Annotated in this window: 40 protein-coding genes and 1 pseudogene; 28 read left to right on the top strand and 13 right to left on the bottom strand. The window is 62.7% G+C overall.

What is annotated here, in order from left to right; all coding sequences use genetic code 11:
* Positions 1 to 212: 212 nt before the first annotated feature.
* Positions 213 to 1,007 (bottom strand): class II aldolase/adducin family protein, encoded by a 795-nt coding sequence (locus HX801_RS11555; RefSeq protein WP_003211295.1) that lies wholly within the window; start codon positions 1,005 to 1,007, stop codon positions 213 to 215.
* Positions 1,008 to 1,114: 107 nt separating this feature from the next.
* Positions 1,115 to 2,020, bottom strand: coding sequence for a LysR family transcriptional regulator (locus HX801_RS11550; protein ID WP_008434597.1), 906 nt, complete (start codon positions 2,018 to 2,020; stop codon positions 1,115 to 1,117).
* A 220-nt stretch (positions 2,021 to 2,240) separates the two neighbouring features.
* Here HX801_RS11550 and HX801_RS11545 point away from each other — a divergent pair, with 220 nt between their 5' ends.
* The 11 genes from HX801_RS11545 (at position 2,241) to HX801_RS11495 (ending at position 17,430) form a co-directional block, all read left to right on the top strand.
* Entirely contained in the window at positions 2,241 to 2,864 is a 624-nt protein-coding gene (locus tag HX801_RS11545) for a cysteine dioxygenase (protein ID WP_008434600.1), read from the top strand.
* The gene (locus HX801_RS11540) at positions 2,861 to 4,441 is read left to right on the top strand and encodes a rhodanese-related sulfurtransferase (RefSeq protein WP_102368807.1); all 1,581 of its coding nucleotides are present in this window, start codon (positions 2,861 to 2,863) and stop codon (positions 4,439 to 4,441) included. The genes HX801_RS11545 and HX801_RS11540 overlap by 4 nt, the downstream gene beginning before the upstream one ends.
* Positions 4,442 to 4,543: 102 nt before the next feature.
* On the top strand, positions 4,544 to 5,500 hold the full coding sequence (locus HX801_RS11535) for an ABC transporter substrate-binding protein (RefSeq protein ID WP_177022120.1): 957 nt from the start codon (positions 4,544 to 4,546) through the stop codon (positions 5,498 to 5,500).
* A gap of 13 nt (positions 5,501 to 5,513) precedes the next feature.
* Complete coding sequence (locus HX801_RS11530) at positions 5,514 to 6,857, top strand: LLM class flavin-dependent oxidoreductase (protein ID WP_008434605.1); 1,344 nt, start codon at positions 5,514 to 5,516, stop codon at positions 6,855 to 6,857.
* A 13-nt stretch (positions 6,858 to 6,870) separates the two neighbouring features.
* Positions 6,871 to 7,875: an ABC transporter substrate-binding protein gene (locus HX801_RS11525; RefSeq protein ID WP_003211303.1), complete on the top strand. Its 1,005-nt coding sequence runs from the start codon at positions 6,871 to 6,873 to the stop codon at positions 7,873 to 7,875.
* Between the two features lie 139 nt (positions 7,876 to 8,014).
* A complete protein-coding gene (locus HX801_RS11520; protein ID WP_003211304.1) occupies positions 8,015 to 9,193 on the top strand; it encodes an acyl-CoA dehydrogenase family protein in 1,179 nt (392 codons plus the stop codon).
* Positions 9,190 to 10,149, top strand: a complete 960-nt coding sequence (locus HX801_RS11515; protein WP_177022119.1) for a D-isomer specific 2-hydroxyacid dehydrogenase family protein — start codon at positions 9,190 to 9,192, stop codon at positions 10,147 to 10,149. The genes HX801_RS11520 and HX801_RS11515 overlap by 4 nt, the downstream gene beginning before the upstream one ends.
* Positions 10,150 to 10,458: 309 nt before the next feature.
* Positions 10,459 to 12,579, top strand: a complete 2,121-nt coding sequence (locus tag HX801_RS11510; RefSeq protein WP_087694856.1) for a TonB-dependent receptor — start codon at positions 10,459 to 10,461, stop codon at positions 12,577 to 12,579.
* Positions 12,580 to 12,605: 26 nt separating this feature from the next.
* Entirely contained in the window at positions 12,606 to 14,180 is a 1,575-nt protein-coding gene (locus HX801_RS11505) for an FAD-dependent oxidoreductase (protein ID WP_008434613.1), read from the top strand.
* 25 nt (positions 14,181 to 14,205) lie between these two features.
* On the top strand, positions 14,206 to 14,697 hold the full coding sequence (locus HX801_RS11500; protein WP_003211308.1) for a RidA family protein: 492 nt from the start codon (positions 14,206 to 14,208) through the stop codon (positions 14,695 to 14,697).
* A 36-nt stretch (positions 14,698 to 14,733) separates the two neighbouring features.
* Positions 14,734 to 17,430 (top strand): TonB-dependent siderophore receptor, encoded by a 2,697-nt coding sequence (locus HX801_RS11495; protein ID WP_256344247.1) that lies wholly within the window; start codon positions 14,734 to 14,736, stop codon positions 17,428 to 17,430.
* Position 17,431: 1 nt separating this feature from the next.
* On the opposite strand, the gene HX801_RS11490 is transcribed toward HX801_RS11495, so the two are convergent.
* The 4 genes from HX801_RS11490 to HX801_RS11475 all read right to left on the bottom strand — a co-directional run bounded on the left by HX801_RS11490 (position 17,432) and on the right by HX801_RS11475 (position 21,569).
* Positions 17,432 to 18,319 (bottom strand): LysR family transcriptional regulator, encoded by an 888-nt coding sequence (locus HX801_RS11490; protein ID WP_177022118.1) that lies wholly within the window; start codon positions 18,317 to 18,319, stop codon positions 17,432 to 17,434.
* 182 nt (positions 18,320 to 18,501) lie between these two features.
* On the bottom strand, positions 18,502 to 19,125 hold the full coding sequence (gene ycaC / locus HX801_RS11485) for an isochorismate family cysteine hydrolase YcaC (RefSeq protein WP_161635723.1): 624 nt from the start codon (positions 19,123 to 19,125) through the stop codon (positions 18,502 to 18,504).
* Between the two features lie 18 nt (positions 19,126 to 19,143).
* Positions 19,144 to 20,982: an amidohydrolase gene (locus HX801_RS11480; RefSeq protein WP_003207313.1), complete on the bottom strand. Its 1,839-nt coding sequence runs from the start codon at positions 20,980 to 20,982 to the stop codon at positions 19,144 to 19,146.
* Entirely contained in the window at positions 20,979 to 21,569 is a 591-nt protein-coding gene (locus tag HX801_RS11475; RefSeq protein ID WP_177019914.1) for an antibiotic biosynthesis monooxygenase, read from the bottom strand. The genes HX801_RS11480 and HX801_RS11475 overlap by 4 nt, the downstream gene beginning before the upstream one ends.
* Positions 21,570 to 21,739: 170 nt before the next feature.
* On the opposite strand from HX801_RS11475, the gene HX801_RS11470 reads away from it, so the two are divergent.
* The 3 genes from HX801_RS11470 (at position 21,740) to HX801_RS11460 (ending at position 23,462) form a co-directional block, all read left to right on the top strand.
* Positions 21,740 to 22,171 carry an AraC family transcriptional regulator gene (locus HX801_RS11470; RefSeq protein ID WP_023658747.1) on the top strand — a complete coding sequence of 144 codons (432 nt, stop codon included), beginning with the start codon at positions 21,740 to 21,742 and terminating at the stop codon, positions 22,169 to 22,171.
* Positions 22,172 to 22,254: 83 nt separating this feature from the next.
* Positions 22,255 to 22,977 carry a pirin family protein gene (locus tag HX801_RS11465; RefSeq protein ID WP_008434624.1) on the top strand — a complete coding sequence of 241 codons (723 nt, stop codon included), beginning with the start codon at positions 22,255 to 22,257 and terminating at the stop codon, positions 22,975 to 22,977.
* 137 nt (positions 22,978 to 23,114) lie between these two features.
* On the top strand, positions 23,115 to 23,462 hold the full coding sequence (locus tag HX801_RS11460) for a hypothetical protein (RefSeq protein WP_023658746.1): 348 nt from the start codon (positions 23,115 to 23,117) through the stop codon (positions 23,460 to 23,462).
* A 136-nt stretch (positions 23,463 to 23,598) separates the two neighbouring features.
* Here HX801_RS11460 and HX801_RS11455 read toward each other — a convergent pair whose 3' ends face one another.
* Positions 23,599 to 24,597, bottom strand: a complete 999-nt coding sequence (locus HX801_RS11455; RefSeq protein ID WP_177022117.1) for a quinone oxidoreductase — start codon at positions 24,595 to 24,597, stop codon at positions 23,599 to 23,601.
* Between the two features lie 102 nt (positions 24,598 to 24,699).
* On the opposite strand from HX801_RS11455, the gene HX801_RS11450 reads away from it, so the two are divergent.
* Complete coding sequence (locus HX801_RS11450) at positions 24,700 to 25,563, top strand: LysR family transcriptional regulator (protein ID WP_177022116.1); 864 nt, start codon at positions 24,700 to 24,702, stop codon at positions 25,561 to 25,563.
* 6 nt (positions 25,564 to 25,569) lie between these two features.
* Here the strand turns inward: HX801_RS11450 and HX801_RS11445 are convergent.
* A pseudogene (locus HX801_RS11445) lies at positions 25,570 to 25,749 on the bottom strand (cupin domain-containing protein); the annotation flags it as partial.
* Positions 25,750 to 25,779: 30 nt separating this feature from the next.
* Positions 25,780 to 26,673, bottom strand: a complete 894-nt coding sequence (locus tag HX801_RS11440; RefSeq protein ID WP_177022115.1) for a LysR family transcriptional regulator — start codon at positions 26,671 to 26,673, stop codon at positions 25,780 to 25,782.
* Between the two features lie 117 nt (positions 26,674 to 26,790).
* On the opposite strand from HX801_RS11440, the gene HX801_RS11435 reads away from it, so the two are divergent.
* Both HX801_RS11435 and HX801_RS11430 read left to right on the top strand, forming a co-directional pair.
* A complete protein-coding gene (locus HX801_RS11435) occupies positions 26,791 to 27,231 on the top strand; it encodes a GFA family protein (protein ID WP_177022114.1) in 441 nt (146 codons plus the stop codon).
* Positions 27,232 to 27,657: 426 nt separating this feature from the next.
* Positions 27,658 to 28,611, top strand: coding sequence for an aliphatic sulfonate ABC transporter substrate-binding protein (locus HX801_RS11430; RefSeq protein WP_134326328.1), 954 nt, complete (start codon positions 27,658 to 27,660; stop codon positions 28,609 to 28,611).
* 140 nt (positions 28,612 to 28,751) lie between these two features.
* Here the strand turns inward: HX801_RS11430 and HX801_RS11425 are convergent, their stop codons facing one another.
* Complete coding sequence (locus tag HX801_RS11425; RefSeq protein WP_003215718.1) at positions 28,752 to 29,732, bottom strand: sugar-binding transcriptional regulator; 981 nt, start codon at positions 29,730 to 29,732, stop codon at positions 28,752 to 28,754.
* A gap of 63 nt (positions 29,733 to 29,795) precedes the next feature.
* The gene (gene rpiB / locus HX801_RS11420; protein WP_003215716.1) at positions 29,796 to 30,257 is read right to left on the bottom strand and encodes a ribose 5-phosphate isomerase B; all 462 of its coding nucleotides are present in this window, start codon (positions 30,255 to 30,257) and stop codon (positions 29,796 to 29,798) included.
* 284 nt (positions 30,258 to 30,541) lie between these two features.
* On the opposite strand from rpiB, the gene HX801_RS11415 reads away from it, so the two are divergent.
* The 7 genes from HX801_RS11415 to dhaL all read left to right on the top strand — a co-directional run bounded on the left by HX801_RS11415 (position 30,542) and on the right by dhaL (position 37,943).
* On the top strand, positions 30,542 to 32,029 hold the full coding sequence (locus tag HX801_RS11415) for a sugar ABC transporter ATP-binding protein (RefSeq protein ID WP_003215714.1): 1,488 nt from the start codon (positions 30,542 to 30,544) through the stop codon (positions 32,027 to 32,029).
* Complete coding sequence (locus HX801_RS11410) at positions 32,026 to 33,015, top strand: ABC transporter permease (protein WP_003215711.1); 990 nt, start codon at positions 32,026 to 32,028, stop codon at positions 33,013 to 33,015. Before HX801_RS11415 ends, HX801_RS11410 begins: the two co-directional genes overlap by 4 nt.
* Before the next feature lie 39 nt (positions 33,016 to 33,054).
* Positions 33,055 to 34,062 carry a substrate-binding domain-containing protein gene (locus HX801_RS11405; RefSeq protein ID WP_087694868.1) on the top strand — a complete coding sequence of 336 codons (1,008 nt, stop codon included), beginning with the start codon at positions 33,055 to 33,057 and terminating at the stop codon, positions 34,060 to 34,062.
* A 151-nt stretch (positions 34,063 to 34,213) separates the two neighbouring features.
* Positions 34,214 to 34,969 (top strand): SDR family oxidoreductase, encoded by a 756-nt coding sequence (locus HX801_RS11400; protein ID WP_008434650.1) that lies wholly within the window; start codon positions 34,214 to 34,216, stop codon positions 34,967 to 34,969.
* Between the two features lie 28 nt (positions 34,970 to 34,997).
* On the top strand, positions 34,998 to 36,113 hold the full coding sequence (locus HX801_RS11395) for an erythritol/L-threitol dehydrogenase (protein WP_008434653.1): 1,116 nt from the start codon (positions 34,998 to 35,000) through the stop codon (positions 36,111 to 36,113).
* A gap of 181 nt (positions 36,114 to 36,294) precedes the next feature.
* Complete coding sequence (locus HX801_RS11390) at positions 36,295 to 37,296, top strand: dihydroxyacetone kinase subunit DhaK (protein ID WP_102605154.1); 1,002 nt, start codon at positions 36,295 to 36,297, stop codon at positions 37,294 to 37,296.
* Positions 37,297 to 37,298: 2 nt separating this feature from the next.
* Entirely contained in the window at positions 37,299 to 37,943 is a 645-nt protein-coding gene (dhaL, locus tag HX801_RS11385; protein WP_003215682.1) for a dihydroxyacetone kinase subunit DhaL, read from the top strand.
* A 141-nt stretch (positions 37,944 to 38,084) separates the two neighbouring features.
* On the opposite strand, the gene HX801_RS11380 is transcribed toward dhaL, so the two are convergent.
* Entirely contained in the window at positions 38,085 to 38,966 is an 882-nt protein-coding gene (locus HX801_RS11380) for a LysR family transcriptional regulator (RefSeq protein ID WP_177022113.1), read from the bottom strand.
* A gap of 103 nt (positions 38,967 to 39,069) precedes the next feature.
* Between HX801_RS11380 and HX801_RS11375 the strand changes: the two genes are divergently transcribed.
* On the top strand, positions 39,070 to 39,555 hold the full coding sequence (locus HX801_RS11375; RefSeq protein ID WP_177008647.1) for a heme-binding protein: 486 nt from the start codon (positions 39,070 to 39,072) through the stop codon (positions 39,553 to 39,555).
* Positions 39,552 to 41,081 carry an MFS transporter gene (locus tag HX801_RS11370; RefSeq protein ID WP_177022112.1) on the top strand — a complete coding sequence of 510 codons (1,530 nt, stop codon included), beginning with the start codon at positions 39,552 to 39,554 and terminating at the stop codon, positions 41,079 to 41,081. Before HX801_RS11375 ends, HX801_RS11370 begins: the two co-directional genes overlap by 4 nt.
* Positions 41,082 to 41,234: 153 nt before the next feature.
* On the opposite strand, the gene sohB is transcribed toward HX801_RS11370, so the two are convergent.
* Complete coding sequence (sohB, locus tag HX801_RS11365; RefSeq protein ID WP_008434663.1) at positions 41,235 to 42,260, bottom strand: protease SohB; 1,026 nt, start codon at positions 42,258 to 42,260, stop codon at positions 41,235 to 41,237.
* A gap of 193 nt (positions 42,261 to 42,453) precedes the next feature.
* Here sohB and HX801_RS11360 point away from each other — a divergent pair, with 193 nt between their 5' ends.
* Together HX801_RS11360 and HX801_RS11355 are read left to right on the top strand one after the other, a co-directional pair.
* A complete protein-coding gene (locus HX801_RS11360; RefSeq protein ID WP_102368789.1) occupies positions 42,454 to 43,164 on the top strand; it encodes a histidine phosphatase family protein in 711 nt (236 codons plus the stop codon).
* Positions 43,165 to 43,220: 56 nt separating this feature from the next.
* Positions 43,221 to 43,535 (top strand): SCP2 sterol-binding domain-containing protein, encoded by a 315-nt coding sequence (locus HX801_RS11355; RefSeq protein WP_087694874.1) that lies wholly within the window; start codon positions 43,221 to 43,223, stop codon positions 43,533 to 43,535.
* Positions 43,536 to 43,554: the final 19 nt, after the last annotated feature.

The raw sequence follows: 43,554 nt of genomic DNA, 5'->3' as shown, positions 1-43,554 counted from the left end.
GGCCAGGGATGGCCCATGACGGCGGCCCACGGTCCAAAGCCGGAGTGAGGGCACTCCGAGCCTAGGCGAGGTGCCGAGTGGTGGGGCAAGAGCGTTTTGCTTACTTTTGCGCTGTTCAAAAGTGAGCCGCTGTAAGAGCGGAACCATAAGTGGCCGTTACCTAAATAACGGATATACACCCACAACCAAGCGTAAATACCAAACCCACAACGTCAAAGTTTGTAATCAGTATCCGTACGCTCCAATTGCCGAATCAACGCATTCCAGTGCCGCGCCACCCCCGGCCCATCCCCGCTCTTGAACACTTCTGCCTGCTTCTCCACCTTGGCCACCACCTCCGCCGGCGGAAAGATCAACTCGGCATTCCCCCCCGCCTGCGCCGCAATCTGGATATTGCACGCCCGCTCCAGCCCCTGCAGCTGCTGGAACGCATGCTCCACACTCACCCCCGCCGTCAGCAATCCATGGTTGCGCAAGATCATCACACTCTTGTCCCCCAGGTCCGCCACCAACCGCTCACGCTCATCCAGGTCAAGGGCCACACCTTCATACCCGTGGTACGCAACGCGCCCGGAAAACCCGATGGAATGCTGGGAGATCGGCAACAACCCGTCCTTCTGCGCCGACACCGCAATACCGTCGCGCGTATGCGTATGCAGCACGGCCTGCAAATCGTGGCGAGCCGCATGGATCGCGCTGTGGATCACATAGCCCGCATAGTTGATCCCCAGGCCCGTAGGGTCATCGACAATCGTGCCGTCGATATCCACCTTGACCAGATTCGAAGCGCTGATCTCATCGAACAACAACCCGTAGGCATTGATCAGGAAATGCTCCTCAGGCCCCGGCACCCGGGCGGAGAAGTGCGTGTAGATGTGGTCGGTCCACTTGTACAAGGCCGCCAGCCGATAGGCCGCCGCAAGTTTAACGCGCACCTCCCACTCTTCCGGGGTAACCCGCTGGCGGACGTTGTTCGAGACACTGGAGATCGAGGTGACGCTGCTCATGGCAAAACTTCCTGGATGGCCTTAAGGACTTCCAGGCAAGCCTAGGGGATGACCAAAAATAATAAAAAGCACATTTTAATCTAAGCTAATTATTATTTTTTTTCATATCACGCCGCATTGCGCACCTTGTGCAACGACGCCGCCACCAGCTTGCCAAACGCGTCCACCGGCCCTTGCAGGTTGCCCAGGAAATGCGGGTAGATCAGCCACAGGTCCATCACCGGCTTGAAGTCCTTCAGTGGCATGGCCGCCAGTTGATCGCGATGGGCGCTGCGCTCCAGCAGCGGGCGTGGCACCAGGCCGAGGCCCAGGCCGTCAGCCACCAGGCCCAGTTGCAGCTCGGTGCCGAAGGTCTCCAGGTTGACCCGCAACGCCAGGCCCTGGTCCGACAGGGTGCGTTGCAACCCGGCACGGAAACCGCAGCCATCCGGGTTCAGGATCCAGCCATTCTGGTACACGTCCGCCAGCTTGCAGGGCTTCTTCGGCAGTTGGGCCTTGGCACACACCACCACCAGTTCCATCTTGCCGATGGACTCGCCGACGATGTTGTCCGGGAAGATTTTGCCCGCCGGAAACAGCGCCGCCGCCGCGTCCAGTTCGCCGCGCTCGATCTTGCCCACCAGTTGGCTGCCCCAGCCGGTAGCCACCTGGGCCCGCAGCTCGGGGAATTCACTGCGCAGGTGCTTGAGGGCGTCCAGCAACACCACGTCGCCAATGGTCTGCGGCACCCCCAGGCGGAGCAGGCCGGTGGGCGGCGCGTCGGTGGCCACCAGTTCACGCAGGGCGTCCATTTCCCGAAGGATCGAACGGCACTGTTCATACACCCGCGTACCGATCAAAGTAGGCTTGAGCGGCTTGGTGTTGCGGTCGAACAACTCCACCCCCAGCGCCTGCTCGAAGTTCTGCACGCGACGGGTAATGGCCGGCTGGGTCAGTTGCAGCGACTCGGCGGCATGGCTGATGGACTGGCAACGAATCACTTCGACAAAGGCATCGATATCGTCAATTTTCATTTGGGCCGCACATAGAGAACAGTCATTAAGATGTGTGAAAAGCATAGTTCCATAAACGGTGGCTGGATAGCCCAACCCCCGGATCGATAACGTCTAACGCTATTCAAACCGGTTCTAAATTACTTTCCGCTATAACCTAATCATTAAAAAATAGCATATTAACTATAAACATTATGCTTAGATAAACCCATCACCACGAACCACCCACGATGGAATTGTCATGACCCAGGCCCGACACCCGGAGAGACTCAGAGCATTCATTGGCGCCCTGGCGGAATTGATCGACGGCAACCCTCGCGAAGGCGACCTGCTGCACCGCGGCGGCAAGCTGCTGGCGCAACTGGTCAGCCACGATGACTGGCTGCCGGACGAGTTTGCCCAACCCGACCCCGAGCGTTATCAGCAATTCCTGCTGCACGCCGATTCGCGCCAGCGCTTCAGCATCGTCAGCTTTGTGTGGGGGCCGGGGCAGACCACGCCGATCCATGACCATCGCGTGTGGGGGCTGATCGGCATGCTGCGCGGTTCCGAGTATTCCCAGGGCTTTGAGCGTAACGCCGAGGGCGCACTGGTCGCCGACGGCAAGCGCATCCAGCTGGAACCCGGCCAGGTGGAAGCCGTGTCGCCGAAGATCGGTGACATCCATCAAGTCAGCAATGCCTTCAGTGACCAGGTGTCCATCAGCATTCATGTGTATGGCGCCAACATCGGTGCGGTGCGCCGCGCCGTGTACCAGCCGGACGGCAGCGAGAAACTGTTTATCTCCGGTTATTCCAACGCTTTTCTCCCGAACATCTGGGATTTGTCCAAAGACGCCCTGTCCAAAGAGAGCCCTGCCCCATGACTGTATCGAACCGCAGCTTCGCCCAGATTCGCCAGGCCCTGCTGGACCGTGAAGAAGTCGCCCTTGTGGATGTGCGCGAGGAAGCGCCTTTCGCCGAATCCCACCCGCTGTTCGCCGCGAATATCCCGCTGTCAAAACTGGAACTGGAAGTGTATTCACGCATCCCACGCCGGGATACCCAGGTGACGGTGTACGACAACGGTGAAGGCCTGGCACAGATCGCCGCCCAGCGCTTGCAGGCGCTCGGCTATACCGAGGTCAGCCTGCTGGAAGGCGGCCTGGACGGTTGGCGCAGCGCCGGTGGCGAGCTGTTTATCGACGTCAACGTGCCAAGCAAATCCTTTGGCGAGCTGGTGGAAAGCCAGCGCCACACACCGTCGCTGGCGGCTGAAGAAGTGCAGGCGTTGCTCGACAGCAACGCCGACGTGGTGGTGCTCGACGCCCGCCGCTTCGATGAATACCAGACCATGAGCATTCCCACCGGCATCAGCGTGCCCGGCGCCGAACTGGTGCTGCGCGCCCGTGAGCTGGCACCGGATCCGGCCACGCGCATTATCGTCAACTGCGCCGGGCGTACCCGCAGCATCATCGGCACCCAGTCGCTGATCAATGCCGGCATCGCCAACCCGGTGTCTGCCCTGCGCAACGGCACCATCGGCTGGACCCTGGCCGGGCAGAAGCTGCAACACGGCCAGGCTCGACGCTTCGCGCCGACCTCGGAAGAACACCGCCAGATCGCCGCCAGGGACGCCCGCCAAGTCGCCGACAAGGCCCGCGTAGGCCGCGCCACCCTCGCCGACCTGCAACGCTGGCAGCAGGAAGCGGCGCGCACCACTTACCTGTTCGACGTACGCACCCCGGAAGAATTCGAAGCCGGCCACCTGCCCGGCTCGCGCTCCACACCGGGCGGCCAACTGGTGCAGGAAACCGATCACGTCGCCAGCGTACGCGGCGCCCGACTGGTACTGGTGGATGACGACGGCGTGCGGGCCAATATGTCTGCGTCCTGGCTCGCACAACTGGGTTGGGAAGTGCATGTGCTGGATGACCTGCAACCTGCGCACTTCAGCGAACCGGGGGCCTGGGTTGCCCCCGTCCCGGCGCCGCAACAGGCCGAGTTGATCAGCCCGCACACCCTCGCCGAATGGCAGGCTCATGGCGACACCGCAGTACTGGATTTCACCGCCAGCGCCAACTACGTCAAGCGCCACATTCCCGGTGCCTGGTGGGCGTTGCGCGGGCAGTTGCCCGAAGCCTTGCGCAAGGTGCCTGCTGCCGAACGCTACGTGTTGACCTGTGGCAGCAGCCAGCTGGCGCGCCTCGCGGTAGCGCAAGTCGAAGCGCTGACCGGCAAGCCCGTGTTCCTGCTGCAGGACGGCACTGCCAGCTGGATCGCCGCGCAACTGCCGCTGGAGGAAGGCGAGACCCGCCTCGCTTCACCGCGCATCGACCGCTACCGCCGCCCGTACGAAGGCACCGACAATCCGAAGGAAGCCATGCAGGCCTACCTCGACTGGGAGTTCGGCCTGGTGGACCAGCTGGCCCGCGACGGCACCCACGGGTTTTATGTGATCTGAACACCCCCAGGAGCGAGCCCGCTCGCTCCTCTTCCCACTACCAGCCGACCCCTTCTCCAGGCGGAGGCGACTGAACGCAAGACCTAGCCTGGAGCCCGCCTGATGCGCTTTACCCTTGCCCTTTTACTGGCCGCCCTCACCCTGGGTGCGACTTGCCAGGCCGCCGACCTGCAGCCCCTGCGAGTGGCCAACCAGAAATCCACCATCAAGGCGCTGCTGGAAGTCGCCGGCGAAACCCGGGATGTGCCCTACGAAATCCAGTGGTCCGAGTTCCCCGCCGCCGCACCGCTGGGCGAAGCCCTCAACGCCGGGGCCGTGGACATCGGCGCGCTGGGGGACGCGCCCTACGTGTTCGCCCTCGGTGCCGGAGCACCGCTGAAGGTGGTGAGCATCATCCACGCCGAAGGCCGCAACACCACCGCGCTGATTGTTCCGAAAGATTCCCCGATCCACGATCTTGCCGACATCAAGGGCAAGCGCATCGTCACCACCCGCGGCTCCATCGGGCACTTCCTGGCGATCAAGGCGCTGCGCAGCGCCGGCCTTTCCACCCACGACGTGCAGTTCATCTTCCTGCTGCCCAGCGAGTCACGGCTGGTGCTGGATAACGGCACCGCCGATGCCTGGTCGACCTGGGACCCCTACACCACCGTGGTCACCAGCCAGAGCCAGGCAAGGGTCCTTGCCAGCGGCAACAACCTGCTGAGCAATCACCTGTACCTCGCCGCCACCAGCAAGGCGATTGCCGACAAGCGCGTGCAGCTGGACGACTTCGTGGCCCGGGTCGACCGCGCCTACCGCTGGAGCAACGATCACCCGCAGGCGTTCGCCGCCGCCATGGCCAAAATCACCGGCTTGCCGCTGGAGGTGCACGTAGCCGTGGCCAACGCCACCCATATGCAACCGGTGGCGATTGACGACTCGGTGATCAGCGGCCTGCAAACCACCGCCGACATCTATCAGGACGAAGGCCTGCTGACCAAGCACATCGACGTCTCCCAAGGCTTCGACAAAAGCTTCAACGCCAAACGTGCCCCGCTTACCCAGGCTTCCCGCTAAAAGGAGAGAGAACATGAGCAAACGCCAACTGAAACTCGGTGCCATGGTGCACGGCGTCGGTCACGGCTGGGGCGAATGGCGCCACCCGCAGGCGCAACCCAATGCCAGCGTCAACTTCGGGTTCTACAAGCATCAGACGCAACTGGCCGAAGGCGCGAAGTTCGACTTCGTGTTCATCGCCGACAGCCTGCATATCCATGAAAAATCCAGCCCGCACTACCTCAACCGTTTTGAGCCGCTGACCATTCTTTCGGCCCTGGCGGCCCTGACCTCGAACATCGGCCTGGTGGCGACCGTCACCGTGAGCTACACCGAACCGTTCCAGGTGGCACGCCAGTTCGCCTCCCTGGACCACATCAGCGGCGGCCGCGCCGGCTGGAACGTGGTGACTTCGTGGCTCAGCGGCACCGCCGACAACTTCGGCAAGGCCGAGCACCCGCCCCACGCCGTGCGCTACCGCATCGCCAGGGAGCATGTGAATGTGGTCAAGGGCCTGTGGGATTCCTGGGAAGACGATGCCTTTGCGTACAACAAGCAAAGCGGCGAATTTTTCACCCCTGGCAAGCTGCATGCACTGGAACACAAAGGCGAGTTTTTCTCGGTCAAGGGCCCGCTGAATATCGCCCGCTCGCGCCAGGGCCAGCCGGTGATTTTCCAGGCGGGCACTTCCGAGGACGGGCGCAATTTTGCCGCCGAAAACAGCGACGCGATTTTTGTCCATGCCGAGACCTTCGACGAAGCCAAGGCCTACGCCCAGGACTTGAAGAAACGCGCCCGCAGTTTTGGCCGTGATGCTGATCAGTTGTCGATCCTGCCGGGCATCCGGCCGATTGTTGGCCGCGACGAAGCCGAGGTGGAAAGCCGCTATCAGCAAGCTGTGGAGCTGGTGACCGTCGAGGACGCAATCGTCGCCCTGGGCCGCCCGTTCAACGACCACGATTTCAGCAAGTACCCGCTGGACGAACCCTTCCCGGAACTCGGCGACCTGGGCTCCAACAGCCAGAAAGGCGGCTCCGACCGCATCAAGCAACTGGCCCGCGATGAACGCCTGACCCTGCGGGAAGTGGCCCTGCGGTTCTCCCGGCCCAAGCGCGATTTTGTCGGTACCCCGGAGCAGGTCGCCGACGCGATCCAGACCTGGTTCGAAGCCGGCGCGGCCGACGGCTTCATCATCAATTCACTGCTGCCGGACGGCTTGCAGTACTTCACCGAGCTGGTAGTGCCGGTGCTGCAACAACGCGGGCTGTTGCGCAGCGAATACAGCGGCGCCACCCTGCGGGAAAACCTTGGCCTGGACGTGCCGGCGAACCGCTACAGCACCCCGTTCGAAACTCAACCAACGCAGATCGCCATCTGACCAGGGCACGACCATGACGAACACGATCAAACACGGACAGTTCAATCGTCGCGGCTTCCTGGGTGCCAGTTCGATTGCCCTTGGCGCGCTGGGCCTCGCCTCGCTGGTGCCCCGGGCTTTCGCTGCACCTGCGAAGCTCTCGGACCTGACCCTGGCCGTCGCCACCTACCGTGGCCAGGACTCGTACTTCACCGACGACGCCGGCACTTCCAACACGCCCTATAAAGTCGACTACGCCGAGTTCGCCGGCGGCAACCTGATCGTCGAAGCGCTGGCCTCCGGCAGCCTGGACATTGGCGGCATGAGCGAGATCCCGCCGATCTTCTCGATCCAGAGCCACCGCGAGCCGAAGCTGATTGCGGTGTTGCAAGGTGACGTGAATAACCAGGTGATCCTGATTCCCAAGGAGTCGAAAATTGAATCCATCGCCCAGTTGAAAGGCAAGCGTGTGGGCTATGTGCGCTCCACCACCTCGCACTACTTCTTGATCAAGGCCTTGAAGGAGCAAGGGCTGACCTTCAACGACATCACCCCCGTGGCACTCACGCCACAGGACGGTTTCAGCGCGTTCCAGAGTGGCCAGCTGGACGCCTGGGTGATCTATGGGGTGTTTATCCAGCTGGCGAAATTCCGCAGCGGCGCCCGGGTATTGAAAACCGCCCTCGGCTACCTCTCCGGCAACTACCTGATCGGCGCCCGCCCCGCTGCCCTGGAAGACCCGCTGCGCAAACAGGCGATCCAGGATTACTTGCAGCGCCAGGCGCGCACGCTGGAATGGATGAACAACAACCCTGAGCCGTGGGCTGAAAAATCGGCGAAGTTGCTCGGTGTGGACAAGGCAGTGTTCCTCGACGTGTACAACAACCGCAGCCAGCCCTACAGCGTGATCGAGGTGAACGACCAGGCCATCGCTTCGCAGCAGGAAGTGGCGGACCTGTTCTTCAATGCCGGGGTATTGAACGAGCGGCTGGATGTCAGCCCGTTGTGGGATCGGCAGTTCAAGTTGCTGCCGATATAACCCGCCTTCGAAAACGCCGAATAACCCATGTGGGAGCGGGCTTGCTCGCGAAAGCGGTGGATCAGCCAACGGATGTGCAACCTGACACACCGCTTTCGCGAGCAAGCCCGCTCCCACATTTTGAACGAGTACACCCATCATGAGCCTTTCTTCTCAACCGTCACTGCGCTCCGTGGAAGTGGCCAATTTCGAAGCCTTGCTGGAACGCCTCAGCGCCCAGCTCGCCGCCACTGCACACATCGTTGATGAAAGCGGCACCTTCCCCCACGACAACTTCAAGCTGCTGCACGAACACGGCCTTGTCGCCCTGACCGTGCCCAAGGCCCTCGGCGGTGGCGGTGCCAACCTGAGCCAGGCGCGCAAGGCCATCAGCGCGATTGCCAAGGGCGAGCCGTCCACCGCGTTGATCCTGGTGATGCAGTACCTGCAACACACGCGCCTGCAAGACAGCAAAACCTGGCCGCCCGCCCTGCGCACCCAGGTCGCCGAAGACGCTGTGCGCAATGGGGCGCTGATCAATGCCCTGCGCGTCGAACCCGATCTCGGCACCCCGGCCCGTGGCGGCCTGCCCGCGACCATCGCCCGGCGTACCGCCGCCGGCTGGCGCATCAGCGGGCGCAAGATCTACTCCACCGGCAGCCATGGCCTGAGCTGGTTCAGCGTGTGGGCCCGCAGCAGCGATGAAGACCCGTTGGTAGGCGCCTGGCTGGTGCCCAGGGACAGCCCCGGCATCAGCATCATCGACACCTGGGACCACCTCGGCATGCGCGCCACCTGCAGCCATGAAGTGGTGTTCGACAACGTGCTGGTGCCGCTGGACCACGCGGTCAGCGTCAGCCCCTGGAGCGCACCGCAGGCGGAACTGGACGGTGACGGGTTCCTGTGGATGTCGGTACTGCTCTCATCGGTGTACGACGCCGTGGCCCAGGCCGCGCGCGACTGGCTGGTGGACTGGCTGGAACAACGCAAGCCGTCCAACCTCGGCGCCGCGCTGTCGACCTTGCCGCGCTTTCAGGAGACCGTCGGGCATATCGACACTCTGCTGTTTGCCAACCGCAGCCTGCTGGACGCCGCCGCCGACGGGCACACCCCGGCAGCCCACGCCGCACAGATCAAATACCTGGTGACCGGCAACGCGATCCGTGCCGTCGAGTTGGCCATCGAGGCGTCCGGCAATCCCGGCCTGTCCCGACACAGCCCACTGCAGCGGCATTACCGCGACGTGCTGTGCAGCCGCGTGCATACCCCGCAGAACGACGCGGTGCTGCAAGGCGTCGGCAAGGCCGTCTTCGCTCAACGACACAAGGAACGCCCATGAGCCAGGTGATTATCGCCAGCCAGCTGGACGAAGATTTCAATCAAGTCATCCGCCAGCGCCTGGCCCTCACGCACCCCGGTGCCGAGGTGATCAGTGTCCCGGCCGGTGTGCCCAGCGACTTGCCGGCCCAGGCCAATATCCTGCTGGCCCGGCCGATCAATGTGCGCGGCTACACCGCGCCGGACACACCGCCACCGGGTTGGCCGTACGGCGTGCAGTGGATCCAGGTGGTGTCGTCGGGCATCGACTTCTATCCCAGGTGGCTGTTCAACGGGCCGCCGGTGAGCACCTCACGGGGCAGCGCCGCCGAAAACCTCGCCGAGTTCGCCCTCGCGGCAATCTTCGCGGCGGCCAAGCATTTGCCGGATATCTGGGTAAAGGATGCCCAATGGCAGTTCACCCCGTTGCGCCCGCTCAAGGGCACCACCCTGGGGATTCTCGGGTTTGGCGCGATTGGACGCAGCCTGGCGCAGAAGGCTCATGGGTTGGGGATCAAGGTGGTGGCATTACGCCAAACTGACACGCCGTTTGACGTGGAGGGTGTGGAAGCGGCGCGGGATATCCATGACCTGTTTGCTCGTTCCGATCACCTGGTGCTGGCAGCGCCGCTGACCGAGGCCACACGGCATATCGTCGATCGGGAGGCGCTGGCGAATGCCAAGCCAGGGTTGCATCTGATCAATATTGCCCGGGGAGGATTGGTGGATCATGAGGCGCTGCTGGAGGCGCTGGACAGCGGCCATATCGGGCTGGCTTCGCTGGATGTGACCGAGCCCGAGCCATTGCCGGACGGGCATGCGTTGTATGGGCATCCGAGGGTCAGGGTGTCGCCGCATACGTCAGCGATTTCGACCAATAGCCGGCATGATATTGCGGACAGTTTCCTGAGCAATCTGGAAAGGTATCTGAGTGATCGGCCGCTGGAAAACCTCGCTGATACCCAACGCGGTTACTAAGCCAAACAGAAATCAAAATGTGGGAGCGGGCTTGCTCGCGAATGCGGTGTTTCAGTCACTATCAATGTTGACTGAGCGACCGCATTCGCGAGCAAGCCCGTTCCCACCTTTGTTTTTTGTCGGCTGAAAAATATCATCAGCCTTACGCATCACATTCAAACAAATACATACCTGTTTTTTATAATTAACTTATAACTAATCGGACTTTTACGCCCGGCATTTATACAAATACTGTTACATCCAGTACCGACCCCTGACCAGGTGGAGGCCCAATTTTGCCTAAACCGTCAACCACCTCAGGGGTCCATCATGAGTCCTACCGCCGTACCCAATCGCCTGGCACTGGCCATCTCCCTCGCCCTGTTCGGCCTCGCCGTTCACGCCGACGACACCGCCCTGCCGGTGGTCAATGTCACCGCCGAGCACCGCAGCGAAGACCTGCAAAAAACCCCGCTGGCGATTTCCGCGTTTGATGAAAAGGCCCTGGAAGACAAGCAGATCAACAGCGTGCGCGACCTCTCGGGCCAGGTGCCGAACCTGACACTCAGCCGCCAGTCGATCTCCTACAGCGCGCAGACCTACGGCATTCGCGGTATCGGTGAAACCGACCCGATCCAGGAAGCCGCCGTCGCCGTGTATGCCGATGACCTGTACATCCCGCGTGCGATTTCGTCGATGCTCGACTTCAACGATGTGGAGCGTGTCGAAGTGCTGCGCGGGCCCCAGGGCACCCTGTACGGGCGCAACAGCAGCGCCGGTGCGATCCGCGTGATCACCCGCGATCCGACCCAGGAAACCCGTGGTTTTGTAGAGCTGGGCGCCGGCAACTACGACGCGCAGAACGCACGCCTGCTGATCAGCGGCCCGCTGGTGGACAACGCGCTGTTCGGCAGTTTCTCGGCGATCCGCCTGAGCCGCGACGGCACCGTCTCCGACCCCACCCGGGGCAAGGATGTAAACAACGTCGACATCCAGTCCTACCGCGGCAAGCTGCGCTACAAGCCGGTGGATTCGCCGTGGGATGTGCAACTGACCCTGGCCGGTACCTTCGACCGGGGCGACACCACCAGCTACACGCCTTTCGACGCCAACGGGCATTTCGACAAATTCAAGAGCTACAGCAGCCTCGACCCGAAAAACCGCCTGGACCAGGGCAGCTCGGTACTGCGGGCGATTTACGCGATCAATGACAACCTGAACTTCAAATCGGTGACCGCCTACTCGGCGTTCCACCAACCGGTGGACTACGACAACTCAGGGCAAGCCGCGCTGATCCAGAACAACCTGATCCTGTACAAGCAGAACTATGCGACCCAGGAGTTCCAGCTCAACGGCGACTACGACGATTTCAGCTTCAGCACCGGGGTCTACCTGTACCGCGAGAAGTTCGACGCCGACCGCGACAACCTTACCTATTCCATCGCCCGCAATCGGGTGATCGGCCAGGGCCAATACAGCACCACCAACACCGAAAGCTATGCGCTGTATGGCCAGGGCACCTACAAGCTGACGCAACAACTGTCGCTGATCGCCGGCCTGCGCTTTACTCGCGAGCACAAGAATTTCGACTTCACCAACTACGCGATCAACACCGACCGGCAAATCACCGGCACCAACTTCACCGCCGAGTCGAGCAAATCCTGGCAGTCCACCAGCCCGAAGATCGGCTTCGAATACGCCTGGACCCCGCACCTGAACCAATACGCCTACGTCGCCAAGGGTTTCAAGGCCGGTGGCTACGACAACCGCGCCCCCACCCAGGCCGCCGCCGAACAGGCGTTCTCCCCGGAAGACGTGACCACCTGGGAAACCGGGGTCAAGGGCGACTTCTTCGACCAGCGCCTGCGGGCCAACGTCGCGCTGTTCTACAACGACTACAAAGACCTGCAAACCAACGCCTATGACCCGGCGCTGGGGGTGAGCCTGCGCACCAACGTCGGCCGTGCCCACACCTACGGCGTAGAACTGGAAACCCTCACCGCCCTGAGCCGCGACCTGCAACTGACCGCCAACGTCGGCTACCTGCAAAGCAAGTACGACGACTTCCAGAACGCCAGCGGTGCCGGGGTGGATGCCAACGGCAAGCAACTGGTGTTCTCGCCACGCTGGAATGCAAGCGTTGGCCTGAACTACACCATCCCGGCCGGGCTGCCGGGTACCTGGCTGGCGGGCACCGATGCGCAGTTCCAGACCAAGTCCTACGCCAACGCATTGAACGACGACATCCAGGAAATCCCGCAACAGACCTTCTGGAACGCCAACACCCGCTACATCAGCGGCGACGGCCACTGGACCACCACCCTGGCAGTGAAAAACCTGCTGGACCGCGCCTACCCGCAGTCGGTGGGCTACGTGCCCTCCAGCGGCGCCCGCTACTACTCGGTCAACGACCCGCGAACCCTGTTGCTGACCGTGCGCTACGACCTCTGACAAACCGCTATCTCAAGGAGCGAATCATGGCTTTTACCCGCAGGGAACTGATTTCCCGTATTGCCGCCGTGGGCGGTTATTCCGCCGCTGTCAGCGCATTGGGCGCGCTGGGGCTGACGCCTCAGGCGGTGGCATCGAGCTTTACCCCGCTGCAATTGGGCAGCACCGGCAAAGGCAAGCAGGTGGTGGTGGTCGGCGCCGGGATCTCCGGGCTGGTCAGCGCCTATGAGCTGCGCAAGGCCGGGTTCAACGTGACGATCCTGGAAGCCCGCGACCGGGTGGGTGGACGCAACTGGACCCTGCGCCGAGGCACCAAGGTCGATTTCGACGACGGCGTCAGCCAGACCGTCGACTTTGATGACGGGCAGTTTTTCAACGCCGGCCCCGCGCGTATTCCCAGCCACCACCAGACGATCCTCGGCTACTGCCGCGAGCTGGGTGTGGAGCTGCAAGTACTGGTGAACAGCAGCCGCAACGCCCTGGCCCGGCCGGATACGCAACAGCCGGCCTTCCAGTTGCGCCAGGCGGTCAACGACACCCGTGGCCAGCTCTCGGAACTGCTGGCCCGCACGGTCAGCCGCAAGGCGTTGGACCAGGACCTGAGCGTGGATGACCGCAAGGCGCTGCTGAGTTTCCTCAAGGTGTACGGCGACCTCAACGGCGACCTGCAATACAAGGGTTCGGTGCGCTCCGGCTACACCCGCGTGCCCGGCGCCGGCGACCAGACCGGCGTGACCCGCGCGCCGCTGGAGCTGCAGACCCTGCTCAATCCCAAGCTGTGGGGCGCACTGGTGTTCGATGAAATCCCGGAGTTTTCCTCCACCATGTTCCAGCCGGTGGGCGGCATGGACCGCATTCCGTATGCCTTCTACGAGCATCTGAAAGATGCGGTGCGCTTCAACGCCGAAGTCAGCGATATCCAGACCTCGGAGCAAGGCAGCCGGATCACCTACCGCGACCGCATCAGCGGCAAGACCCAGGTGCTGAGTGCCGACTACGCGATTGTCACCGTGCCCTTGCCGCTGCTGGCCAAGCTGCCAACCAACTTCACGGCACCCTTCAAGCAGGCGATCCAGACCGCGCAAAGCGACCAGGCCAACAAGGTGGCCTGGCAGGCGCCGCGCTTCTGGGAAACCGACTTCAACATCTACGGCGGCCTGTCGTACCTCGACCATGAAGTCAAAGGCCTGTGGTACCCCAGCGACCGCCTCAACAGCGCCCAGGGGATTCTGGTGGCGGCCTACAACACCAGTGAATCGGCCCAGGCCTTCAGCCAGAAATCCCTGGCCGAACAGTTCGCCTCCTCACGCCAGGCGGTGGAGCTGTTGCACCCCGGCCACAGCGCCAAGTTGCAAAAACCGGTGGCGATCAACTGGTCGAAAGTCAGCTACAGCAAGGGCCCGTGGATCGTCAACGACGAGGTCGGCGAAAGCGCCTACCGCCTGCTCAACGAGCCCCAGGGCCGCACGTACCTGGCCAGCGACGCCCTCGCCCACGGCGGCGTCGGCATCTGGCAGAACAGCGCCGCCGATTCGGCGCGGCGCATCGTCTCGCTGATCGGCCGGCATGCCGAACGCCAGCAACCGGGCGTCGCCGCCTGACTTTTCTCTCTCAAGGAATGAACCGATGAAGACGCTTTTTGCAGGACTGCTGATGACCGCCACCACCCTTGCCGCCCACGCCGATGAGATCAAGCGCGTGCCGCTGCCGAACTCGAATTTCCCGATCTCATTGGCGGTGTCGGTGCCGCCGCAGACCGAGCTGCTGTTTGTGAGTGGGTTGCTGGCCGACCTGCATGACCCCAAGGCGCCGAAAGACTCGTTTGCCGCCTATGGCGACACGGCCATCCAGACCACGTCGATCCTCAACAAGCTCAAGGGTGTGCTGCAAGGCCAGGGCCTGGATTTGGGAGATGTGGTGCAGCTGCGGATATTCCTGGTGGGCGATCCAGCCAAGGGCGGCAAGCTCGACTTTGCCGGGTTGCAGGAAGGCTACACGCCGTTTTTCGGCAGTGCCGAGCAGCCGAAAAAACCGGCGCGCACCGCGGTGCAAGTCGTCGCGTTGCCATTGCCCGGCGGGCTGGTAGAAATCGAAGCGGTTGCCGCGCGCAAACGCTGACAGGGACATCACTCGAGACCAAGGAGCTCCACTCTCATGCGAAAATTCAACTGGCTGACGGCACCTTTGTGGCGAGGGAGCTTGCTCCCGCTGGGGCGCGCAGCGGCCCTGAAGCCTGACTCCGCAATTTCCTCGGAAGACCGTATTGGGGCTGCTACGCAGCCCAGCGGGAGCAAGCTCCCTCGCCACAGCAAGCTTCCTCACCACAGCAAGCTCCCTGGCCACAGCAAGCCTACTCGCCACAGCAAGCTCGCTCACCGTAAAAGGCTACATCGGTACAATCATCTGAAACTCCTGCCGCTCTCGCTGGCGTGCGGCCTGGCGTCCTTCGGCGTCGAATCTGCCGAAGACCGCTCCCCCACCCTCGACACCGTGGTGGTCACCGGCAACCGTGGCGCCGAACAACGCACCGTCACCACCAGCCCCACGCCGATTGATGTGATCAGCGGCGAACAGCTGCGGGCCGTGGGCAAGCCGAGTTTGCTCGAAGCGTTGGGCAAGCTCATCCCCTCGTTCAACCTGCCCGACCGCGCCGGCTGGGATGCCAGCGGCGTGGTGCGTTCGGCCACCTTGCGCGGCCTCACCGCCTCTCACGTACTGGTGCTGGTCAACGGCAAACGCCGGCATACCAGCGCCACCCTGAACATCAACGGCATCAACAGCGGCGCGGCCCCCAGCGACCTCGACCTGATCCCGGTGGCTGCCATCGACCATGTGGAGGTGCTGCGCGACGGTGCAGCGGCGCAATACGGCTCGGATGCGATTTCCGGGGTGATCAACATCATCCTCAAGCAGACCACCGGCGGCAGTTCCGACACCACCCTGGGGCAGAACTACGACGGCAAGCGCGGCACCGGCCAGGAGGCGCTGAACTATGGCTTCCAGGTGGGTGAAGCCGGGGTGCTCAACGTGTCCCTCGACACCCGCTACCAGGAGCGCGACAACAAGGCCGGCAGCAACGGCTACAGCAGCCATTACTACCCGCTGGCGGACGGTTCCCCCGACCCGCGCGAAGCCACCTCCAGCCACCATACCTACAAAGGCTACGGCTCGCCCCGCAGCCAGTTGGGCGATGTGGCGTACAACCTCGACCTGCCGCTGAACGACAACCTGACGCTGTACTCGTTTTCCACCCTGGCCACCCGGGAGAACAACGACGGCCAGAACTTCCGCCTGCCCAACGGCCGCAACACCATCACCACCGGGCCCAATGGATACCCCGATGGCTACAGCCCGTACTGGCTGGTCAACGAGACGGACTTCCAATCGGCTTTCGGCGCCAAGGGCAACGACCTTGGCGGCGGCTGGGGTTGGGACCTGAGCAGCACCTACGGGCGCAACTACGCCAAGCAGCGCACCTACGACAACCAGAACCCGTCCCTGGGCGAAAGCACACCGAACAAGTTCACCTCCGGGATCTACATCGCCGACCAGCTCACCACCAACCTCGACCTGAAAAACACCTACGAGATCGGCCTGGCCAAGCCGCTGGACGTGGCGTTCGGCCTGGAGCACCGGCGCGAGAGCTACGAGACCCGCGCCGGCTCCGAGGCTTCCTATATCGATGGCGGCTACGTGTTCCCGGCAGGCCATCCGCGTGCCGGGCAGCGTCCCGATCCGGGGGCCCAGGTCACCAACGGCATCCGTCCGGAAGACGCGCAGAAGGTCAGCCGCAACAGCGTCGCCAGCTATGTCGACCTCGGGTTCTACCCCTCCGAGCAGTGGTACATCGGCGTGGCCGGACGCTACGAACATTACAACGAAGGCGTCGGCGGTACCCGCAGCGGCAAGCTCAGCACGCGGTATGCGTTCAACCCGGTGTTCGCCCTGCGCGGCACCGTGAGCAACGGCTTTCGCGCACCGTCCCTGGCCAACGAGATCTTCACCGCACGCTCCACCGGGTTCGACACCATCAATGGCGTGTACCAGTCGTATAACTACGTGATCCTGCCGGTGGATTCCGCCGGCGCCCAGGCATTGGGTGCCAAGTCACTGAAGCCGGAGCGCTCGACCAACTTCAGCCTCGGTTTCGCCGTGACCCCAAGCGATGACTTGAGCCTCACGGTGGACGGCTACGTGATCAACCTGCGGGACCGCCTGGTGCTCAGCGAACGCTTCCAGGGCCCGGGCATTGCCTCCCTGCTGGACAGCATCGGCGTACCGGCCACGGCGGGCGCGCAGTACTTCACCAACGGCGCCAACACCCGCACCTCCGGGGTGGACGTGGTGGGCAACTACCGGCAGAACCTCGACCGCTACGGCTCGGTGAAATGGACGGCGGCGCTGAACTACAACCACACGCAGATCCTCAGCGTCAACGACACCCCGGCGCAGCTCGCCGCCCTGGGCAACTTCCAGTTGATGGGTCGCCAGTCACGGGCACTGATCACCAAGACCTCACCCAGCAGCAAGATGATCTTCTCCGCCGACTGGGCGATCCACGACTTCGACGTCAACCTGCGCCTGACTCGCTACGGCACCTACACCGAGGTCAACAGCTCCAGCGACGCGAGCCTGGACCGCACGTATTCGGCCAAGTGGATCACTGACCTCGACGTGGCCTACGCGATCAGCAAACAGCTGACGGTGGCCGTAGGTGCGCAGAACCTGTTCGACAAATACCCGGATCACATCGGCGTGAAGAACTCGTCGTTCGGCGATAACTGGGGCAGCTATTCGCCGTTCGGGTTTACCGGCGGGTATTACTACAGCCGGGTGCAGTACGCGTTCTGATTCAACAACCGCCAGCCAGGCGTTCACGCAGGAACTCGATCAACGCCTGCACCGGGCGCGAGCTCTGGCGGTGCTGGGGGTAAACGGCGGAAAGGGTCAGGGGTTCGGGCGCGCAGTCTTCCAGCAGCGTCACCAGGCGGCCGTCCTGCAAGGCTTGGGCAACGATAAAATGGGGTAGATAGGTGATGCCCAACCCGGCCACGGCGGCATCCCGCAGCAGCTCACCGTTGTTGACCCGCATGCGCCCGCTGACGTTGCGGGTGTGGGGTTTGCTATCGACCTTGAAGTGCCATTGCACCTGGCGACCATGGCCGTAAGGCAGGCATGCGTGATCGGCCAGGTCATCGGGCCTCTGCGGCGTGCCGTGGCGGGCCAGGTAGTCGGGACTGGCGCAATAGACGCGCTGCACACTGGCGATGCGTCGGGCGATCAGGGTCGAATCCTCGAGGGTGCCGATGCGCAGCACCAGGTCGTAGCCCTCGCTGATGAGGTCTACCGGGCGGTCGCTGAGGTCCACTTCCACGGTGACATGAGGGTGGCGTTGCAGGAACAGCGGCAACAGGCAACCCAGGTGCGCCATGGCAAACGACAACGGCGCGCTCAGGCGAATGGTGCCTCGGGGCTCGGTGTTTTGCCCGGCGATGCCCTGCTCCACTTGCTCGACTTCACTGAGCAGGCGCAGGGCGGATTCGTAGTAACTCTGGCCCAGCGGCGTGACGTCCAGGCGGCGGGTGGAGCGGTTGAGCAGGCGTACGCCGAGGCGCTCTTCCAGCTGGATCAGGCGGCGGCTGACAAACTGCTTGGACAGGCCAAGATGCTCGGCGGCAGCGGTGAAACTGCCGGATTCCATGACCTGGCAAAACAGGCGCATGTCTTCGAAGGGGTTCATTGTCGCTTCTCGGTGGACGCTGGGCTGTTTTATAGCCGGTCAGTCGCCACACCACAAATCAAAATGTGGGAGCGGGCTTGCTCGCGAAGGCGGTGGGTCAGTCGGTACATGTATTGACTGGCACACCGCCTTCGCGAGCAAGCCCGCTCCCACATTGGATTACCTGCATATCAGAGAGCGGTTTATTTGGCCGTCAGCGCCGAGTAGCTGTTCATCAAATTGCGATAGTTGGGAATACGCGGCGACAGCAGATTCGCCAGGCCTTCCATGTCGTTGCGCCAGTCCACCTGCAGCTCGCAGGCCACCGAGAACCAGTTCACCAGCTGTGCACCGGCCGCCGTCATGCGTGCCCACGCCGCCTGTTGCACGGTCTCATTGAAGGTGCCCGAAGCATCGGTGACCACAAACACTTCAAACCCTTCAGCCAGGGCCGACAGCGTCGGGAAGGTCACGCACACGTCGGTCACCACACCGGCAATGATCAGTTGCTTGCGGCCGGTGGCTTTCACTGCCTTGACGAAATCTTCGTTGTCCCATGCGTTGATCTGGCCAGGGCGCGGGATGTACGGCGCGTCCGGGAACAGTTCTTTCAGCTCCGGCACCATCGGGCCATTGGGGCCGCTTTCGAAACTGGTGGTGAGGATAGTCGGCAGCTTGAAGAACTTGGCCAGGTCCGCCAGGGCCAGCACGTTGTTCTTGAATTCGTTGGGCGAGAAGTCCTGCACCAGGGAAATCAGGCCGGTCTGGTGATCCACCAGCAGGACCACGGCGTCATCTTTGTTCAGGCGTTTGTAAGTCATGGGAATACTCCTTTGAGGCTAGATTCAGAAGGCAAAACACGAGCAGCCAAACGCGCCCCAGAAACCCTGGAAGTCGCTGACCGGCACGTTCGAGAGACGCGCCCGTTCATGGCTATGGGCATGCACGCCACAGGGGCCGCTGCACTGGTGCACCTGGGCTTGCAGCGCTGAGGCCGGGCGCCAGTGGCCCGGTACCTTGACCACCGGCGACCAGTCCGGCAGTACCGGCACGCTGGGTGGTGCGAAATCTTCAAAGTCGCCGGCGCCGTACACCACCTTGCCGCCGACCACGGTGAGTACCGATTCGATCCACTTGATGGCTTCCTCGTCGACACTGAAGAAGTCCGCCGACAGTGCCGCCACGTCCGCCAATTGGCCGACCTTGATCTGGCCCTTCTTGCCCTGCTCGGAGGAGAACCAGGCGCTGCCGTGGGTGAACAGTTCCAGGGCCGTCAGCCGGGGCAGCCCCTCGGCGTGCAGTTCCAGCCCGCCGACGGTGCGGCCGCTGACCATCCAGTACAGCGAGGTCCAGGGGTTGTAGCTCGACACCCGGGTGGCGTCGGTGCCAGCGCCCACCGGCACGCCTTCGGCGAGCATGCGTTTGATCGGCGGCGTGGCCTCGGCGGCCTTGGCGCCGTAGCGCTCCACAAAGTACTCACCCTGGAACGCCATGCGGTCCTGGATCGCGATGCCGCCGCCCAGCGCCCGCACGCGCTCGATGTTCTGCGGGGTGATGGTTTCGGCGTGGTCGAAGAACCATGGCAAGCCGTTGAACGGGATGTCGCGGTTGACCTTCTCGAACACGTCGAGCATCCGCGAGATCGACTCGTTGTAGGTGGCGTGCAGGCGGAACGGCCAGCGCTGTTCCACCAGGTGGCGCACCACCGGCTCCAGTTCCTGCTCCATGGTCAGCGGCAGGTCCGGGCGTGGCTCGAGGAAGTCTTCGAAGTCGGCCGCCGAGAACACCAGCATTTCGCCGGCGCCGTTGTGGCGCAGATAGTCGTCGCCCTGATGCAGGGTCACGCTGCCGGTCCAGTTCTTGAAGTCGCTGAGTTCTTCCTTGGGCTTCTGGGTGAACAGGTTGTACGCGATGCGCACGGTCAGTTGCTGGTCCTTGGCCAACTGTTCGATCACCGCGTAATCGTCGGGATAGTTCTGGAAACCACCGCCGGCGTCGATGGCGCTGGTCAGCCCCAGGCGGTTGAGTTCGCGCATGAACTGGCGGGTGGAATTCACCTGGTATTCCAGGGGCAGTTTCGGGCCCTTGGCCAGGGTCGCGTAGAGAATCATCGCGTTGGGCCGCGCCACCAGCATGCCGGTGGGGTTGCCGTTATGGTCGCGCACGATCTCGCCGCCGGGCGGGTTCGGTGTGTCCTTGGTGTAGCCAGCCACGCGCAGGGCGGCGCGGTTGAGCAAGGCCCGGTCATACAGGTGCAACACGAACACCGGCGTATCGGGGGCGGCCTGGTTGAGCTCGTCGAGGGTGGGCATGCGTTTTTCGGCGAACTGGAATTCGTTCCAGCCGCCCACCACCCTCACCCACTGCGGCGTGGGCGTGCGGTCAGCCTGATCCTTGAGCATGCGCAGGGCATCGGCCAGGGACGGCACGCCTTCCCAGCGCAGTTCAAGGTTGTAGTTCAGGCCGCCACGGATCAGGTGCAGGTGCGAGTCGTTGAGGCCAGGGATGACGGTGCGACCCTTGAGGTCGATGACCTGGGTACCACTGCCGCGAAGGGCCATGGCTTCGCCGTCGGTGCCCACCGCGACGAAGCGTCCCTGGTGGATCGCAACTGCCGTGGCGCGGGGATTTTCACGGTCCACGGTGTGGAACTGGCCATTGAACAGAATCAGGTCGGCGTTCATAGGGTTTCCTTTACAGAGGCTTCAAGCCAGGGCGCGAACAGGCGGGTGGCCGCCGGCATCAGCAGGTAAACCACCAGTAAAACGATGGTCAGGGTGACCAGGAAGGTGGCGACGATGTAGTTGGACAGGAACGGGTGCAGCCGCAGTACCGGGCCCCAGATGATCGGCACCAGCAACGTCAGCGGCAGGATCACCAGCAGCGTGACCACTGCCTGTTTCCAGCGCGGCGGCTTGGCGGCAGCATCGGCCAGGGGCGAGAACCAGAACTCGTTGACCGCGCCGACTTCGGTCTGGTCGCCGTCGGCCAGCATCGGTGCGGCTTGGTTGATCAGCTCCAGGCGCTGCGGCGAATCGAGCCAGCGCTCCAGGTCTTCGGTGGAGCGGTAACGCAGCACGCAGGTGAATAGCGCCAACCCGCCCTGTTTACTGCGCACCACATCGACGCCGAGGTGCCCGGGACGCTCACCGGCAATACGCACGATGCGTCGCAGCCAGGCTTCGTAGTCGGCTTCAAGCCCGGGTTTTATGCGGTGCTTGACCACCAGGGTCACGACCTCGTCCGGCCCGCCTTGTGCTGTTGAGTCCATCGTGCCCTTCCCCTGGATGCTTGAACGTTCGCGCTAGTGTGCGACGGCCCGATCCAGAAAAATTGCATGCATGTGCTCAGTTCAACAGATGCTTGCAGCGGTCTACACTGGGGATTCATTCACCGGTAAGGTGTGTGAAAACAAGCGCCCATCGACCACGGATAGCGATCATGGCTCAACCAGCAGCTGCAACCGGAACCCTGTGTTCAGAGCGGGAACAGAGGGTCAAGCAATTGATCCTCGCCAATCTTGCTGGCCCCCTGGAGGTGACGGAACTGGCTCGCGCCTGTGAGCTGTCCCGCAGCCATTTCTCCAGGGCCTTCAAGCGCACCACCGGTGTATCGCCCCAGGAATGGATTCGCCAGCAACGCATCAAGCAGGCCAAGGTGCTGATCACCGGCTCCGCCCTGAGCCTGACGCAGATCAGCCAGGAATGCGGGTTCTGCGACCAGGCGCACTTCTGTCACCTGTTCAGCCGCAGCGAAGGCGTGAACCCGATGGCCTGGCGCAAACTTCAGCTGCGCTACCGCCATCATCTGCGGACGGCACAGCTGGCGATCGTCAATCTAAAAGAGACAGTCATTCCGATTTCAGCTTCTTAATCAACCTATCGTTAACCAGTAATCTTCTCCTCACACCGAAGCCCTGCATCTCGCAGCCAGGCTTCCCTTGAGGAGAACACCCCATGCTGACCCTTCGCAAAGCCTCGGAACGCGGCGCCGCCAATCACGGTTGGTTGAAGTCGTTCCACACCTTCTCGTTCGCCAACTACTGGAATCCCAAAGAACAGGGTTTTTCCGACCTGCTGGTGATCAACGATGACCGGGTTGCCGCCGGCAAGGGCTTCGGCCAACACCCGCACCGCGACATGGAGATTTTCTCCTATGTGCTCGAAGGCGCCCTGGAACACAAGGACACCCTGGGCACCGGTTCGGTGATTCGCCCCGGCGACGTGCAACTGATGAGCGCCGGCAGCGGCGTGGCCCACAGCGAGTTCAACCACAGCCACACCCAGGGCGTGCACTTCCTGCAAATCTGGATCGTGCCGGATGTGGCGGGCGCCGAACCGCGCTATCAGCAGGAGCACTTCACCGAGGCGCAGAAACGCGGCCGGTTGCAATTGATCATCTCGCCGGAAGGCACCGACGGCTCCCTCGGCGTGCGCCAGGACGCGCGGGTGTATGCCGGGCTGTTCAACGGCTTTGAAACCGCCAGCCTGCCGCTGGCCCCGGAACGCTACGCCTACATCCATGTGGCGCGGGGCAGCGTTGAAGTCAATGGCCAGCGCTTGCACGAAGGCGACGGCGCCCGAGTGCGCGATGAGCGGGAGATTCACCTGAGCCATGGGGAGGACGCCGAGGTGCTGGTGTTCGACCTGCGCCCTCGGGAACTGCCAGAAATGCCGTGATGAGCGACGCGATGGCCCGGGAAAACGGGCCATCGCTGGCGTCGATAGTCACCATCAGCCCAATGAAGTTCTCTTAAAAAATCTGCCGCGTAACATCGCATCCATACCAACCAACGACTTTCCCGGAGCACACCCTCATGAAACGCCAACTCTTGCTTAGCCTCGCTTTCTCGGTACTTGCTGTAAGCGCCTTTACCCAACCTGCCCTCGCTGAAGGCGGCGCGGATCGCCTGATGGACAGCCGCGTGGCTGAGGGTGGGTCTGACCGTATGCTGGAACGTCGTGTTGCTGAAGGTGGTTCTGATCGCCTGCTGGAACGTCGTGTTGCTGAAGGTGGTGCTGATCGCCTTCAAGAAAACCGTGTAGCTGAAGGTGGCGCTGAGCGTCTTCAAGGCAACCGTGTAGCTGAAGGTGGTGCTGACCGTCTTCAAGAAAACCGTGTAGCTGAAGGTGGCGCTGACCGCCTGATGGAAAACCGCGCGTAACCCCTGTCGTTCGCGGTTCACCCCCAGCCGGCCTGATCAGCCGGCTTTTTTTCGCCTGCTGTTAACTGATCCTCACAAGCGCCACGACCCCTGTGGCGAGGGAGCAAGCTCCCTCGCCACACAAGCTCTCTGGCCATTAGTGAAGTTCACGGTCCAGCCACACCACCGCCTTGCCAATCTGCTGCCGTGCCTCAATCCTCGCGTGCACCTGCTGCACCTCTTCCAGGGCGTAATGCCCTTCGATATCCACCGTCAGCGAACCTTCAAGTATCGCCGCAAACACCGCATTGGCACGCCTCTGCACCGTAGGCCCGTCGGCCATGTGGTCGTTGAGCCGTGGGCGAGTCAGGAACAGTGAACCGGCCTCCCCCAACTCCATCGGATCGAGGTCAGTGATCGAACCGGAGACGTTGCCGTAATTGACGATCAGCCCCCGCGTACGACAGGCCTTGAAGCTTTCACGCAAGGTGGCCTTACCCACCGAATCGAACACCACGTCCACACCCCGCCCCTGCGTTACCTGCAAGACTCGCTCGGCAAACCCGTCGTATGGCCAGGCCTGATCCGCGCCACGCTCAAGGGCAATCGCGCACTTTTCGACGCTGCTGCCGGTGGTGAACACCGTGGCACCGAGCCGATGGGCCATTTGCACCAGCAACTGGCCGATGCTGCCGGACGCGGCATGGATCAGGCAGCTGCTGCCCGCCTGCAACCGCGCAACATCTTCAATCAGGTAGTGAGCCGTGCAGCCCTGGAACATCGCCGCAGCCGCCTGATCGAAGCTGATCGCATTGGGAATTTGCGCCACTCGCGCGGCGGGCACGCTGGCGTATTCGGCGAACGCGCCCCATGAAATGCACCAGGCCACCCGATCACCCGGAGCCAAATGGCTCACGCGCTCGCCCACCGCCACCACCACACCCGCGCCTTCCATACCCAGGGTGCACGGCAGCCGTACCGGGTAGGTCACCGACTTGGCGTACTTGCCCTGGCGGGTGTGAACATCCATGAAATTGATCCCGGCACAGGCCACCTTGACCAGTACATGGCCGGCGGTCACCTGGGGTTTGGGCACATCAAGGCGCAGTTGAACAACTTCCGGGCCGCCGTAGGTTTCAAGGGTGAGGGCTTTCATCGCGGGACAACTCCGTTTGCAGTGGGAATGCGCCATGGTAAAAGGCGCTAATCTGTACGAGAATTCCCCAACACCTCCCACCCTCCGTGCGAAAATAACCCGATGTTCGACTGGCAGGATCTGTATTTCTTCACCGTGCTGGCGCGCACCCAATCACTGTCGGCTGCCGCCCGCGAGCTGCAGGTGGAACACGCCACCGTCGGCCGGCGCGTCGATGCCCTGGAAAAAGCCCTCGGCGTCAAACTGGTAGACCGCCTGCCCCGCAGTCGGCCGCTCACCGAGGAAGGCCGGGCACTGGCGAAATTGGCGTCAGGCATGGGCGACATGGCCACCGAAGTGATGCGCCTGTCCCGCGTGGCCTCGATCGAAGTGGCCGGCACCGTGCGGGTCAGTTGCCCGCCGTCGATTGCCATCCACTGCATCGCGCCCCATGTCGCACGGTTCAGGGCGCAGTATCCCAAGCTGAATATCGTGTTGATGTCCTCGACGACGCTGGCCGCCCTCGACAAAGGCGAAGCCGACATTGCCCTGCGCACGGTGCGTCCCGATGAGGAAGCGCTGGTACGCAGAAAGGTCGGCGCCGTGCGTTTCGGGCTCTATGCCACGCCCGAGCTCAAGCAGTTACCCGCTGAACAGTGGACGTTCATTGCCTATGACGCCACCCGCGACCACCTGCCCCAACAGGCGTGGATGCATCAGGTACGCGGCAACCGCACGATTGCCTTCGCCGCCAGCGACCTGATCACCCAGCAAATGGCCGCCCGGTCCCAGGTGGGTGCGGTGGTGTTGCCCACGCTGGTGGGAGATCACGACGCGGCATTGGTGCGCCTGGCAACGACCACCGAAGGCCCGGTTCGCGATATCTGGCTGACGGTGTATCCGGATATGCGCCGCTCGCCTTCGGTGAAGGTGGTGATGGAGTTTCTGGTGAGCTGCATTGAAGGCGAGCCGCAGTTGCGGCGGTGAGACCGATTACTGCGCGGCGTACTGTTCGTCGCTGACCTGCTCCATCCAGTCCACCACCTTGCCGTCGAGCATTTCGTTGATCGCGATATGGGTCATGGCGGTGTTCGCCGTGGCGCCATGCCAATGCTTGACCCCGGGTGCAATCCATACCGTGTCGCCGGGGCGAATGGCCCGCACGGGCTGGCCCGCATTTGCATTGTTGGTTGACGCGCTGCGTTATCGCGGCTGAAGGAAGTCCGTCAGGGCCGCGCCCAAGCCATCGAACACCACGGCGATGCGCGGGACCTTGCGCATGTCCTGATGCATGGCGATCCACACGTCAACCTTGAAATCCACCTGCGCGGGCAACACCCGCACCAGCCCGTGACGTTGTGCCACCTGGGCTGAACACACGCCGATCCCAAGCCCCGCACGCAGAGCGGCCAACTGCGCGAGGTGATCGTCGGTGCGAATCACCGTACTGGGCGCCGAACAGTCGAAACCGCGCTCACCCAGGAATTCGATCTCCAGCAAGTTGCGGTCCGGCCCGATCAGCGGGTAGCCGTGCAATTGCGCAACGGTGTCCGGCGTGCCCTGCTCTGCCAACAGTTCGGGTGCGGCGTACAACCCTACGTGAAGGTCGCCGACCTTGCGCGCGACCACCGTGGATTCGACCGGGCGACGGATGCGTACGGCGACGTCGGCCTCTTGCCGGGCAAGTGCCTGGAGCCGATTGGATACGCTCAGTTCGATGGCCAATTGCGGATGATCACGGCGCAGGCTGCGCAACATGGGCGGCAGCACTTCAACGCCCAGCAGCTTGCCGCTGGTGAGCCGCACCGTGCCGCCGGCGAGGGCCGTGTCGGCCGAGGCTGCGCGGCTGAAGGCGTTGGCGGCAACGGCCATCGCTTCAACGTGGCTGATCAGGTCCTTGGCCGTGTCGGTGGGCAACAGCCCGGCGGGTGTGCGGATAAACAGGCTGACCCCGACGCTCTGCTCCAGGGCCTCGATCCTTCGCCGCGCGGTGGCCTGGGCGATCCCCAGCAAACGGGCCGCGCCCGACAGGCTGCCGGTGCGCAACACGGCGAGGAAGGCGCGCTGGGTTTCCCATTGGAGTTGCGGGGCGTTCATACATTTCCTGTGAGCCGCTGGGCAGTTTTGGCGGATGTTCTTTGTTCGGAGGCTGCGGCATGCTGGCGAGCATAACCGATGGGGCTTTCGCCCTCACTTTGCACAGGATCGTTTTTGATGACACTCACCGGCCAATGTCGCTGCGCCCGCGTGACCTACACCCTCGATACCGACGCGCCGCTGGCGGTGTATGCCTGCCATTGCCGCCACTGCCAGACCTGGAGCGGCAGCGCGTTTGCCCTGCATGCGCTGTTGCCGGCGGATGCGCTGCGGGTTGAAGGTTCGCTGACGGAATATGCCTATGACGTTGATGGGCAGCGCTCGGAACATCGGTTGTGCGGGGTGTGCCATACGCGGATCTGCAACACCACGACGGCCGCGCCGGGGTTGGTTGTGCTGCGGGTCGGGACACTGGATGAGAGCCCGTCCGTGCAGCCGGTGGCGCATATCTGGCTGCGGCACAAGCAGCCGTGGGTAACGCTGGTGGAGGGTGTTCCGACCTGGCCGGAAAGCCCTACGCCCCAGGCGTTTGCGCAGGCGTTGAGCGTTCCCCTGTAGACATGACTCACACCCACACTGTGGCGAGGGAGCTTGCTCCCGCTGGGTTGCGCAGCAACCCCAAAAGCATTGACCGGCCCATCCTGAAAGACCGCAGCGGCCTACCAGGGGGCGCTTCGCACCCCAACGGGAGCAAGCTCCCTCGCCACATTGGGCTCTGCGTCGATGTTGAGACTCAGCACTTCGCCATTGCGCAACTGCCAGGCGAAGAAGTCTGAAAAGTCATCGCGAACCAGGGCGCGAATCGCCTTGGCCACCACCCCATGAGCAACCCACCTACAACTGCATATCGCCTCCTTGTTCCCTGACGCTGAAAGGCCGCGAACGGCGCACCCGATAAAGGCCTAAGCTAAGATCGAAAAATTATTTATCGAATGTTTTTTAGAACAATAAGCTCACCTTAATCCATTAAGAGTCGAGCACGCCATGCCCCAGTTTTCGCTCCATCGCCTTTTCATCGCAGGCCTTGCCACACTGGGCCTCTGCACCACCCTGAGCACACAAGCCCAGGAAACCGTACGCATCGGTTACCAGAAATCCTCGACCCTGATCACCTTGCTGAAAACCCAGGGCACCCTGGAAAAAGCCCTCAAGGCCGACGGCATCGACGTCACCTGGCACGAGTTCCCCAGTGGCCTGCCGCTGCTGGAAGCACTCAACGTCGGTAACGTGGATATCAGCGCCGACGTGGCCGACACCGTGCCGATCTTCGCCCAGGCCGCCCAGGCCAAGCTCACCTACTTCGCCCAGGAAGCGCCCTCGCCCCAAGCCCAGGCGATCGTGGTGCGCAAGGACTCGCCGATCCAGCAACTGGCGGATTTGAAAGGCAAGAAAATCGCCGTGACCAAGGCCGCCGGCACTCACTATTTATTGATCGCTGCCTTGAACAAGGCGGGGCTGGCCTTCTCCGATATCGAGCCGGCGTACCTGACGCCCGCCGATGGCCGCGCTGCGTTTGAAAACAACAAGGTTGATGCCTGGGTCACGTGGGAACCGTTCCTCACCAGCGTGCAGCGCCAACTGCCCACCCGCACCCTTGCGGACGGTACCGGGCTGGCCAGTTACAAGCGCTATTACCTGACGGGTACGCCCTATGCCCAGGCGCATCCCGAAGTGCTGAAGCTGGTGTACGAGCAGTTGCACCAGGCTGGCGAGTGGGTGAAGAGCCACCCGCGTGATGCCGCGAAAGTGCTGGGGCCATTGTGGGGCAACCTGGATGTGGAGACTGTCGAGGCCGCCAATGCTCATCGCAGTTATGAGGTGCAACCGGTGACGCTGGATCAACTGGGGGAGCAACAGAAGATTGCGGATGCGTTCTTCAAGGCGGGGTTGTTGCCCAAGGCGGTGGATGCGCAGGATGTGCAGGTGTGGAAACCCTGAGGCAGTCAATTGTGGGAGCCGGGCTTGTCCGCGATGCAGACAACTCGGTACTCCAGTCATACCGCGGTGATGCCATCGCAGCCTCGCCAAGGCTCGACAGCTCCCACAGTTGATGTTCAGGGCCTGGACTATCGGCGGTGTCAGCTTTTACGCGTCGCGTCATCCAGCGCAAGGATGGTATGAGCATTGGTCACCGTGGTCGCCAGGGTATTGATCACTCCCGAACGCAACGCCCCCAGCGTCGCCGCCGCCTTGGTGTTTTCACTGGCAATCGCCACCACATCCGGAATCCGAAACAGCTCCTGCACCGTCAACCCGATCACCCGCCCCTGAATCGCGTTGACCGCCGGCTGGCCATGAATGTCGATGAAGTCATAACCCATCATGTCCCCCACGGTGCCGGACAACCGCGCCTGTGCAATTTCCTGGGGCGAAAACCACCCCATGCGCACCATGTTGCTGTTTTCACTCATGTCACCGATGCCGATCAACGCCATGTCCGCACGGCGGGCACGGTCAAGCGTGGAACGCACCGTATCGTTGCTGATCAACACCCCACGCAGTTCCGGATTGGCCACCAGCGCCGGGGCGTACAGGCTTTCACTCTCGCCACCAAACCGCAGGGCCAGGCGCCGGCAAATATGGTCGGGGTTCATGTATTCACCCGCCTTGAGCGAACCGCCAATGGCGCACACAAACGTACAGTTGCGGGTCACCGGCAAAAACACATTATCGGCCACCGCACCGACGTTACGCCCCATGCCGACCGCGACGATCATGCCGTCACTGAGGGTTTTGTTCAGGTAGTTGGCCACCAGGCTCGCCACCGCCGAGCGCTGGGTGTCCGGGTCGCTGTGGTCGACCGCAATCAAGGCGCGGTCCAGTTGGAAGCGCTCCACCAGCGCCTGTTCCAGCTCGTTGTTCATCGCCGGGTGCTGCAACACCCGCACCTCGACAATCCCTTCATCCCGTGCGCGTTTGAGCAGGCGGCTGACTTTTGCCCGGGACAGGTCGAAGCGCTTGGCGATGGCTTCCTGAGTGACGTTCTCAAGGTAATAGAGCATTGCCACTTCGGTCATCAGGTCGATGTCGCTGGCGATGCGCTGGGTACTGTCACTCATGGGCACGGGCTTCCGTTTCGGTGTCAAAGGCGCATTCTCCCGACTCTTGCCCCGTTCCGTCCACTACTGATGCCCGTCACGCTCGATCGCGTTGATGCGGTCGACCTTGGCCCCGGAACGCGCGGCTTCGAACTCCGACTCCAGGAACGACTTGACGATGCTCTTGGCCAGTTCCGCGCCGATCACCCGTGCACCGATGGACAGGATCTGCGCATCGTTGCTCTTGCGTGCCCGCTCCGCCGAATAAGTGTCATGGGCCTGGGCCGCACGAATCCCCAGGACTTTGTTGGCCGAGATGGCCATGCCGATGCCAGTGCCGCACACCAGCACGCCCAAGCGTTGCTCGCCGGCATTGATCGCCGTGGCCACCGCCAGGGCAATGTCCGGGTACAGCACCGGCGCCGTGGAATGGGTGCCGAAGTCCGTCACCGGGTAACCCAGCGCCTCGATATGGCGCTTCAACAGTTCTTTGAGCTCATAACCCGCTTCATCGCATCCGATAGCCACCGGGAAAGGTGTGTTCATGGCGTTTGGCTCCGCTGCCGTTTTGGGTACTGGAGAGTGATCATATGATCACTCGATGAAATTTATCTCAGTCATTTCTCGGATATTCCAGTCGCCCTGTCAAGCAGGATTTAGCTGACCTCCCAGTCAAAGCCCTCTAAACCGGCGCACTTTGCGCAAATCCATCCATTTACAACTTTTCAGTGAAAGAGATTGACTGATCAGAATTTCATTTGATACACATATGCTCACAGCGAAACATGACTGTGCGACCTAATAAGAATTCACAGCACGAGGACACGCCGATGGCCACGCCATTACTGCTCCAGGCTGAACACGTCGCCAAGGCTTACGCCGGGATTCCTGCCCTGCGTGAGGGGCGCCTCTCTCTGCGGGCCGGCAGCGTCCACGCCCTGTGCGGCGGCAATGGCGCAGGCAAATCGACTTTCCTGAGCATCCTGATGGGCATCACCCAGCGTGACGCCGGGACCATCCTGCTCAACGGCTCCCCCGTTCAGTTCAACCGCCCCAGCGAAGCACTCGCGGCGGGGATCGCGATGATCACCCAGGAGCTGGAACCCATTCCCTACATGACCGTCGCCGAAAACATCTGGCTGGGCCGCGAACCGCGCCGCGCCGGCTGCATCGTCGACAGCAAGGAGCTCAACCGGCGCACTCGCGAACTGCTGGAAGGCCTGGAGTTCGACGTCGACGCCACCAGCCCCATGCATCGCCTGAGCGTGGCGCAGATCCAGTTGGTGGAGATCGCCAAGGCATTCAGCCACGACTGCCAGGTGATGATCATGGACGAGCCCACCTCGGCCATCGGCGAGCGTGAGGCCGAAACCCTGTTCAAGGCCATCCGCCGCCTCACCGCCCGTGGTGCCGGCATCATCTATGTGTCGCACCGCCTCAGTGAACTGGCGCAGATTGCCGACGACTACAGCATCTTTCGCGACGGCGCCTTCGTTGAGACCGGGCGCATGGCCGATATCGACCGCGCCCACCTGGTGCGCGGCATCGTCGGCCAGGAACTGACCCGCATCGACCACAAGGTCGGCCGCGAATGCGCCGCCGAATGCTGCCTGGACGTCGACAGCCTGAGCCGCGCCGGCGAGTTCCAGGACATCAGCCTGCAACTGCGCCAGGGCGAGATTCTCGGCATCTACGGGCTGATGGGCTCGGGCCGCAGCGAATTCCTCAACTGCATCTACGGCCTCACCACGCCGGACTCCGGCAGCGTGACCCTGCAAGGCAAACCGATGCCCATCGGCCTGCCCAAGGCAACGATCCAGGCCGGCATGTCACTGGTCACCGAAGACCGCAAGGACAGCGGCCTGGTGCTCAGCGGCAGCATCCTCTCGAACATCGCATTGTCGGCGTACAAGCAGCTGTCGAGCTGGTCGCTGATCAATGCCCGCAAGGAAAACCAACTGGCCCAGGACATGGTCAAGCGCCTGCAGATCAAGACCACCTCCCTGGACCTGCCGGTGGAATCCATGAGCGGCGGCAACCAGCAGAAAGTAGTGCTCGCCAAATGCCTGTCGACCCAGCCGATCTGCCTGCTGTGCGATGAGCCGACCCGGGGCATCGATGAAGGCGCCAAGCAGGAGATCTATCACCTGCTGGACCAGTTCGTGCGCGCCGGCGGCGCGGCAATAGTGGTGTCGTCCGAAGCCCCTGAATTGCTGCACCTGAGTGACCGTATTGCCGTGTTCAAAGGCGGAAGGCTGGTGACCATCAGCAGCGATACCGCCCTTTCCCAGGAAGCCTTGCTGAGTCTTGCCTCATGAATGCCAAATCACTTTCTACACCTGCAGCCGCCCCCGTCACGACCGCACCCCGCAGCCGCCTGCGCCTGTCCCTCGACCGCTTCGGCCTGCCGCTGGTGTTCATCCTCCTGTGCCTGGTGATGGCCTTCGCCAGCGAATACTTCATGACCTGGCGCAACTGGATGGACATCCTGCGCCAGACCTCGATCAACGGGATCCTCGCCGTGGGCATGACCTACGTGATCCTGACCAAGGGCATCGACCTGTCGGTGGGCTCGATCCTGGCGTTTGCCGGGCTGTGCAGCGCCATGGTCGCGACCCAGGGGTATGGCGTGCTGGCGGCGGTCAGCGCCGGGATGTTCGCCGGGGCGATGCTCGGAGTGGTGAACGGCTTTATGGTGGCCAACCTGTCGATCCCGCCCTTTGTCGCGACCTTGGGCATGTTGAGCATTGCCCGGGGCATGACCTTCATCTTGAACGACGGCAGCCCGATCACTGACCTGCCCGACGCCTACCTGGCGCTGGGTATTGGCAAGATCGGCCCTATCGGTGTGCCGATCGTGATCTTCGCCGTGGTCGCGCTGATCTTCTGGATGGTGCTGCGCTACACCACCTACGGCCGTTATGTGTACGCGGTGGGTGGCAACGAGAAGAGCGCGCGCACCTCCGGGATCGGCGTGCGCAAGGTGATGTTTTCGGTGTACGTGGTCTCGGGCCTGCTCGCCGGGCTGGCCGGTGTGGTGCTGTCGGCGCGCACCACCTCTGCCCTGCCCCAGGCCGGCACCTCGTATGAGCTGGATGCGATTGCCGCCGTGGTAATCGGCGGCACCAGCCTGTCGGGCGGTACCGGCACGATTGTCGGCACGCTGTTTGGCGCATTGCTGATCGGCGTGATCAACAACGGCCTGAACCTGCTCGGCGTGTCCTCCTATTACCAGCAGGTCGCCAAGGGCCTGATCATCGTGTTCGCAGTGCTGATTGACGTGTGGCGCAAGAAGAAACGCTAGTTCTGAAAACTACCACTACAACAATAACGGAGTTCTCTCATGAAACCTGGTACGACTTTGGCCGCCGTCGCGGCACTCTCCCTGCTCGCCAGCAGTGTCACCCTGGCCGCCGATGGCAAGACCTACAAGATCGGCGCCGCCGTGTACGGGCTCAAGGGCCAGTTCATGCAGAACTGGGTGCGCGAGCTGAAGGAACACCCCGCAGTCAAGGACGGCACCGTGCAGTTGACCGTGTTCGACGGCAACTATGACGCACTGACCCAGAACAACCAGATTGAAAACATGGTGACCCAGCACTACGACGCGATCCTGTTTGTGCCGATCGACACCAAGGCCGGCGTCGGCACCGTGAAGGCCGCCATGAGCAATGACGTGGTGGTGATCGCCTCCAACACCAAGGTGGCGGACGCCAACGTGCCTTATGTTGGCAACGATGACGTGGAAGGCGGTCGCCTGCAGGCCCAGGCCATGGTCGACAAACTCAAGGGCCGCGGGAACGTGGTGATCATCCAGGGCCCGATTGGCCAGTCGGCGCAGATCGACCGCGAAAAGGGCGAGATGGAAGTACTGGGCAAGCACCCGGACATCAAGATCATCGAGAAGAAAACCGCCAACTGGGACCGCGCCCAGGCCCTGGCCCTGACTGAAGACTGGCTGAACGCACACCCCAAGGGCATCAACGGGGTGATCGCGCAGAACGACGACATGGCCCTCGGTGCGGTGCAGGCGTTGAAGTCCCATGGGCTGACGTCCAAGGATGTGCCGGTGACGTCCATCGACGGCATGCCGGATGCGATCCAGGCGGCGAAGAAAGATGAAGTGACCACCTTCCTGCAGGACGCCCAGGCCCAGTCCCAAGGCGCGCTGGATGTGGCGCTGCGGGCGCTGGCCGGCAAGGATTACAAGCCGCAGTCGGTGATCTGGGAACGTTATGGCAAGGACGTGAAATGGGGTGACGGCACCGCCAGGAACTACATCCTGCCGTGGGTGCCGGTGACCAATGCGAATGCGGATGCGCTGTATCAGCAGGTGAGCGGTACGAAGTAAGTTTTGACTTGAAACCCGGTCAAGTGTGGGAGCGGGCTTGCTCGCGAAAGCGGTGGATCATTCAACAGATGTGCCACCTGATACACCGCTTTCGCGAGCAAGCCCGCTCCCACATTGGATCTCCACCGATCTGAAAAATGGAGTCATGTTCATGTCTGGATTCTGGAATCAAGCCTTCGACCTCACCGGCCGCTGCGCCGTGATCACCGGCGGGGCCGCCGGGATCGGTCTGGCTTGTGCCAGCCTGCTGGTGGAACGCGGCGCGCGGGTGGCCCTGCTGGACCGCGACCCGGCCGTGGTCGAAGTCGCCGCCAGCCTCGGCGCCGGGAACATCGGCATCGCCGTGGACCTGCGCCAACTCGACCAGGTGCACAGCACCGTCGATTACGTATTCGATCACTTCAAACGCCTGGATTACCTGGTCAACAGCGCCGGCGTGGCCCTGCTGGACAAGGCCCTGGACGTCAGTGAAAACGCCTGGGACACCACTCTCGACATCAACCTCAAGGCCAGTTTCTTCGTGGCCCAGGCCTGCGCCAGGCACATGCTTGCCCAGGGCAGCGGGCGCATCGTCAACCTCGCCTCCCAAGCGGCAGTGATCGGCCTGGACCGTCACGTCGCGTACTGCGCCAGCAAGGCCGCCGTGGTCGGCATGACCAAGGTGCTCGCCATGGAATGGGCGCCGCATATCAACGTCAACGCCATCTCCCCGACCATCGTCGAAACCGCCCTCGGTAAAAAGGCCTGGGCGGGCGAGCTGGGGGAACGGGCCAAATTGCAGATCCCGGCGGGCCGCTTTGCCCAGCCGGAAGAAATCGCCGGGCTGGCGTTGTACCTGCTCAGCGACGCCGCACAGATGATCACCGGGGAAAACGTGGTGATCGACGGTGGCTACAGCATCCAGTAATTGATCTTTTGTCGTGAGGTTTATCGTCATGTCTACCGTTACCGAACGCACTGCCGAACAACTGTCCCCCGTCATTCCGAAAACCATGCAGGCCGTGGTCTGTCACGGCCCCGAAGACTATCGCCTGGAGACCGTCGATGTGCCGACGCCCGGCCCCGACGAGATCCTCACCAAGGTCGAGCTGTGCGGCATCTGCATGGGCGACATCAAGACCTACCGCGGCGCGCCCTCGTTCTGGGGCGACGCCGAGCAGCCGCGCTACGTGAAGCCGCCGATGATTCCCGGCCACGAGTTTGTCTGCCGCGTGGTCGCCCTCGGCCCTGGCGCGGAAAAGCGCGGGGTGAAGGTCGGCGACCGGGTGATTTCCGAACAGATCGTGCCGTGCTGGGGCTGCCGCTTCTGCAACCACGGCCAGTACTGGATGTGCCAGAAACACGACTTGTACGGCTTCCAGAACAACGTCCAGGGCGCCATGGCCCAGTACATGATCTTCACCAAGGAAGGCATCATCCACAAAGTACCGGACTCGATTGCCCCGGACGAAGCCATCCTGATCGAACCCCTGGCCTGCTCGCTGCACGCGGCGGAACGGGCGAATGTGGATTTCGACGACATCGTGGTGGTGGCCGGCGCCGGCACCCTGGGCCTGGGGATCATCGGTGCGGTGCGCATGCGCAACCCGAAAAAACTCATCGTGCTCGACATGAAACCCGAACGCGCTGCCCTCGCCCTGCGCATGGGTGCGGATGAAGTGTGGAACCCGGCTGAAGTCGACGTGATGGCGAAGATTCGCGAGATCACCGACGGCTACGGTTGCGACATTTACATCGAAGCCACCGGGCACCACAAGGCGGTGAACCAGGGCCTGGCGATGTTGCGCAAGCTGGGGCGCTTCGTGGAATTCAGCGTGTTCAACGACGAGGCCACGGTGGACTGGTCAATCATCGGTGACCGCAAGGAACTGGACGTGCTGGGCTCGCACCTCGGCCCCTACATGTACCCGCGCGCCATCGACTTTATCGGCAACCGCAAGATCGACATGCGCGACGTGGTGACCCACAAGTTTGCCCTGGCGGACTTCAAGGAAGCGTTTGCGGTGATGGAGCGCGGGGACAAGTCGCTTAAAGTCGTCCTGGAACCCTGATTGGCCCAATAACACAAAACCCTGCGGGCGCCGGGCTTAGGCTTTTTGTGGGAGCTGGCTTGCCTGCGATGCAGACGCCTCGGTCTATCTGTGACACCGAGCCGATGCAATCGCAGGCAAGCCAGCTCCCACAAAAGCCCCCGGCTCCCACACCAAGAACAAGAACACAGGAAACCGCGTTATGAATCGAGTGATAAACGATCCGGACCAGGTGGTGGAGGACATGCTGCGGGGTATTCTGGTCGCGCACCCCGAGCTGCGCCAATACGAAACCAATCCACGGGTGATCGGCAAGGCCAAGCCATCGCCACAAGGCCGCGTGGGCATCGTGACCGGCGGCGGTTCCGGCCATGAACCGGCCTTCCTTGGCTACGTCGGCCCCGGCCTGGTAGACGCCGTGGCCGTCGGCGAAATCTTCTCCTCGCCCACCGCCAAAAGCTTCTTCGACGCCTTCCGTGCCGCCGACCACGGCGCCGGGGTGGCGTGCCTGTACGGCAACTATGCCGGCGACAACATGAACGTGAAGCTAGCGATGAAGATGGCCGCCAGCAAGGACATGCGCATCCGCACCGTGGTCGCCAACGACGACGTGGCCTCGGCGCCCAAGGCCGACATCGCCAAGCGTCGCGGCGTGGCAGGCGAGATCTTCATGTGGAAGGTCGGCGGTGCGGCCGCGGCCCAGCATTACGACCTGGACGGGGTGATTCGTGTCGCCCAGAAAGCGGTCGACAACTGCCGCTCCATCGGCATCGGCCTCACGCCCTGCACCATCGCAGCGGTGGGCAAGCCGAACTTCCAGATTCCCGACGGGCAGATGGAATTGGGCATCGGCCATCACGGCGAGCCTGGCATTGAAGTCATCCCGATCGAATCCGCCGAGGCCATGGCGGCCCGCATGCTCGCACCGATCCTCGCCGACCGCGACTTCAGCCAGGACGACAGCGTGGTGGTGCTGGTCTCGGGCCTGGGTGCGACGCCGGTGATGGAACTTTACATTTTCTACGCCGAGGTTGAACGTCAGCTGCAAGCCAGGGGCTTGAAGATTCACCGCTGCTACGTGGGCAACTACTTCACCTCCCTGGAAATGATGGGCGTGACCCTGACCTTGCTGGGCCTGGACGCCGAGCTGAAATCCCTGATCGACCAACCTTGCCGTTCCATCGGCATGACCCAGGCGGAATAAACATGAGCCAGCATTTCTCCACCCACGACGGCAGCGCCATCGTCGCCGACCTGGTCAGCGTGATCGTTGCCAACCGCGAGTACCTGAGCGAAGTCGACGGCGCCATTGGCGATGGCGACCACGGCATCAACATGGCCAAGGGGTTCGCCCATTGCGGGCGCACCATTGAAGGCCGCCAGCTGACCCTGGCCGAAGCCCTGGATGAGTTGACACTGAGCCTGATGGAAGGCATCGGCGGCTCCATGGGGCCGTTGTATGGCAGCCTGTTTATCGGCATGGCGGATGAGGTGCGCGGCAGCGAACAGATTGACGCGGCGACCTTTGCACATTTGCTGCGGGGCGGGCTGACCTCGTTGCAGGACATCACCGAAGCCGGCGTGGGTGACAAGTGTTTGATGGACACCTTGATTCCGGCGGTGGAGGCGTTTGAACAGGCCCATGGGTCAGGAGCGTCATTCAGCGATGCGCTGGAGGCGATGAAAAGTGCTGCTTCGCGGGGGCGGGATTCCACCAGGGATCTGGTGGCGAAGATTGGGCGTGCCAGCCGCCTGGGCGAGCGCTCGTTGGGTGTACTGGATGCCGGAGCGGTATCGTGCTGCTTGATACTGACGCGATTGGCGGATTCGGTTCAACCGCGGTTGGTGTAGTGCTTGAAATGACCCCTTCGCGAGCAAGACCGCTCCCACCTTCGACCGAGTTCCATCTTTGGAATGCCGTCGAAGGTGGGAGCGGGCTTGCTCGCGAAGGCAGCAACACACTTAACCCGTGAAGCACCTAACCCGCCGCGATCAAACCTTCAACCTGGCTACCTGCTTCACCTGCTCTATATACCGCGCCACCGCCGGCGCCTTTTCAAAGCGCCGGTAAATCAGCGACAACCAGGACGACGCCTCGCTGCCTTCAATGCTGCGGTACACGACATTCGGCAAGCTCACATGCCCCACCACCGACTCCGGCACCACCGCCACGCCCTGCCCCAGTGACACCAACGCAATCACCGCCACCAACCCACCCGGCTGCGGCCCCAGTCGCGGCGCATAACCACCCTGCGCTGCCACGTGCAGCGTGCCGCTGATCTGCTCGGGCAAGATAAACGTCTCGTTCTGCAGATGCTCGCAACCGATTGCCTTCAACCCCAGCAGCCACGAATCCTGGGGCAACGCCAGCACAAACCCTTCACTGCTCAACCGCACCGCTTCGACCCCATCAGGCAAGGTCATCGGCGAACGAATGTAACCAATGTCGAAACGCCCCTCCGCCACCAGCCCCGGCAACGCCGCCATGGGGCTCTCACGCACGCTGAGGCTCACGTCCGGGCAGTCCGCGCAGAACGACTGCACCTGGCGCTGCAACAACCCCGAATACACCGCCGACGCCACATAACCCAGCTCGATATGACCGATCTCGCCACGCCCGGCGCGCTGGGCATTGCGTTGGGCAAACTCGAACTGGCGCACGGTGGCCTCTGCCTCGATCAGCAAGGCCGCGCCCGCCTCGGTCAGGCTGACCTCGCGCTGGCGGCGGATAAACAAGCGCGTACCGAGGGTGGCTTCCATGTCCTGGATCTGCCGGCTCAGGGTCGGCGGCGCGATACCCAGCTGTTCGGCAGCACGGGTGAAATTGCGTTGCCGGGCAACCGCCAAGAAGTAGCGGAAATGACGTATTTCCATCACAGGATTAGCTCAAAGGTAATGAAGTTCTGTATGGCGCCTAACAAGGACGCCACCTGCCGGGGATAAGCTCGCGGTACGTTCACAGTAGAGAGGCTTTCCCATGTTCGTCAAATCATTGGTCCTGGTGCTTGCCGGTCTTTGCACCGTGCCCGCAGCGCTGGCCGCAGAAGCCCCGGCAAGCATTGCCCACAAGGCAATCCTGAGCCTGGCAACGGCCCAGCAGATCGCCGCACACGCGCGCAAGGTCGCCGCCGACAAGGGCTGGCCCTGCGCCGTAGCCATCGTCGATGACGGTGGCTGGCCGATCCTGACGCTGCGCATGGATGGCGCTCCCGTGGTGGCCGGTATTGAGCTGGCCCAGGGCAAGGCGCGCACTTCCGCGCTCTTCAAGCGGCCGTCCGGGGATCTGGAAAACGCCATCAACAATGGCCGCCCGGCAGCCATCACCGCCGGCCTGTTGATGATGAAGGGCGCCCAGCCAATCATCCTTGAAGGCCAGGTAGTGGGCGCCATCGGCATCAGCGCAGATACTCCGGCCCACGATGACGAGATCGCCCTCGCGGCGGTGGCTTCGGTGCAGCCATGAGCAAGGTCAGCCCGCGCCTGACACTGCTGACCGCCTCCGGGGTCTGTTCGCTGATCGTGCTCGACACCAATATCGTCGCCGTGACCCTGCCGAGCATCGCCCGGGACCTGGGGGCGAATTTTGCCGATATCGAATGGGTGGTCAGCGCTTATATGCTGGCCTTCGCCGCCCTGCTATTGCCGGCCGGAAGCATTGCCGACCGCTTTGGCCGCAAGAAGACCCTGGTCTGGGGCCTGGGTATTTTCATCCTCGCCTCCCTCGGCTGCGGTGCGGCGCCGAATGCGTTGTTCCTGGATATCGCTCGCGCCGTCAAAGGTGTCGGCGCAGCGCTGCTGCTGACCTCGGCCCTGGCCTCCATCGGCCATACCTTCCATGACGAAGTGGAACGCGCCAAGGCCTGGGCCTTCTGGGGCGCGTGCATGGGCGTGGCGATGACCGCCGCGCCGACCCTCGGCGGGTTGATTACCCAGTACCTGGGCTGGCGCTGGATTTTCTATCTGAATTTGCCGGTCGGCCTGGTGCTGATGGGACTGGTGCTGCGCGCGATTCCGGAATCCCGCGATGCCCAGGCTGCAAGGCTCGACCCTTGGGGCAGCCTGAGTTTCAGTGCCAGCCTGCTGTGCCTGATCTGGGGCTTGATCGAAGCCAACCGTATCGGCTGGGACAACCCGCTGACTTACGCGCGGCTGCTGGGAGGCGCTGCGTTGCTGGGTGTTTTTGTACTCGCCGAACGCCTGCAACAGCGGCCCATGGTCGACCTGCAACTGTTCAGGCACCCGCGCTTTATCGGCGCACTGCTGGGGATGTTCGCCTACGCCGGCTGTGCCCAGGTGATGATGACGCTGCTGCCGTTTTACCTGCAAAACGGCCTGGGGTTCTCCGCGATTGCCTCCGGGCTGGGCATGTTGCCGTTTGCCTTGACCATGTTGATTTGTCCGCGGATAGGCGCACGCCTGGCCGGCCGCTTTGCCCCGGCCACTCTGATGGCGACGGGGCTGGCGTTGGTGGGGTGCGGCAACCTGCTGAGTGCCTGGGCGGTCAATATCGGCGGCTATCTGCCGTTCGCCCTGGCGATTGCCGTCACGGGGGCCGGCGCGGGATTGCTCAATGGCGATACGCAGAAAAACATCATGGCTTGCGTGCCACGGGACCGCGCGGGGATGGCGTCGGGCATGAGCACCACCATGCGCTTCAGCGCGATCATGTTGGCGATCGGGGTGTATGGGGCGTTGTTGAGCAGCCATAGCGAACAGTTGCTGCACACGAGCATCGGCTCCCAGTGGCAGGAACAGGCGGCAGGGATTGCTTCACGGGTAGTGGCTGGCGATATGCCGGCGGCCATGGCGTTGCTGCCCGAGTCAGCACGGGACACGGTGCAGCCACTGGCGCGGCAGGCGTTTGTCGGTGGGTTCAGCGTGGTGTTGTGGGTGGCGGGGTTGTTGGGTTTGCTGGGGGCGCTGGTGGTGGGCTCGTTGATGCGGCACCCCATACCGGCGGTGCCGCAGGCCTCACTACTAGCTCGGTAATGTGACCAACACAAAACCAATGTGGGAGCGGGCTTGCTCGCGAAGGCGGTGTGTCAGTCACAGATGTATTGACTGACACACCGCCTTCGCGAGCAAGTCGAATCGTCGCACCGCCGCTCCCACATTTTGATCTTCGAACGTCACCTGGAATTGTTACCAGAAACGCTGCTGGGTCAGGCGACTCCACCAGGTCAGCAGCACCCGGTCGACCGAACCGCTGGCCGCCAGGCCCACCCGCTCCTGCAGGCTTTTACGCTCGGCATAGTGCAGGTGGAACACCTCGGCGGTCTTGGCCTTGGTCGCCAGGTATTCGTCGCTGGTTTGCAGCTGGTCCACCAGTTGCTTGTCCAGCGCCGCGACACCCAGCCAGACTTCGCCGGTGGCCACGTCATCAATCGCCAGCTGCGGGCGGTAGCGCGACACGAAGTTCTTGAACAGTTGATGGGTGATGTCCAGGTCTTCCTGGAACTTCTCGCGGCCCTTCTCGGTGTTTTCGCCAAACACGGTCAGGGTGCGTTTGTATTCACCGGCGGTCAGCACTTCGAAGTCGATGTCGTGCTTCTTCAGCAGGCGGTTGACGTTGGGCAACTGCGCCACCACGCCAATCGAGCCAAGGATGGCAAACGGTGCGCTGATGATCTTCTCGCCGATGCACGCCATCATGTAGCCGCCGCTGGCCGCGACCTTGTCGATGCACACGGTCAACGGCACGCCCGCCTCGCGGATACGCGCCAGTTGCGACGACGCCAGGCCGTAGCTGTGAACCATGCCGCCGCCGCTTTCAAGGCGCAGCACCACTTCGTCCTTGGGTGTGGCCAGGCTCAGCAGTGCCGTGATTTCATGGCGCAGGCTTTCAGTGGCCGAGGCCTTGATGTCGCCGTCGAAATCCAGCACGAACACCCGTGGCTTGGCTTCTGGCTTCTTCTTGCCCTTCTTCTTTTCGGCCTTGCCTTCAGACTTGCGCAGGGCCTTGAGCTGGTCCTTGTCGAGCAGGGTCTGCTCCAGGCGCTCACGCAAACCCTTGTAGAAGTCATTGAGCTTGCTGACCTGCAACTGGCCGGCAGCTTTGCGGCGGCCTTTGCTGCGCAGTGCGGCGAAACTGATCAGCACCACCAGGATGGCGACGACCAGGGTGACGGTTTTAGCCAGGAAAGTAGCGTACTCGGCCAGAAAATCCATGTGACTCCTTACAAGTGCAGTGCGCCAGGCGCGGATTGTCCAAGCATACCGACGCCACCGCCACGGGGCCAGTGATCAAACCGCCAGCAGCGGGCCTCTAACGACCTTTTAAAACAAGCGTATGTTTTTTCATTGACAGCTTCCCGGCATCCTCATAACCTCGCCAGACTTTCAACGTACCGGGAAAACGGACGTGGGCAGCATCTACCTGATTCGACATGGCCAGGCCTCCTTCGGTGCAGACGACTACGACGTGCTGTCGCCCATCGGTGTGCAACAGGCGCAAGTGCTGGGCCGCCACCTGGCGGAACTGGGCCTGAGCTTCGACCGCTGCGTGTCGGGCGACCTGCGCCGCCAGCAGCACACTGCTACCGCCGCCTTCGAACAATACAGCGCCCTCGGCCTGCCGGTACCCACGCTGGAAATCGACAGCGCGTTCAACGAGTTCGACGCCGAGGCGATCATCCGCGCCCTGCTCCCGGACCTGCTGCACAGCGAACCCGAAGCCCTGCATATCCTGCGCAACGCCGCGCAAAACCGTGGCGAATTCCAGCGCATCTTTTCCCTGATCATCGAACGCTGGCTGGCCGGCACCTACGACCCGCCGGGCCTGGAAAGCTGGCTGGGATTTGTCGAACGTGTTCAGGGTGGCCTGCAACGCCTCCTCGAAGCCGCCGACAACCGTGACAAGATCGCCGTGTTCACCTCCGGCGGCACCATCACGGCCCTGCTCCACCTGATTACCCGAATGCCTGCCGCACAGGCCTTCGAACTGAACTGGCAAATTGTTAACACCTCGCTCAACCAGCTGAAATTCCGTGGTCGCGAGGTGGCACTGGCTTCCTTCAACAGCCATACCCACTTGCAACTGTTGAAGGCGCCGCAGCTCATCACTTTCCGATGAATTGCGGCCAACCGTGACCCCAAGGTCACTGGACTCACCATAAAAGGATCGAAACCATGACTGACGTAGCTAAAGCCGTAGAAGCAATGAAAGCCAAATTCAACCCAGCCGCTGCCGACGGCCTGGACCTGGTGTTCGGTTTCCGTATCGACGACACCCAGAACTTCTCGCTGGTCGTGAAAAACAACACCTGCGAACTGCTGGAAGGTGAAAACCCGGACGCCCAAGTCACCCTGGTGATGGACGGCGACACCATGAAAGGCATCGTCAGCGGCGAAACCGACGGCATGCAGGCATTCATGGGCGGCAAACTGCGCACTGAAGGCGACATGATGCTGGCCATGAAATTGAGCGAGCTGTTCCCGGCCTGATCAGGGCAACCCTGGCAAG

The organism is Pseudomonas sp. G1002, from assembly GCF_013385455.1.
Classification (GTDB): domain Bacteria; phylum Pseudomonadota; class Gammaproteobacteria; order Pseudomonadales; family Pseudomonadaceae; genus Aquipseudomonas.
The sequence above is the reverse complement of the archived record's forward strand: the minus strand, read 5'-3'. Positions and strand labels throughout refer to the sequence as shown.

Coding starts and splice junctions, on each gene's coding strand:
- HX801_RS11370 (WP_177022112.1), top strand. CDS start 39,552: ATGAGCAAGGTCAGCCCGCGCCTGACACTGCTGACCGCCTCCGGGGTC.
- HX801_RS11540 (WP_102368807.1), top strand. CDS start 2,861: ATGACTGTATCGAACCGCAGCTTCGCCCAGATTCGCCAGGCCCTGCTG.
- HX801_RS11460 (WP_023658746.1), top strand. CDS start 23,115: ATGAAACGCCAACTCTTGCTTAGCCTCGCTTTCTCGGTACTTGCTGTA.
- HX801_RS11355 (WP_087694874.1), top strand. CDS start 43,221: ATGACTGACGTAGCTAAAGCCGTAGAAGCAATGAAAGCCAAATTCAAC.
- HX801_RS11510 (WP_087694856.1), top strand. CDS start 10,459: ATGAGTCCTACCGCCGTACCCAATCGCCTGGCACTGGCCATCTCCCTC.
- HX801_RS11495 (WP_256344247.1), top strand. CDS start 14,734: ATGCGAAAATTCAACTGGCTGACGGCACCTTTGTGGCGAGGGAGCTTG.
- HX801_RS11490 (WP_177022118.1), bottom strand. CDS start 18,319: ATGAACCCCTTCGAAGACATGCGCCTGTTTTGCCAGGTCATGGAATCC.
- HX801_RS11405 (WP_087694868.1), top strand. CDS start 33,055: ATGAAACCTGGTACGACTTTGGCCGCCGTCGCGGCACTCTCCCTGCTC.
- HX801_RS11475 (WP_177019914.1), bottom strand. CDS start 21,569: ATGGACTCAACAGCACAAGGCGGGCCGGACGAGGTCGTGACCCTGGTG.
- sohB (WP_008434663.1), bottom strand. CDS start 42,260: ATGGATTTTCTGGCCGAGTACGCTACTTTCCTGGCTAAAACCGTCACC.
- HX801_RS11400 (WP_008434650.1), top strand. CDS start 34,214: ATGTCTGGATTCTGGAATCAAGCCTTCGACCTCACCGGCCGCTGCGCC.
- HX801_RS11440 (WP_177022115.1), bottom strand. CDS start 26,673: ATGAACGCCCCGCAACTCCAATGGGAAACCCAGCGCGCCTTCCTCGCC.
- HX801_RS11545 (WP_008434600.1), top strand. CDS start 2,241: ATGACCCAGGCCCGACACCCGGAGAGACTCAGAGCATTCATTGGCGCC.
- HX801_RS11465 (WP_008434624.1), top strand. CDS start 22,255: ATGCTGACCCTTCGCAAAGCCTCGGAACGCGGCGCCGCCAATCACGGT.
- HX801_RS11430 (WP_134326328.1), top strand. CDS start 27,658: ATGCCCCAGTTTTCGCTCCATCGCCTTTTCATCGCAGGCCTTGCCACA.
- rpiB (WP_003215716.1), bottom strand. CDS start 30,257: ATGAACACACCTTTCCCGGTGGCTATCGGATGCGATGAAGCGGGTTAT.
- HX801_RS11450 (WP_177022116.1), top strand. CDS start 24,700: ATGTTCGACTGGCAGGATCTGTATTTCTTCACCGTGCTGGCGCGCACC.
- HX801_RS11500 (WP_003211308.1), top strand. CDS start 14,206: ATGAAGACGCTTTTTGCAGGACTGCTGATGACCGCCACCACCCTTGCC.
- HX801_RS11435 (WP_177022114.1), top strand. CDS start 26,791: ATGACACTCACCGGCCAATGTCGCTGCGCCCGCGTGACCTACACCCTC.
- HX801_RS11480 (WP_003207313.1), bottom strand. CDS start 20,982: ATGAACGCCGACCTGATTCTGTTCAATGGCCAGTTCCACACCGTGGAC.
- HX801_RS11390 (WP_102605154.1), top strand. CDS start 36,295: ATGAATCGAGTGATAAACGATCCGGACCAGGTGGTGGAGGACATGCTG.
- HX801_RS11550 (WP_008434597.1), bottom strand. CDS start 2,020: ATGAAAATTGACGATATCGATGCCTTTGTCGAAGTGATTCGTTGCCAG.
- HX801_RS11380 (WP_177022113.1), bottom strand. CDS start 38,966: ATGGAAATACGTCATTTCCGCTACTTCTTGGCGGTTGCCCGGCAACGC.
- HX801_RS11530 (WP_008434605.1), top strand. CDS start 5,514: ATGAGCAAACGCCAACTGAAACTCGGTGCCATGGTGCACGGCGTCGGT.
- HX801_RS11455 (WP_177022117.1), bottom strand. CDS start 24,597: ATGAAAGCCCTCACCCTTGAAACCTACGGCGGCCCGGAAGTTGTTCAA.
- HX801_RS11555 (WP_003211295.1), bottom strand. CDS start 1,007: ATGAGCAGCGTCACCTCGATCTCCAGTGTCTCGAACAACGTCCGCCAG.
- HX801_RS11520 (WP_003211304.1), top strand. CDS start 8,015: ATGAGCCTTTCTTCTCAACCGTCACTGCGCTCCGTGGAAGTGGCCAAT.
- HX801_RS11415 (WP_003215714.1), top strand. CDS start 30,542: ATGGCCACGCCATTACTGCTCCAGGCTGAACACGTCGCCAAGGCTTAC.
- HX801_RS11375 (WP_177008647.1), top strand. CDS start 39,070: ATGTTCGTCAAATCATTGGTCCTGGTGCTTGCCGGTCTTTGCACCGTG.
- HX801_RS11535 (WP_177022120.1), top strand. CDS start 4,544: ATGCGCTTTACCCTTGCCCTTTTACTGGCCGCCCTCACCCTGGGTGCG.
- HX801_RS11525 (WP_003211303.1), top strand. CDS start 6,871: ATGACGAACACGATCAAACACGGACAGTTCAATCGTCGCGGCTTCCTG.
- dhaL (WP_003215682.1), top strand. CDS start 37,299: ATGAGCCAGCATTTCTCCACCCACGACGGCAGCGCCATCGTCGCCGAC.
- HX801_RS11395 (WP_008434653.1), top strand. CDS start 34,998: ATGTCTACCGTTACCGAACGCACTGCCGAACAACTGTCCCCCGTCATT.
- HX801_RS11425 (WP_003215718.1), bottom strand. CDS start 29,732: ATGAGTGACAGTACCCAGCGCATCGCCAGCGACATCGACCTGATGACC.
- HX801_RS11515 (WP_177022119.1), top strand. CDS start 9,190: ATGAGCCAGGTGATTATCGCCAGCCAGCTGGACGAAGATTTCAATCAA.
- HX801_RS11470 (WP_023658747.1), top strand. CDS start 21,740: ATGGCTCAACCAGCAGCTGCAACCGGAACCCTGTGTTCAGAGCGGGAA.
- HX801_RS11505 (WP_008434613.1), top strand. CDS start 12,606: ATGGCTTTTACCCGCAGGGAACTGATTTCCCGTATTGCCGCCGTGGGC.
- HX801_RS11410 (WP_003215711.1), top strand. CDS start 32,026: ATGAATGCCAAATCACTTTCTACACCTGCAGCCGCCCCCGTCACGACC.